A 57,671-nucleotide genomic window follows, 5' to 3' on the forward strand; every position below is an offset into this window, starting at 1 on the left:
TTGTCGAGATTCAGGTTTGGAAAACGAACGGTGTTATGGATTTGCCCATAGACGAAGAGAATGTCGCGCAGAACAGCGAACAAGTTGGCCTGCAAGGCGCGAATAATGCGCCCATCGACAAAAGCTTCTTCCGGGGGGTTGATCAGTTCTAACTTAACGCCACGTTCACGGCGTAGCACGTTAATGTCAAAATTTTCAAAACGAGACAGCAGTTCTTTGCTGTTATCGGTCAAACTACCGGAGTTCAGAACAGCAAGTGAACAGTTGCGAAACAGTTGATAGAGGTCGCTGCTGGCGGTGCGTTTAAGCATATCCACTTCCAGCTGCGACAACATATCCATGGAGCCAAGCGGGCTAATATGTGTAATCAAGAAAAACTCCTTATGGGACGAATATCGTCATTCCCTTTGATTACAATAGCCCTGCCTGATGGCCTTTCACAACTCTATGCGTGAATCCAGTACGCAAAAATGAGAAAAAATTTATTGTCGTACCAGTCGGGTCGTCGATGGGACAAAGTCGCTATTGCTACGCCACGGGTTAATGTCCAGGCCGCCACGACGGGTATAACGCGCATAGACGCTTAATTTCTCTGGCTGGCAGAAGTGCAGCAGGTCATTGAAAATACGCTCTACGCATTGCTCATGGAACTCGTTGTGATGACGGAAAGAAACCAGATAACGCAGCAGTTTTTCCCTGTCAATTTTGCGTCCACGGTACTGAATTTGGATCGAACCCCAATCTGGCTGATGGGTGATCAGGCAGTTTGACTTCAGCAGGTGGCTAACCAGCGTCTCTTCCACCACTTTTTCACCGCTGGCGGCATTCTCAAGATAGTCAGTGGTAAATTCATAGTTATCGATAGCGATATCCTGGTCATCAATGCAGGTGCCATTGAAATGACCCATCGGCTGGCCTTCCAGTTCATCAAGACGATATAAGGCCACGCTAACTTTACCCTGGGCGCAGGTGCTTAAGTCTCGTTCCAGCGTCTGGCGCACCTCGTCCCAGTGATTAAAACGCGTCTGGTTAAAGCTGTTGAGATAGAGCTTAAAACTCTTCGACTCAATCAGATTTACGCTGGTGTAATCAAGTTCAACATGACCGACAGCGACCTGCGGCAAACCTTTGGCATTCAGCCAGGAAAGTTCATACAGCGTCCAGATATCCGCACCGTGAAAAGGCAGGTTATCCGCTTTCAGACCCAATGGATCGCGATTCAGACTACGCGGAACGCCTTGCAGCAGACTGGCGTCATAGGTATCCCGGTAATCGGTTGATTTCCCGAGAGTCAGGCCCGCAAGTGCCTGATGGTTTGCATAAGAAGACATGTTTCACCGTCATAAACCAGATAAACTAAACGACAAGTGTATCTGGTTTAAGTGAAGAGAGAAATTAGTGGACGATTTGACCGCACAAGCCTTAAGAGATTTTACTGCGCGCTACTGCGATGCGTGGCATGAAGAGCATAAAAGCTGGCCGTTAAGTGAGGAGCTGTATGGCGTGCCTTCACCATGCATTATTTCAACCACCGATGACGCCGTATACTGGCAACCCCAGCCGTTTACCGGTGAACAAAATGTAAACGCGGTTGAACGGGCGTTTGATATTGTGATACAACCCACAATTCATACTTTCTATACAACCCAGTTTGCCGGGGATATGCATGCCCGGTTTGGTGATATCTCACTGACATTACTGCAAACCTGGAGCGAAGACGACTTCCGTCGGGTGCAGGAAAATCTGATTGGTCATCTGGTGACTCAGAAACGGCTAAAACTGCCGCCCACGCTATTTATCGCGACGCTGGAAGAAGAGTTAGAGGTCATCTCGGTGTGTAATCTCTCTGGTGAAGTGTGCAAAGAGACGCTGGGAACGCGTAAACGGATGCATTTAGCCTCAAATCTTGCGGAATTCCTTAACCAACTTAAGCCCCTTCTGTAATCCAAATACCCCGTCTGGTTGTGAGAGATCTCTTACAGACCCTGTAGGAGATCGCCAGGAAATAAGCGAATACTTAAAGAGATAAGAATCGATATTTCCATTTAAAATCAATAAATTACTTGTTAATTCTTAACTTTCATATGAAATTATCCTTAAGGCATTGTCTGTAAGCTCCTTGTAAGACTCAGCGAAAAAGACGATTCTATCTTCGTCGACAGGGAGTCAGACAATAGAAGTGAACATTAGGATGATGACACTTCTGAAGGACACGCCAGGACGGTGTTTCAGGGAAAGGCTTCTGGATGAAGCGAAGAGGATAACGCAGGACGCGTTAAAGGACACCTCCAGGATGGAGAATGAGAACCGGTCAGGATGATTCGGTGGGTCAGGAAGGCCAGGGACACTTCAGGATGAAGTATCACATCGGGGTGGTGTGAGCAGGAAGCGATAGTTCAGGATGAACGATTGGTCGCAAGACCAGAGGAAAAGTTGTCAAGGATGAGCAGGGAGCAACAAAAGTAGCTGGATTGCTGCGAAACGAACCGGGAGCACTGTGAATACAGTGCTCCCTTTTTTTATTCCTGCTATCCTTCGCGGCAGTTTTTTCTTATTGAGGTTGCTTTATGACCACTCATGACCGCGTTCGTCTCCAGTTGCAGGTGCTTGAAGCGTTACTGCGTGAACATCAGCACTGGCGAAACGATGAGCCCCAGCCGCATCAATTCAACAGTACCCAACCGTTCTTTATGGACACCATGGAGCCACTGGAGTGGTTGCAGTGGGTACTTATTCCACGGATGCACGATTTATTAGATAACAACCAGCCATTACCGGGGGCATTTGCCGTGGCGCCGTACTATGAAATGGCGCTGGCGACTGACCACCCGCAACGCACGCTTATTCTGGCGGAACTGGAAAAGCTGGATGCTCTTTTTGCGGATGATGCAAACTGATGCTGGAAATACTCTACCAGGATGAATGGCTGGTTGCGGTAAATAAACCGTCCGGCTGGCTGGTCCACCGTAGCTGGCTGGATCGCGACGAGAAAGTGGTGGTCATGCAAACCGTGCGTGACCAGATTGGTCAGCACGTATTTACCGCGCATCGCCTGGACAGACCAACTTCCGGCGTATTGCTGATGGGACTGTCCAGCGAAGCTGGACGGCTGCTGGCACAACAGTTTGAACAGCATCAAATCCAGAAACGTTACCATGCGATAGTTCGTGGCTGGCTAATGGAAGACGCAGTGCTGGATTATCCACTGGTGGAAGAACTGGACAAAATCGCCGATAAATTTGCCCGTGAAGATAAAGGCCCGCAGCCAGCGGTAACGCATTATCGCGGTCTGGCGACGGTGGAAATGCCAGTCGCAACCGGGCGTTACCCGACCACGCGCTACGGCCTGGTGGAACTGGAGCCGAAAACCGGACGCAAACATCAGCTCCGCCGCCATCTTGCCCATTTGCGTCATCCAATTATTGGCGACAGCAAACATGGCGATTTACGCCAGAATCGCAGCGGGGCTGAACATTTTGGCCTCCAGCGGTTAATGCTACATGCCAGCCAGTTATCATTGACGCATCCGTTCACTGGCGAACCGCTGACTATTCACGCGGGGCTGGACGACACCTGGATGCAGGCGTTATCACAATTTGGCTGGCGTGGTCTGCTTCCTGAAAATGAAAGGGTTGAGTTCAGTGCGCCATCAGGTCAGGATGGTGAGATAAGTTCCTAATCCAGGGAGAAAACGGTATGGCGGAAATTGGTATTTTTGTGGGCACCATGTACGGAAACTCGCTGTTAGTGGCGGAAGAGGCGGAAGCAATTTTGACCGCGCAGGGTCACAAAGCAACGGTGTTTGAAGATCCAGAATTAAGCGACTGGATGCCCTATCAGGACAAGTACGTTCTGGTGGTTACGTCCACGACCGGGCAAGGCGACCTTCCTGACAGCATTGTGCCGCTTTTTCAGGGAATCAAAGATAGTCTCGGTTTTCAGCCGAATCTGCGTTATGGCGTGATTGCGCTCGGCGACAGTAGCTATGTGAATTTCTGCAACGGTGGCAAACAGTTCGATGCGTTGTTGCAGGAACAGAGTGCGCAGCGGATAGGGGAAATGCTGCTGATTGACGCCAGTGAGCACCCGGAACCTGAAACGGAATCAAACCCGTGGGTCGAACAGTGGGGCACGCTGTTGTCCTGACAAATTGCCGTTTTAAGCAAACTGAATCGAATCCTTTCAGGCAAATGCCAGTAAAAACTCGCAAATGTGACGGTTTTTTACTGGCGTTTGCCTGGAGTCAAGCGATCCATTTCATACTCTTCTTTATTTCTCCGTTATAACCCTTCCTTTCTTGTTCTTGTTTTCATTTCCGTGAAGTTGATTCCACCGTCCAGGGCTAATGCCAAAATCGAGCCTCATTGAACGCATTAATGTTGTGTTGTTGCACGGTGAGCCGCTATGGCGCGCTTTTTATACTGCTGATGCCAGATATAAACACGCGCCGCATTCGGCGAACGACCTATAAAAACGGCAAAAACACCCTACGTCACCTCTGATTTCCTGGCGGTATTGCAGTCCAGAGTGAGCGTGGCTAACGCGAATTTTCAGGAGTGCAACAATGAGTTCTTTAAGTCAGGCTGCGAGTAGTGTGGAAAAACGCACTAATGCTCGTTACTGGATAGTGGTGATGTTGTTTATCGTCACATCCTTCAACTACGGCGACCGCGCTACGCTCTCTATCGCCGGTTCGGAAATGGCCAAAGATATCGGCCTTGATCCAGTGGGAATGGGCTATGTGTTCTCTGCTTTCTCATGGGCTTATGTAATAGGACAGATCCCAGGCGGCTGGTTGCTGGATCGCTTTGGTTCAAAACGCGTCTACTTCTGGTCGATTTTTATCTGGTCGATGTTTACCTTGCTGCAAGGCTTTGTCGATATCTTTAGTGGATTCGGCATTATTGTTGCCCTGTTTACGCTGCGCTTCCTGGTCGGGCTTGCTGAAGCGCCATCTTTCCCCGGCAACAGTCGCATTGTAGCGGCCTGGTTTCCGGCGCAGGAAAGGGGAACGGCGGTGTCGATTTTTAACTCCGCACAATACTTTGCGACGGTTATCTTCGCGCCGATTATGGGCTGGCTGACTCATGAAGTGGGCTGGTCACACGTTTTCTTCTTTATGGGCGGTCTGGGCATTGTCATCAGTTTTATCTGGTTGAAAGTCATCCACGAGCCAAATCAACATCCGGGCGTAAATCAGAAAGAGCTGGACTACATTGCTGCGGGCGGTGCGCTTATCAATATGGATCAGCAAAACACCAAAATTAAAGTGCCGTTCAGCGTGAAGTGGGGGCAAATCAAACAGTTGCTAGGTTCGCGGATGATGATCGGCGTTTATATTGGTCAGTATTGTATCAACGCTATGACTTACTTCTTTATCACCTGGTTTCCGGTTTATCTGGTGCAGGCGCGTGGGATGTCGATTTTGAAAGCGGGGTTTGTTGCGTCTGTTCCGGCGGTTTGCGGTTTTATCGGCGGTGTGCTGGGTGGGATTATTTCCGACTGGCTGATGCGTCGCACGGGGTCGCTGAACATTGCGCGTAAAACGCCGATCGTGATGGGCATGTTGCTGTCGATGGTGATGGTGTTCTGTAACTACGTCAATGTTGAGTGGATGATCATCGGCTTTATGGCGCTGGCCTTTTTCGGTAAGGGCATCGGGGCGCTGGGTTGGGCTGTAATGGCAGATACCGCGCCAAAAGAGATCAGCGGTCTTTCCGGTGGCCTGTTCAACATGTTCGGTAACATTTCTGGCATCGTCACACCTATCGCAATTGGTTATATCGTTGGCACGACGGGCTCCTTTAATGGGGCGCTGATTTACGTTGGGGTTCATGCCTTAATCGCGGTACTGAGCTATCTGGTGCTGGTGGGTGATATCAAGCGTATTGAGCTGAAACCTGTCGCGGGTAAATAAGATGATAACCCCGATTTCAAACATCCCGGCTCCTGAATTTCTGACCGTAAACGTCCCGTTTTCGGCCGTCATTGATTCTGAATAAGGACATAAACATGAGTTCTCAATTTACGACGCCCGTTGTTACTGAAATGCAGGTAATTCCGGTTGCGGGTCACGACAGTATGCTGATGAACCTGAGTGGCGCACACGCGCCGTTCTTCACGCGTAATATTGTGATCATCAAAGATAACTCCGGTCACACCGGCGTAGGGGAAATTCCCGGCGGCGAGAAAATCCGTAAAACGCTGGAAGATGCGATTCCGCTGGTGGTGGGTAAAACTCTCGGCGAGTACAAAAACGTTCTGACGCTGGTGCGTAACACGTTTGCCGATCGTGATGCTGGCGGGCGTGGTTTGCAGACTTTTGACCTGCGTACCACGATTCATGTGGTGACTGGAATTGAAGCGGCAATGCTGGATCTGCTGGGGCAGCATCTGGGGGTTAACGTGGCGTCGCTGCTGGGCGATGGTCAACAGCGTAGCGAAGTCGAAATGCTGGGCTATCTGTTCTTTGTGGGTAATCGCAACGCTACACCGCTGGCGTATCAAAGCCAGCCGGATGACTCATGCGACTGGTATCACCTGCGTCACGAAGAAGCGATGACGCCGGATGCAGTGGTGCGCCTGGCGGAGGCAGCATATGAAAAATATGGCTTTAATGATTTCAAACTGAAGGGCGGTGTACTGGCCGGGGAAGAAGAAGCCGAATCTATCGTGGCACTGGCGAAACGCTTCCCGCAGGCGCGTATTACCCTCGATCCTAACGGTGCCTGGTCGCTGAACGAAGCGATTAAAATTGGTAAATACCTGAAAGGTTCGCTGGCTTATGCAGAAGATCCGTGCGGTGCGGAGCAAGGTTTCTCCGAGCGTGAAGTGATGGCTGAGTTCCGTCGCGCAACTGGCCTGCCAACCGCAACCAACATGATCGCCACCGACTGGCGGCAGATGGGCCATACGCTCTCCCTGCAATCAGTCGATATCCCGCTGGCGGACCCGCATTTCTGGACGATGCAAGGTTCAGTGCGAGTGGCGCAGATGTGCCATGAATTTGGCCTGACCTGGGGTTCACACTCCAACAACCACTTCGATATTTCCCTGGCGATGTTTACCCATGTTGCAGCCGCTGCACCGGGTAAAATCACCGCTATTGATACGCACTGGATCTGGCAGGAAGGTAATCAGCGCCTGACCAAAGAACCGTTTGAGATCAAAGGCGGTTTGGTACAGGTGCCGGAGAAACCGGGGTTAGGTGTAGAAATCGATATGGATCAGGTGATGAAAGCGCACGAGTTGTATCAGAAACATGGGCTTGGCGCGCGTGACGATGCGATGGGAATGCAGTACCTGATCCCAGGCTGGACGTTCGATAACAAGCGTCCTTGCATGGTGCGTTAAGACAGATAACAAAAACCGGCTCTGTCTGGAGCCGGTTTTTACTCGATAAAATATTAATTATCCGAGAATTTTGCTGGCTTCGCGCGCCACATTATCCATCTCGTCTAACAGTTCCAGTAGCTCCGGCTCCAGATCTTCTTCTTTAGTACCGCTGCGTAGCTGTTGTTCGATGAGCTGGCAGAGATTCTTCATACGTGGTACGCCGCTATAGCCGCAACTGCCATGTAGTTTATGAATCAAATCAACCAGACCTTCCGGGTTTTCTCCAACCAGTTGTTCCTCAACTTTGTTGCGAACTTCTGGCAGGAAATCGAGCAACATTTGCAGCATATCGCGCGCCAGATCGGTTTTTCCTGCGGCCTGTCGCAGTGCCAGTTGCCAGTCGAGAGTCGCATTCTGGTTCACCACAATTTCGTTCACTTCTGGCGTTACGACGCGAGAGGAAATACCGCTGCCAGGCTTGTAGCGCAACAGCAAATTATGCAATCGCTCTTCCTCAATCGGTTTCGCCAGATAATCGCTCATTCCCGCGCCAAGCAGTTTCTCTTTTTGCCCTGCCATCGCATGTGCCGTTACCGCGATAACCGGCGTTTGCTGCTGATGTGGGTGCTGGTGGATGAGTTCGCACGCCCGAATGCCGTCCATGTCCGGCATTTGAATATCCATTAAGATCAAATCGAACGGCATCTGTTTCGCGCGTTCAACCGCCTGATGCCCGCTATCGCAAAGCTCCACATGTTGCACCATATCTTCCAGCAACGCGCCGATAAGTTTCAGGTTCGCGGGGTTATCATCAACCGCCATGACTGTCATTGCCAGCTTACTTTCATCGGTAACAGGCAAAAGCGTGTTTTGTTTTTGATGACAAAATTCCGTCAGGGCAGGCAACAGGCGCGTAGGTGTTAAGGGTTTCAGCAGACACGCGCCGATACCATCTTGCTTGAGTTTTTCGGCATTGACCTGTGCATGACAAGGAAGCGCCAGCATCAGGAAATCGGTCATCGACACCGCTTGCGCCAACCGCTCATGTTGCATCGTCAGCGGCTCGCGGAAGGTCACCGCAATCCCTAACAACATCATGTCGTAATGCGCGGGAGGCAGCGCGGAGAAGGTTGGGCTATAAACCACTTCCAGCGGTGTTTCACTTAAAATATCCAGCGTACATTGCGCTGCTGCGGAGTTCGGTTCGACATAGGCCAGACGCTTACCGGCGAGGCACTGGGTGGATGGCCCTTCGATGATAATATTCGGGTTCAGATCGAGATTAATGTGGAACCAGAAGGTAGAACCGCGATTCGGCTGGCTATGGAACGAAATATCGCCGCCCATTTCATTAACCAGTTTCTGTGTGATCACCAGCCCCAACCCGGTGCCACCATGACGGCGGGAAATACTGGCATCAGCCTGTCTGAAGGCCTGGAATAAGCGCGATTGATCGCGTTCAGGAATACCAATGCCGGTATCACGAATCTGCACTTCAATCTGCACCTTGGTATTACTCAGCGCACGTTTTTCTACCAGAATATCAATGTTGCCATTCTCGGTGAATTTAATCGCATTCCCCACCAGGTTAGTGATGATTTGCTGTAAACGCAGTGGGTCGCCAATTACGTTATCGGGCACGTCGCTCTTAATATTGAGCGTTAATTCCAGCCCTTTATCGTGAGAAGAATGTGCCAGCAGGGTAACGACTTCATCCAGCGTGCTACGCAATGGGAACGGAATACTTTCCAGAATCAGCTTGCCCGCTTCTAGTTTCGAGAAGTCGAGAACATCATTAATAATTGCCAGCAAATTATTTGCCGAGCGTTCAATGGTATTCAGGTGATCGCGCTGCGTTGGTGTTAATTCTGTTTTCAGTGTCAGGCGGGTAAAGCCAATAACGCCATTCAACGGTGTACGCAGCTCGTGTGACATATTTGCCAGAAACTCGGACTTAATACGCGCCGCTTCCTGGGCGCGCTTTTTCGCCAGATCCAACTCAACGTTCTGAATTTCCATCTGCTCCAGCGTTTCCCGCAGATCGGAGGTCGCCTGGTCGATATTGTGCTGCATCTCTTCGTGATAAGCAGCCAGTGACATTGCCATCGAGTTGATACCGTTTTTCAGCATATCCAGCTCGCCGAGCATAAATCCTTCCACCCGGCTGTCGAGTTGCCCACGACGGATGCGGTCGACGGTATTCACCATGTTACGAATTGGGCCGGTTACATCGCGCATTAAGCGCCAGCCAAAAATAAGCGCAATACCGATACAAAACAGCATCATCACGCTGGAAATAAAGATCTCTTTATATTGCTGCAAGCGAACTGATTTGAGATCCAGCTCAAGCGCAATATATCCCAGCATATTCTGGCTATTTTTGGCATCGCTACTGGGCGATTCGTCGGGGGAATAACTCTCGGAAATAATCGGTGTGCGCAGGATCATAATATCGCCGTCACGTACAACAGTGAGCTGGCGAGGAAACGGCACGTTGCTGCCGAGCTGCATTGATGAAGGATCAAGATGAAAATTGGAGGTGACAAAAAGTCGGTTATTTTCATCATAAACCGAAATCGCGCGAACAATATCGGAATGGCGACGATGCAGTACGCTTATTAACTGACCGATAGATTCGCGATTTTGCAGGCTCATGCCATATTCAGTAGAAACGGCAAGTGGCTCAATAATGCTGGCACCGGCATCTTCCAGTTGACGCTGCAAGTCGTTATAGCGGTGTACGACGAAAAAGATACTCAGCAATAAACCAATAAGGACGGTCGGTGCCAGGATCAGAATCATCATGCGTGCGCGCAGGCTGTAGTTGGTCATGGAGTTCCGTTATGGGACAATTAAGGTCACACTGTTAAATTGAGAAAGTCTCGCCAATGGCGCAATTCTACTCTGCAAAACGACGCACGACGACGCGTCAGATCATAACCGTTTCAGTCAACGACCTCGACTCTTTTGGTCAGGGCGTGGCGCGACATAACGGCAAAACGTTATTTATCCCCGGGCTATTGCCGCAGGAAAACGCGGAAGTGACTGTTACTGAAGATAAAAAACAGTATGCCCGCGCTAAAGTCGTAAGGCGGTTAAGCGACAGCCCGGAACGCGAAACGCCACGCTGCCCTCATTTTGGCGTATGCGGTGGCTGTCAGCAACAACACGCCAGCGTGGATTTACAGCAGCGCAGCAAAAGTGCGGCGCTCGCCCGGTTAATGAAACACGACGTCTCTGAAGTGATCGCCGACGTCCCCTGGGGCTATCGGCGCCGTGCGCGTTTAAGTCTGAACTTTCAGCCGAAAACACAACAGCTCCAGATGGGATTTCGCAAAGCGGGTTCCAGTGACATTGTTGATGTTAAACAATGCCCTGTTTTAGTGCCCCAACTTGAAGCATTGCTGCCCAAAGTCAGAGCATGTCTGACGAGCTTACAGGGAATGCGCCACCTTGGGCATGTTGAACTGGTGCAGGCAACCAGCGGCACGCTGATGATTTTGCGCCATACCGCACCGCTAAGTTCGGCAGATCGCGAAAAACTGGAACGCTTTTCGCATTCTGAAGGCCTGGATCTGTATCTCGCCCCCGATAGTGAGATACTCGAAACGGTCTCTGGTGAGATGCCCTGGTATGACTCAAACGGGTTGCGCTTAACTTTTAGCCCGCGTGATTTTATTCAGGTCAACGCGGGCGTGAACCAGAAAATGGTGGCGCGCGCGCTGGAGTGGCTGGATGTGCAACCTGACGAGCGCGTGCTGGATCTGTTCTGCGGCATGGGCAATTTTACGCTGCCGTTAGCCACTCGTGCGGCAAACGTGGTGGGCGTAGAAGGTGTTCCGGCACTGGTGGAAAAAGGCCAGCAGAATGCGCGTCTTAATGGCTTACAAAATGTGACGTTTTATCACGAAAATCTTGAAGAAGATGTCACAAAGCAGCCGTGGGCGAAAAGCGGCTTCGATAAAGTGTTGCTGGACCCGGCGCGAGCAGGTGCCGCAGGTGTTATGCAACAAATTATAAAACTGGAACCCATTCGTATAGTTTATGTATCCTGTAACCCTGCAACGCTGGCTCGGGATAGCGAAGCGTTATTAAAAGCAGGATATACCATTGCGCGACTGGCGATGCTGGATATGTTCCCACACACGGGACATCTGGAATCGATGGTACTTTTCTCGCGCGTTAAATAGTTGCGATTTGCTGATTTCGGCAGGTCTGGTCCCTAAAGGAGAGGACGATGGTTGCGGTAAGAAGTGCACATATCAATAAGGCTGGTGAATTTGATCCGCAAAAATGGATCGCAAGTCTGGGTATTACCAGCCAGAAGTCGTGTGAGTGCTTAGCCGAAACCTGGGCGTATTGTCTGCAGCAGACGCAGGGGCATCCGGATGCCAGTCTGCTATTGTGGCGTGGTGTTGAGATGGTGGAGATCCTCTCGACATTAAGTATGGACATTGACACGCTGCGGGCGGCGCTGCTGTTCCCTCTGGCGGATGCCAACGTCGTCAGCGAAGATGTGCTGCGTGAGAGCGTCGGTAAGTCGGTCGTCAACCTTATTCACGGCGTGCGAGATATGGCGGCGATCCGCCAGCTGAAAGCGACGCATACCGATTCTGTTTCCTCTGAACAGGTCGATAACGTTCGCCGGATGTTATTGGCGATGGTCGATGATTTCCGCTGTGTGGTCATCAAACTGGCTGAGCGTATTGCTCATCTGCGCGAAGTGAAAGACGCGCCGGAAGATGAACGCGTACTGGCAGCAAAAGAGTGCACCAATATCTATGCGCCGCTGGCGAACCGTCTCGGGATCGGGCAACTGAAATGGGAACTGGAAGATTACTGCTTCCGTTATCTCCACCCGACCGAATACAAACGCATTGCAAAACTGCTGCATGAGCGCCGTCTCGACCGCGAACACTACATTGAAGAGTTTGTCGGTCATCTGCGCGCTGAGATGAAAGCTGAAGGCGTTAAAGCTGAAGTGTATGGCCGCCCGAAACACATCTACAGCATCTGGCGCAAAATGCAGAAAAAGAACCTTGCCTTTGACGAGCTGTTTGATGTCCGTGCAGTACGTATCGTCGCCGAGCGTTTACAGGACTGCTACGCCGCGTTGGGGATAGTGCACACTCACTATCGCCACCTGCCGGATGAGTTCGACGATTACGTCGCTAACCCGAAACCAAACGGCTACCAGTCTATTCATACCGTGGTGCTTGGGCCGGGCGGCAAAACCGTTGAGATCCAAATCCGCACCAAACAGATGCATGAAGATGCTGAGTTGGGCGTTGCTGCGCACTGGAAATATAAAGAGGGCGCGGCTGCTGGCGGCGCGCGTTCGGGACATGAAGACCGGATTGCCTGGCTGCGTAAACTGATTGCGTGGCAGGAAGAGATGGCCGATTCCGGCGAAATGCTCGATGAAGTACGCAGCCAGGTCTTTGACGACCGGGTGTACGTCTTTACGCCGAAAGGTGATGTGGTTGATTTACCTGCGGGCTCAACGCCGCTGGACTTCGCGTACCACATCCACAGTGATGTCGGGCACCGCTGCATCGGGGCAAAAATTGGCGGGCGTATCGTGCCGTTCACCTACCAGTTGCAGATGGGCGACCAGATCGAAATTATCACCCAGAAACAGCCGAACCCCAGCCGTGACTGGTTAAACCCAAACCTCGGCTACGTCACAACCAGCCGTGGGCGTTCGAAAATTCACGCCTGGTTCCGTAAACAGGATCGTGACAAAAACATTCTGGCAGGACGGCAAATCCTTGACGACGAGCTGGAACATCTGGGGATCAGCCTGAAAGAAGCAGAAAAACATCTGCTGCCGCGTTACAACTTCAATGATGTCGACGAGTTGCTGGCGGCGATTGGTGGCGGGGATATCCGTCTCAATCAGATGGTCAACTTCCTGCAATCGCAATTTAATAAGCCGAGTGCCGAAGAGCAGGACGCCGCCGCGCTGAAGCAGCTTCAGCAAAAAAGCTACACACCGCAAAACCGCAGTAAAGATAACGGTCGCGTGGTAGTCGAAGGTGTCGGCAACCTGATGCACCATATCGCGCGCTGCTGCCAGCCGATTCCTGGCGATGAGATTGTCGGCTTCATTACCCAGGGACGTGGTATCTCAGTACACCGCGCCGATTGCGAACAACTGGCGGAACTGCGCTCCCATGCGCCGGAACGCATTGTTGACGCTGTATGGGGCGAGAGCTACTCCGCCGGATATTCGCTGGTGGTTCGTGTGCTGGCGAATGATCGTAGCGGGTTGTTACGTGATATCACGACCATTCTCGCCAACGAGAAGGTGAACGTGCTTGGCGTTGCCAGCCGTAGCGATACCAAACAGCAACTGGCAACCATCGATATGACCATTGAGATTTATAACCTGCAGGTGCTGGGGCGCGTGCTGGGTAAGCTCAATCAGGTGCCGGACGTTATCGACGCGCGTCGGTTGCACGGGAGTTAATCTTACATAGCTGGATATGGCGTCAGCCGTATCCAGCGATATCTTTTACTCGAAGGTATTACACCTGACAGACCCGCAATTTTCAGGACATTCCAATGAATCAAATCGACCGTTTGCTCACTATTATGCAGCGTCTTCGCGACCCGGAAAACGGCTGCCCGTGGGATAAAGAGCAGACATTCGCCTCTATTGCACCTTATACCCTTGAAGAAACCTACGAAGTGCTGGATGCCATTGCCCGCGAAGACTTTGACGATCTGCGCGGTGAACTTGGCGATCTATTGTTCCAGGTGGTGTTTTACGCGCAAATGGCCCAGGAAGAAGGGCGCTTTGACTTTAATGATATTTGCGCTGCAATCAGCGATAAATTAGAGCGTCGACATCCACATGTTTTTGCTGACAGTTCTGCCGAAAACAGCAGTGAAGTGCTCGTCCGTTGGGAGCAAATCAAAACCGAAGAACGCGCGCAGAAAGCGCAGCATTCGGCGCTGGACGATATTCCTCGTAGTTTACCGGCCTTAATGCGTGCGCAAAAAATCCAGAAACGTTGTGCCAACGTTGGCTTCGACTGGACGACGCTTGGCCCGGTAGTCGATAAAGTCTACGAAGAGATCGACGAGGTGATGTACGAGGCGCGGCAGGCTGTTGTCGACCAGGCTAAACTGGAGGAGGAAATGGGTGACCTGTTGTTTGCCACGGTCAATCTGGCTCGCCATTTAGGGACAAAAGCGGAAATTGCATTGCAAAAAGCCAACGAAAAATTCGAGCGTCGTTTTCGCGAAGTGGAGCGTATTGTTGCCGCGCGTGGACTGGAAATGACAGGTGTTGACCTCGAAACAATGGAAGAAGTCTGGCAACAGGTAAAACGGCAGGAAATTGATCTCTAAGGGAATTACGCGGTCAAGCGCGATTTGTGTCATTTTTTAAATGACAAGCGATTGATTTGCGTCAAAAACATTTACCCCAAAGGGGCTATTTTCTCACTCCTGATTTCAATAGTGCGCTGGCGAAGAGGAGGGATAATGAAAGTTTGTGGCACAGGTCATGTTCGGGTATACTGCTTTCCCGTCCTGGTTATTCCATCGTCTTTTCAACCTAACTTCTCAGGTTCAGCATGACAACGAACTATATTTTTGTGACCGGCGGGGTCGTATCCTCTCTGGGTAAAGGCATTGCCGCAGCCTCCCTCGCAGCCATTCTTGAAGCCCGTGGCCTCAATGTGACCATCATGAAACTGGATCCGTACATCAACGTCGATCCAGGTACTATGAGCCCAATCCAACACGGGGAAGTGTTCGTTACTGAAGACGGCGCTGAAACCGACCTGGACCTGGGGCACTACGAGCGTTTCATTCGTACCAAAATGAGCCGCCGTAACAACTTTACCACGGGTCGTATCTACTCTGACGTTCTGCGTAAAGAACGCCGTGGCGACTATCTGGGCGCAACCGTACAGGTTATCCCGCACATTACTAACGCTATCAAAGAACGCGTTCTTGCTGGTGGCGAAGGCCACGACGTGGTTCTGGTAGAAATCGGCGGTACTGTAGGTGATATTGAATCCCTGCCGTTCCTCGAAGCGATTCGCCAGTTGGCTGTTGAAATTGGCCGCGAACATACTCTGTTTATGCACCTGACGCTGGTGCCGTACATGGCAGCGTCTGGTGAAGTCAAAACCAAACCGACTCAGCACTCTGTAAAAGAGCTGCTCTCTATCGGTATCCAGCCTGACATCCTGATTTGTCGTTCAGATCGCGCCGTACCGGCAAACGAACGTGCGAAGATTGCATTGTTCTGTAATGTTCCGGAAAAAGCGGTTATTTCTCTGAAAGACGTCGATTCCATCTATAAAATTCCGGGCCTGTTGAAATCTCAGGGGCTGGACGATTATATTTGTAAACGATTCAGCTTGAACTGCCCGGAAGCGGATCTGTCCGAATGGGAACAGGTTATCTTTGAAGAAGCGAATCCGGTGAGTGAAGTCACCATCGGTATGGTCGGTAAGTACATTGAACTGCCGGACGCTTATAAATCCGTGATTGAAGCACTGAAACACGGCGGGCTGAAAAATCGTGTCAGCGTCAACATCAAACTGATCGATTCACAAGATGTTGAAACGCGCGGTGTTGAAATCCTTAAAGGTCTGGACGCGATCCTCGTACCTGGCGGTTTCGGCTATCGTGGCGTAGAAGGCATGATTACTACCGCGCGCTTTGCGCGTGAGAACAATATTCCTTATCTGGGCATTTGCCTGGGTATGCAGGTGGCGTTAATTGATTACGCTCGCCATGTTGCCAACATGGAGAACGCCAACTCTACGGAATTTGTGCCAGACTGTAAGTACCCGGTTGTGGCGCTGATTACCGAGTGGCGCGATGAAAACGGCAACGTTGAAGTTCGTAGCGAGAAGAGCGATCTCGGCGGAACCATGCGTCTCGGCGCACAGCAGTGCCAGTTGGTTGACGATAGCCTGGTTCGCCAGCTGTACAATGCGCCGACAATTGTTGAGCGTCATCGTCACCGTTACGAAGTCAACAACATGCTGTTGAAACAGATTGAAGATGCAGGTCTGCGCGTTGCGGGCCGTTCCGGGGATGATCAGTTGGTCGAGATCATCGAAGTTCCGAATCACCCGTGGTTCGTGGCTTGTCAGTTCCATCCGGAGTTTACTTCTACTCCACGTGATGGCCACCCGCTGTTTGCCGGCTTTGTGAAAGCCGCCAGCGAGTTCCAGAAACGTCAGGCGAAGTAAGTAAAAAAGTTAGAACGGCAACGCGTACCCAGGGTACGCGTTGTTTGTCTGGAGTTTTAGTTTAACTAGTGACTTGAGGAAACCCTAATGTCCAAAATCGTAAAAATCATCGGTCGTGAAATCATCGACTCCCGTGGTAACCCGACTGTTGAAGCCGAAGTACACCTGGAGGGTGGTTTCGTCGGTATGGCAGCTGCTCCGTCAGGTGCTTCTACTGGTTCCCGTGAAGCACTGGAACTGCGCGATGGCGACAAATCCCGTTTCCTGGGCAAAGGCGTAACCAAAGCTGTTGCAGCGGTTAACGGCCCGATCGCTCAGGCGCTGATTGGCAAAGATGCCAAAGATCAGGCTGGCATTGACAAGATCATGATCGACCTGGACGGCACCGAAAACAAATCCAAATTCGGCGCGAACGCAATCCTGGCTGTATCTCTGGCTAACGCCAAAGCTGCTGCAGCTGCTAAAGGTATGCCGCTGTACGAGCACATCGCTGAACTGAACGGTACTCCGGGCAAATACTCCATGCCGGTTCCGATGATGAACATCATCAACGGTGGTGAGCACGCTGACAACAACGTTGATATCCAGGAATTCATGATTCAGCCGGTTGGCGCGAAAACTGTGAAAGAAGCCATCCGCATGGGTTCTGAAGTTTTCCATCACCTGGCAAAAGTTCTGAAAGCGAAAGGCATGAACACTGCTGTTGGTGACGAAGGTGGCTATGCGCCGAACCTGGGTTCCAACGCTGAAGCTCTGGCTGTAATCGCTGAAGCTGTTAAAGCTGCTGGTTATGAACTGGGCAAAGACATCACTCTGGCGATGGACTGCGCAGCTTCTGAATTCTACAAAGACGGTAAATACGTTCTGGCTGGCGAAGGCAACAAAGCTTTCACCTCTGAAGAATTCACTCACTTCCTGGAAGAACTGACCAAACAGTACCCGATCGTTTCTATCGAAGACGGTCTGGACGAATCTGACTGGGACGGTTTCGCATACCAGACCAAAGTACTGGGCGACAAAATCCAGCTGGTTGGTGACGACCTGTTCGTAACCAACACCAAGATCCTGAAAGAAGGTATCGAAAAAGGTATCGCTAACTCCATCCTGATCAAATTCAACCAGATCGGTTCTCTGACCGAAACTCTGGCTGCAATCAAGATGGCGAAAGACGCTGGCTACACTGCAGTTATCTCTCACCGTTCTGGTGAAACTGAAGATGCTACCATCGCTGACCTGGCTGTTGGTACTGCTGCAGGCCAGATCAAAACTGGTTCTATGAGCCGTTCTGACCGCGTTGCTAAATACAACCAGCTGATTCGTATCGAAGAAGCTCTGGGCGAAAAAGCACCGTACAACGGTCGTAAAGAGATCAAAGGCCAGGCATAAGTCTGACTTTATCTGATTTAAAAAAGCCAGCCTTCGGGCTGGCATTTTTTATGGTTGAGTTACCAGCGGCCGGACGCGCCACCACCGCCAGAAGAACCGCCACCTCCGCTAAATCCGCCGCCACTTGAACCTCCACCGGAAGAGGATGAAGAAGAACCTTTTCTCGAAGCTCTTTCTTTACCGAGCTTCTTGTATTTGGCGCGTAACTTTTTATTCACCAGAAGCCAGAAGATAAGCAGCGGTACGATCGCAAAAGGCGTTAACATACCGCAGGCAACGATTAAATTCGTCCATGGTCCTGGCTCGGCAGCATAGAGGAATACCATCCCGTAAATTGCGGCAGTGAGGGCAATCCACGGTAGATTTGATGGATCGGTAAAAATAATAAAATACGAAAGTACAGCCAGTAAAATAATGACAGCAATCGATAATGGAATTGGAGTTTTGATACTGTAATGATTTCCGCTGCCTTCTGGCAATTCACCATTCAACAGAAGCGCGCCGATATTTTCGCTGGCCAGTGTTAACCCTCCCATAAGATCATCGTTTTTGAACGCGGGGATCAATATATCACTGATAATCTTTGCCGCTTGCAGGTCGGTAACAACGCCCTCCAGTCCATAGCCAACTTCAATACGGACGGTATGATCTTCCCAGGCGACCAGGAGTAAAATACCATCGTTACGCTGTGCATCGCCCAATTTCCAGCTATCAAAAACGCGTGTTGCATATTGTTCAATGGAATCTTCCCCAGTGGATGGCACCACTAATATAGCGACCTGCGCCCGCGTATTCTGTGCAATCTTCTGTAACTGCAGTGTCAGAGATTGTTGCTCAGGTGAACTTAATGTATCAGTAAGATCGGTCACCTGTTGGTGTAGTTCCGGTACAGCAATTTGCTGGGCAAACACAGGAACGCACCACAATATGAGTAGAAAAAAGATTAAGCGCATATTGATCACCAGCGTCCGGATGAACCGCCGCCTCCTGAAGATCCGCCCCCGCCACGAAAAGAATTTCTCGACGAAGAGCGAGAATGAGCAGCACGACTCCCCGTTTTTTTGTTATTTTTTGCACTGGAACCCAGTTTAAGATTGCCAGTAAATATAGCCACAATGATCAGCAGAACGATGCCAGCAATGGTTATTGGCCCGATAAAATAATCAGTCAGCCCGATAATTGTTGATATCAATGCCATATCTTTATTACTGGCGAAAACCAGGCACCATCCCACAACAATTATCAGCAGCACGACAAACAATGAATTTCGTCCTGACTTAGGATGTTGCAGAGGCGTATTTTGTTTTATTGCTTTGGTGTTTTTATTCTTTGGTGCCAGCATCATGGAGAATGCGTGGCTCATATGAAAAAACACCATCAGGCGCCGCCAGCATTTGGCAGTAAACAATAAACTTATGCATACGAAAGATATTCGCCGAATGATGACATCATCACGAAAGAAGCAAAACCAAACGACGGGGGTTGCCAGTGAAATAAGCCATATTACAGGTCCGGGATTATCGATGAAGCGCCAGACGGCGGCAATAATGGCGATCATCAGCAATGTCCAGGCAAGACATGGCAGTGAGCGTTGCGGATTAGCAAACAGATGATTGGCTAAAGCATCCAATGGACTAAGGTTCGCTTTGGTATGGGTAAACAGAGCTATGCCTTCAACTCCCTGCGTTAACCCGGCGAAGAGATTGTTTTTTTCAAACTCTGATTGCATACGGTAACGAACAATTTGCGAAGCTTGTTCTGGTGGCAACATTTCTTCCAGTCCATGTCCAATCTTCATTGACGCCCGCCCTTCCGGCCAAACGGCGAGAATTAAGATACCTTCGCCGTACCGCTTCTCTCCAACGGGTTTCCAGTGATATACCCCGTAGCTCTGCGAGGCTGCAAGTTTAATGTTTTTGCCCCCTGTGGTCGGCGCAACCAACACTGCCACCTGGAAGTGGTTTTGCTGCTCGAGAGTCTGTAATTGTTGAGTTAAAGCTGTTTGTTCTTCTGGCGTTAACGTCCCGGTCAAGTCCGTTACATATGGCACTTGTTCAGCGAATACAGGAAAACCGAATAGCGCCAGAATCAGGATAAAAATACGCATAGCAATTCCTTTCGTTACCAGCGCCCGGAAGCGCCACCGCCACCAGATGAACCGCCGCCACCGCTGAAATTGTCATTGTCGAAAGAAGAGGATGATGATGACGACGAATCTCTGTAGTTAGAATTGCTTCTGGTATGACGTGATGGCTGGTTGGCATTACGCATTGAATCACGCACTTTTCTGCCGAAAGGGGTAAAGGCGATGGCGACAGCCAGAAATGGTGTGGCGAAGCAGAGTAATGTTGCGAGCACTCCCCAGCTTCCGCTGAAACCGGCAATAGGTAAAACAAAGGCCAGTACAACAGCTGCGAAGCAAATCAATCCCAGCGTTTTGATATATCCCCTGGCGGAAATAAAGGTCAGTACTATCGTCCAGGCCAACAAAGCCCACCAACCGCTAAAGGGTAAAGGGTGATCGGTCGGTGTTATCGTTGCTACATTATCCCCTGTCAGATGACTTTCAATATCGCTGATTCCCTCTTGCAAGCCGCCAGCCAGGTCGCCATTTTTAAATGCTGGAATAATACTGTTGCGAATAATTTGTCCGGACTGTGCATCCGTAATAACGCCTTCCAGCCCGTAACCGATTTCAATACGCACGGTATGATCCTGCCAGGCGACTAACAGCAGAATGCCATCATCGCGGTCTTTATCACCTGGCTTCCAGCTATCGAATACCCGCGTTGCGTACTGTTCTATGGTTTCATCGCCTGTTGTTTCAACCACTAACACGACCAGCTGCGCCTGATTTTTTTGCGTCAGGGCTTTAATCTGGTTGGTCAGGGTGTTTACTTCGTTGTTCGTCAATGTGTCAGTTAAATCATTTACATACTTGGGTATTTCAGGTACTAGAATTTGCGTGGCAAACGCAGATGAACAGAAGAAAGCCATAAGAAAGATAAAATTTCGCATAGGGCTTCTCCGCTTAATGAGCATTAGTATTCTGGCTAAAATCTATTGCTGGGGCTTTACTTACTGCGGCGACATCATCTGGCAAATAATTTTTCTTCGGTGTGTAATCCATTACCTTTGCGGTTAATACAGCGGGGAATTTGCGGATGGTAACATTATATTGTTCAATGGCTTTAATATATCTTCCTCGCGCAACGGCAATTCGGTTTTCACTTCCTTCAAGTTGTACCATCAAATTTTGATAGAGTTCCTGAGCCTTTAATTCAGGATAACGCTCACTAATAATCGTTAGCTGACCGAGTGTACGTGTCAGCTGCGACTGAGCTTGCTGCCAGGTTTGTAATTTTTGCGCATCTCCCGGAGCTTGCTGAAGATCGCTGCTGGCGCGATTAGCCTGGCTACGCGCCAATGTTACGGCTTCCAACACTTCTTTTTCATGGCTGGAATAACCTTTAATACTAGCGACGAGATTAGGAATAAGGTCGGCGCGACGTTGATACTGATTCAGAACTTCTGACCAGGATGAATTAACCTGCTCGTCATAAGTTTGAATATCATTATATCCACAACCTGATAAATTGAAAATAAATATAATTACGATGAATGTTCTGAACATGTTTAAATCCCTTTAGTTTAATTCCTCAGGACATAATACGTCGTTTCATTATTTCCTTAATGATCTGATTCACCTTTTTATCTTAAACCCGCATGTAACAGAATGTTAATAAAGCATGAATATTGCGGTAGGATCTGCAATAATTAACAATTATCCACTTTACAGAGAATGCTATGCAGTACCCGATTAACGAGATGTTCCAGACCCTGCAAGGTGAGGGTTACTTTACCGGCGTCCCCGCCATTTTTATTCGTTTACAGGGATGCCCGGTCGGCTGTGCCTGGTGTGATACCAAACACACGTGGGAAAAACTTGAGGATCGGGAAGTTTCTCTTTTCAGCATTTTGGCGAAAACCAAAGAGAGTGATAAGTGGGGGGCAGCGAGCAGTGAAGACTTGCTCGCAGTCATCGGTCGTCAGGGATACACCGCGCGTCACGTGGTGATTACTGGTGGTGAGCCTTGTATTCATGATTTGCTGCCATTGACCGACCTGCTCGAAAAGAATGGTTTTAGCTGCCAGATCGAAACCAGCGGCACTCATGAAGTGCGTTGCACACCGAATACCTGGGTTACCGTGTCGCCAAAAATAAATATGCGTGGCGGTTATGAAGTGTTGTCTCAGGCACTGGAACGAGCCAATGAAATTAAACATCCTGTTGGACGCGTACGGGATATTGAAGCACTGGATGAATTATTGGCGACGCTGACCGATGATAAACCGCGAGTCATTGCCCTTCAGCCGATTAGCCAGAAGGATGATGCCACACGTTTGTGTATTGAAACCTGCATTGCGCGGAACTGGCGTTTGTCGATGCAAACGCATAAATATTTGAATATTGCCTGATTAAACATTTATAAGCGTTGAAAATGAGTGGAACCTGTAAATAACTCCACTCATTTATATTCTTTGTCGCCTCTGAAACTACTCCATTTTGCCCATCCTGGACTAATCATTACCATTCTCTACAAATTCTGTGGCGTTAATTTTTTGCTGGAGTGAAAATTATTACGGTGAAGTTTGGTAGATTTTAGCTTTTATAGATTCATTTTAAATATTTACCTTTTCAGTCAATGGATTAAGTGCTCTTTAACATAGTAGATGTGTTGTTTGTGTGTTCCTGTAAAGTTGGTAGATTGTGGCTGGCTTAAAAAATCATTAATTAATAATAGGTTATGCTTAGAGAGTTCCCCGCGTCAGCGGGGATAAACCGTTACGCACCAGAAAATACGTATAGTCCCCGCCGAGTTCCCCGCGTCAGCGGGGATAAACCGAATGTGTTGTTGGCCGCGCTGGTTGCCCCGCCGAGTTCCCCGCGTCAGCGGGGATAAACCGACGTGCCACCGGAAGAAAAAGCAGCGCAGGACGAGTTCCCCGCGTCAGCGGGGATAAACCGATCTGGCAGCAACGAAACGCCGCGTAACAGTCGAGTTCCCCGCGTCAGCGGGGATAAACCGACCAAAATAGCCGCTGGCATTCGCGCTGGCGTGAGTTCCCCGCGTCAGCGGGGATAAACCGCGAAGACGCAGCATATCCTGTTCATGAGACAGGAGTTCCCCGCGTCAGCGGGGATAAACCGATCCAGTTGGCAACTGATTGAGATGACCGGAAGAGTTCCCCGCGTCAGCGGGGATAAACCGTCGGCGGGGTCGACGGGGGTTGGTTTTTCGCCGAGTTCCCCGCGTCAGCGGGGATAAACCGCGCCCGTTAGTGTCCGCGTACAGAATTGGAGAGAGTTCCCCGCGCCAGCGGGGATAAACCGTTAACTAGCGCCAGTGTGCCTGTTGCTACTGTGAGTTCCCCGCGCCAGCGGGGATAAACCGGGAGGGTATAGTTAATTTCGTTGAGGGCTGCGGAGTTCCCCGCGTCAGCGGGGATAAACCTTTCAGTAGGGTTCAGCCCGGGCAGTTTCCCGCCCGGTATTCCTTACTTACGCATTCGACCAGCTCTGGATCGAATCCGCACTCCCCAGCTCACCATGCATCACTTCATACGATTTTTTCAAAATCACATCAGTGTGTTTGGTTAGGTCTTTGAAAATACCTTTATTCATCGCGTCGTAGCGTTTGGCATTGCACTCAACAGGCATAAAGATATCTTTCACGCGAACCATTTTGTCGATCGCCGTTGCGTAATCCGGATACAGACCCAGACCTACCGCTGTATTAATCGCCGCCCCCAAACTTGCACAGCCGTTAATGGCGTTACGCCGTGCCGGAAGGTTGAACACGTCGGCAAAAATTTGCATAAACAGATCGCTGTTTGAACCGCCGCCAGTAATGATCACATGTTTGGCAAAGTGATTCATTTCATTACACATATTGTCGTAATTATTCTTCAGCGTCAGCGCCACGCTTTCCAGAATCGAACGATAAATCCATGCGTAGTCCATGCTGGAATCAAAGCCGATCATAATCCCGCGTTTATACGGTTCCCATGGGTTGGTCAGCCAGTCCAGCACCGTCATCAGTCCGTTACAACCCGGTGGTACGCAAGACGCCTTTTTGTTGAGCAAATCCTCCGGCGACAGATTCTGCGCTCTGGCATCCTGAATTAGCGACTCGCCCAACATGTCGCGCAGCCAGCTCACCGTCCACATGCCTTTGCGAATACCGTAACCTTCATAAAGCAACGTTTGCGGAATAGAAGACATAATCGGCCAGTACGCTACCGGATCTTTCGGCAGTGCTTTGCCGTTCATCATCAACGCGATGTAGGTGCCTAATGAAATCACTGCCGTTTCATCGTCCAGTAACCCGGCACCTAGTGCTTCTACCGGTTTATCACTGGTGGTACACACAACCGGCAGCCCGGCCGGGAAATGTGTCGCCAGTGCAGCTTGTGGTGTGATATGCCCAAGCACGGTGCCCGGCATTTGAACATCAAACAGCATCTGGCGGGGGATATTAAACTTTTCCATTACCGCTGCATCTTCGCTCCATGCCCAGGTTTTATAATCCACTGGCCACTGACCAAAATAGTTAGCGATATTGTCTTTAAACTCGCCCGTTAAACGGTGCGTCAGATAACCCGAAAAAGAGGTGACATACGCCACGTCAGGATTGGTGTGCTCGTAGGGACGCGTTACGCGTGCATCCTGCCAGCTAATCAACGGCGCAGCTGGCGTGCCATCGGCTTTCAATAACGCACGGCAGCAACGGATTGATCCCAGACCAATGCCAACAATATCTTCTTTATTCCCGGCAAACTGGCTCATCAAATCGTGACCGGCGAAGCATAATGATGCCCATAAATCATCGTCAGGATGTTCTGCGGTATCGGCATCCGGCGTGTGCATCGGCTGTAATAAGCCTTTCCCTTCACAAACTACGTTACCTTCCAGATCGTACATCACCACTTTTGTGCTCTGACTTCCGCCATCAATCCCTATGATGTATTTTTTCGACATGATTTTTCTCCTGTAATTTTCCGGGCTTACTTACCGTTAGCTGTTGCGCTATCAGCAGTACGAATTTTTTGGAACAGCAAAAAGGTAAAAACGATCACCATGCCGAGCGCCGCCATGCCCATCAGCCACATATTGCGGTAGGCTTCTGCTGCGGGCAGAGTGTCTTGCCAGTAACCGATAATTGGGTAAACGAAGACATCCGGCAGGAATCCAATCACTGAACAAATACCCACCGTGGTGCCCATAATGTAAGACGGCGTTCTCGCTTCACCGGGGCAGGCCCAGTACAGCCCGCGTGAGGCGTAGCAGGTGAATCCCAGCAGTAAAATCAGACCAATCCCCATCGCGACCGATTGCGGGTTAGAGTTCGTGACGAGCAGGGCAGTTAACGCCAGCAGGCCGAGTACGGAAAGGATTTGGATCACGCGGGTAGGGGATTTCACTTTGCTGTAGGTGGTGATTATGCCGCCAAGTGGGCCGCACAGCGCGCGGAATATTTTGTTGATCACAATCCCCATGTAGCTCGCCGCCACCAGCGACATGCCGTACATTTCGGTCAGATAGTTGGTGGAGTAACTCAGAATGGCGTAGATGGTGAAGACACCAAAAATCACCATGCTGCAGTACCAGGTGGTGCTGATGCGCAAAACGGCCAGGATGTCGCTAAGCTGGAATGACTGTTTTTCTTCGTTATTGGCACTGCGCAGGCTGTTGTTATCGCTAACAAAAAACCAACACAAAATACCCAGCAGAATGTAAACCACACTGTAGATGATAATGACCGTTTTCAGGCTGGCACTGTCATCCGGAGCAAAGCGGGAAAAGACCCACATGGTAAACACCGCCAGCGACATTACGCCGACGCCGCGCAGTCCTTCCATCCAGCCCATGATCTTCCCTTGCTCGCTATGATCGCCAAGCAACGAGGCGGCTTTAATCGACACCGACCACAGCATTAAAATCGTCGTTATCGCAAACGCGACCTGGATACAAAGCATTACCCATAATGGTGGATATGTTGCCATTATCAGGCCTAATAATCCGGTAATGATCATCGCGGAAGTAATCATTTTGCGATGTGAGAATTTATCGGCAATAACGCCGCTGGGCGCATAAAGAATAATAGCCGCAATACCAAAGGTACTCATTATTAAACCTATCTCGGTATTGCTGAATCCCATAAATTTCGCCATGGGAATTTGATAAATATAACGTAAATAAGCCAGGTCAAAACTAACGCCGCCGCTAAAACTGATTATCGCGAGGGTTATCCAACGGCGATATGAGTTGTGTTGCATATCGTATTCCCATTTGTAATAGACAAAAAAAAGAGAAAAGTAAGCCGCCCTTTCGGGAGGATTACTTTTCTCAGGTCTCTAGTAATTGCGATAAGAAATAACATGGAACACAGGGTTGTTGTGTGAGAGTAATCACGATTCTACTTTTTAAAAACATTTGATAATACAATCATCACACTGTGATTATGGTCACATAAGCGATTATGCCCTTATGATAAAAATTATCTCCAGTTACCAGAGATAATGAGAAAGGTAACTTCCCTCTCGCGGGGGAAGTTACCTTTCTTTTTTTTTGCCTTACGGAAATTGGAGCTAACTATGTCAATCGAATCTCTCAATGCGTTCTCAATGGATTTTTTCTCCCTGAAAGGTAAAACGGCAATTGTTACCGGCGGGAATAGCGGGTTAGGCCAGGCATTTGCGATGGCACTGGCAAAAGCAGGTGCAAATATCTTTATTCCTAGCTTCGTTAAAGATAATGGCGAAACGAAGGAAATGATTGAAAAACAGGGTGTTGAAGTGGACTTCATGCAGGTGGATATCACCGCTGAAGGCGCTCCGCAGAAGATAATCGCCGCCTGTTGTGAGCGTTTTGGCAACGTCGATATTCTGGTCAATAATGCCGGTATTTGTAAGCTGAATAAGGTGCTGGACTTCGGTCGTGCTGACTGGGATCCGATGATTGATGTGAACCTGACAGCAGCATTCGAGTTAAGTTACGAAGCGGCAAAAATTATGATTCCGCAGAAAAGCGGTAAAATCATTAATATCTGTTCCTTGTTCTCTTACTTAGGTGGGCAATGGTCGCCAGCATATTCTGCCACTAAACATGCTCTTGCCGGATTCACCAAAGCCTATTGCGATGAATTAGGTCAATATAATATTCAAGTGAATGGTATAGCCCCGGGATATTACGCGACTGATATTACACTGGCAACGCGCAGTAACCCAGAAACCAATCAGCGCGTTCTTGACCATATTCCAGCAAACCGTTGGGGGGATACTCAGGATTTAATGGGGGCGGCAATATTCCTCGCAAGTCCTGCATCGAATTATGTCAATGGACATTTATTAGTGGTTGATGGCGGTTATTTAGTGCGCTAATCCATAAAGGTGGTTTCTGTTTTTTTATTAATGACTATTCCATTTTTATTATCAGGAAGGAATTATTATGTCTTTATCTCGCGCAGCAATTGTCGACCAGCTAAAGGAAATTGTTGGAACAGATCGCGTTATTACCGATGAAACGGTATTAAAGAAAAACAGCATTGACCGTTTTCGTAAATTTCCGGATATTCATGGTATTTATACTTTGCCAATTCCGGCAGCGGTCGTAAAACTCGGCTCTACAGAGCAAGTGTCCCGTGTTCTGAATTTTATGAATGCGCACAAAATTAACGGCGTGCCGCGTACTGGTGCTTCCGCTACCGAAGGTGGACTGGAAACTGTCGTGGAAAACTCGGTGGTGCTCGACGGCTCCGCCATGAATCAAATCATTAATATTGATATTGATAATATGCAGGCGACGGCGCAATGTGGCGTTCCGCTAGAAGTGCTGGAAAATGCGTTGCGTGAAAAAGGCTACACCACCGGTCACTCTCCGCAGTCAAAACCGCTGGCGCAGATGGGCGGCCTGGTGGCGACTCGCAGTATCGGACAGTTCTCCACACTCTACGGCGCTATTGAGGATATGGTCGTTGGTCTGGAAGCGGTACTGGCAGATGGCACCGTGACACGCATTAAAAACGTGCCACGCCGCGCGGCTGGCCCGGACATTCGTCACATCATCATCGGCAACGAAGGTGCACTGTGCTATATCACTGAAGTTACAGTAAAAATCTTTAAATTCACGCCAGAAAACAACCTTTTCTACGGCTATATCATGGAAGACATGAAAACCGGCTTCAACATCCTGCGTGAAATCATGGTGGAAGGGTATCGTCCGTCGATCGCTCGTTTGTATGACGCTGAAGATGGCACCCAACACTTCACCCATTTTGCCGACGGTAAATGTGTGCTGATCTTTATGGCTGAAGGCAATCCGCGCATCGCACAGGCCACGGGCGAAGGGATTGCGGAAATCGTTGCCCGCTACCCGCAATGCCAGCAGGTGGACAGCAAGCTGATCGAAACCTGGTTTAATCACCTGAACTGGGGACCAGATAAAGTTGCCGCCGAACGCGTGCAGATCCTCAAAACCGGAAATATGGGCTTTACCACCGAAGTCTCCGGTTGCTGGAGCTGCATCCACGAAATTTACGAAAGCGTTATTAACCGTATTCGTACCGAGTTCCCGCACGCCGACGACATCACCATGCTGGGCGGTCACTCCTCTCATAGCTATCAGAACGGCACCAACATGTACTTCGTCTACGACTACAACGTAGTTGACTGTAAGCCGGAAGAGGAAATCGACAAGTACCACAATCCGCTCAACAAAATTATCTGCGAAGAAACCATTCGCCTCGGTGGTTCAATGGTACACCACCACGGTATCGGTAAACATCGCGTTCACTGGAGCAAACTGGAGCACGGCAGCGCGTGGGCGTTGCTGGAAGGGCTGAAAAAGCAGTTCGATCCTAACGGCATTATGAATACGGGTACTATCTATCCGATTGAAAAATAATATGCCAGGCAGCGTCCCGCGATGACGGGGCGTTGCCTTTTCGGCTTCTCAACCGGGAAGCCGTTCTTATTACCGGACAATGAAGGGGTAAAGATGAACACTTCACCGGTGCGAATGGATGATTTACCGCTTAACCGTTTTCACTGTCGAATTGCTGCGCTCACTTTCGGCGCGCACCTGACTGACGGTTATGTTCTTGGCGTCATTGGTTACGCCATTATTCAGCTTACACCTGCTATGCAACTGACGCCTTTTATGGCAGGAATGATTGGCAGCTCGGCGCTGCTTGGCCTGTTTATCGGCAGCCTGGTTCTGGGCTGGATCTCCGACCATATTGGCCGACAAAAAATCTTCACCTTCAGCTTCTTACTGATCACGCTCGCCTCTTTTTTACAATATTTCGCCACTACGCCAGAACAACTGATTGGGCTGCGTATTTTGATCGGCATTGGTCTGGGAGGCGACTACTCAGTAGGCCACACGTTGCTGGCAGAATTTTCCCCGCGCCGCCATCGCGGTATTTTGCTGGGGGCGTTTAGCGTGGTATGGACGGTGGGCTATGTGCTGGCAAGTCTTGCCGGACATCACTTTATTAGCGAAAGCCCGGAAGCCTGGCGCTGGCTGCTGGCTTCTGCGGCGTTGCCAGCCTTGCTGATTACGCTTTTACGCTGGGGAACGCCGGAATCGCCGCGCTGGTTGCTGCGTCAGGGGCGTTTTGCAGAAGCTCACGCTATCGTACATCGCTATTTTGGTTCCCATGTTTTACTGGGCGATGAAGTCGCAACGGCGACCCATAAACACATCAGAACTTTGTTCTCTTCGCGCTACTGGCGGCGCACGGCGTTTAACAGCGTCTTCTTTGTCTGCCTCGTGATCCCATGGTTTGTGATTTATACCTGGCTGCCGACCATCGCCCAGACGATTGGACTGGAAGATGCGCTGACTGCCAGCCTGATGCTTAATGCGTTGTTAATTGTGGGCGCGCTGCTGGGATTAGTTCTGACGCACCTGTTGGCACATCGCAAATTTTTGCTGGGAAGTTTTTTGCTGCTGGCAGTTACGTTAATAGTGATGGCCTGCCAGCCTTCCGGCAGTTCGTTAACGTTACTGCTTTTTGTCCTCTTCAGTACCACCATTTCGGCGGTCAGTAATCTGGTGGGCATTTTGCCTGCAGAAAGTTTTCCCACTGACATTCGCTCGTTGGGCGTCGGTTTTGCTACCGCCATGAGTCGACTCGGCGCGGCGGTAAGTACTGGTCTGCTGCCGTGGGTTCTGGCGCAGTGGGGAATGCAGGTTACCTTATTGCTCCTGGCGGCAGTGTTATTGGTTGGTTTTATCGTGACCTGGCTATGGGCGCCAGAAACTAAAGCACTCCCGCTGGTGGCGGCGGGAAATGCAGGAGGTGCGAATGAACATTCTGTTAGCGTTTAAAGCTGAACCGGATGCCGGAATGCTGGCAGAAAAAGAGTGGCAGGTGGCGGCTCAGGGTGATAGTGGGCCGGATGTTTCGCTGCTACGAAGTTTACTCGGCGCTGATGAACAGGCCGCTGCCGCGCTACTGTTGGCGCAGAGAAAAAGCGGTACGCCGATGTCTTTAACCGCGTTGAGCATGGGCGATGAACGGGCGTTGCACTGGCTGCGCTATCTTACGGCTCTAGGGTTTGAGGACGCGATATTGCTGGAGACAGCGGTAGATCTGCGTTTTGCCCCGGAATTTGTCGCTCGCCATATTGCCGAATGGCAGCGCCTGAATCCGATGGACTTGATTATTACCGGCTGCCAAAGCAGCGAAGGGCAGAACGGGCAAACGCCGTTTTTGCTGGCGGAAATACTGGCCTGGCCCTGTTTCACGCAGGTGGAGCGTTTTACTCTCGACGCGCCATTTATCACTCTCGAACAGCGTACTGAAAACGGGCTGCGTTGTTGCCGTGTCCGCTTACCTACGGTGATTGCCGTGCGTCAGTGTGGCGAAGTCGCTTTGCCTGTACCGGGAATGCGCCAGCGTATGGCGGCGGGGAAAGCGGAGATTACCCGCGAAACTCTTGTCGCAGAAGCGCCAGTGATACAGTGCCTGCAACTGGAAAGGCCGGAGCAACGGCGCGGTGCGACGCTGATTGATGGGCAAACAGCTAAAGAAAAAGCACAAATATTGTGGCGGGATTATTTGCGCCAGAGGATGCAGCCATGAATATCGCCATCGTGACAATCAATCAGGATCATTCCGCAATGGCAGGCTGGCTGGCAGAACAGGATTTCAGCGGTTGTACACTGACGCACTGGCAAATAGAACCACAGCCAATGGTCGCGGAACAGGTGCTGGATGCGCTGGTGGAACAGTGGCAGCGAACGCCTGCGGACGTTGTTCTCTTTCCTCCGGGAACGTCTGGCGATGAGGTGGCAACCCGACTGGCCTGGCGTTTACATGGCGCCAGTATCTGCCAGGTGATTTCTTTGGATATATCTACCGCAAGCGTGCGCAAATCCCACTGGGGAAATGCGCTGACGGCGACGTTGCAAACAGAAAAACGTCCGCTATGTCTTTCTCTGACGCGCCAGGCTGGAGCAGCGAAAAACACTATGTTGCCATCTGGTATGCAGCAACTAAACATTGTCCCCGGCGTACTTCCAGACTGGTTTGTTAGCATCGAAAACCTGAAAAATACTACCCGTGACCCATTAGTAGAAGCCAGACGGGTGCTGGTGGTAGGGCAGGGCGGCGAGGCTGATAGCCATGAAATCGCTATGCTGGCTGAAACGCTGGGCGCCGAAGTGGGCTACAGTCGGGCGCGAGTGATGAATGGTGGTTTTGATGCCGAAAAAGTGATTGGCATTTCCGGGCACTTGCTGGCGCCAGAGATTTGCATTGTTGCCGGGGCGTCCGGCGCGGCAGCGTTAATGGCAGGCGTGCGTAATAGCCAGTTTGTGGTGGCTGTGAATCATGACGCCAGCGCGGCGGTATTTTCACAGGCAGATGTTGGCGTGGTAGATGACTGGAAAGCGGTACTGGAGGCGCTGGTGACAGAATGTTTATAGTGTGCTGCCGGATGCGGCGTGGATGCGTTATCCGGCCTTGTATTATCCCGTCAAATCAGTTTTTTCGCTAACGTCCAGACGCTGGTATTCGTAGTGGAAAGCGCCACCACACCGGCGTTAATCGCATTACGCGCATCTTCTTCATCGCACACCAGCCCGCCAGCAATCAGCGGTTGGCGGATTTTCTCCGTCACCCAGCCCAGCACTTTGGGCATACAGCCAGGCAGGATCTCAATGCAATCCGGGTTCGATTGCGCAACCTGCTTATCAATATTGTGAAACGAAATCGAATCGACAATAAACAGGCGATGAATACAGAAAAAACCTTCCGCTCTTGCCGCTTTCAGCATTGAGGCTTTGGTACTGATAATACCGTCCGCCTCGGTCACCAGTTTCAGAAACTGAATGACGACCTCTTTATTTGACGCGCCTTCCAGCAAATCGACATGAATAAAGGCATATTTCCCGGCATTTTTAATCTTTTTGACGATATGACTGATGGTGCAGATATTGCCGTACAACACGGAAATAAACCGGCATTCAGAATCGATGGCCAGTTGCAGGCTGGCATTATCTTTAACGGCAGCAATCACCGGATTCTGGCGGAGCAGGTGTAAGAGGGGCATAAATTATCCTTATTATTTATCCAAAGCGGTAGGTGATGCCGAATCCGGAAGGCGGATAGCGCCACTGTTGTAGCATTTTTTCATCGCACAACAAACGGCAGGTGCCGCACTCCAGGCAGTTACGATAATCAACGTGCAAATCACCTTCCGGCGTGAGCGAAAAAAGACCTGCCGGGCAGGCGTTAATCAACCGTTCTGCCGTCTGGCGCTCAACGGAGTCCGCCGGAACAATGTGTGGCGCATCAGCAGCGCGCCAGAGATTACGGGCTACAGACATCGCAGACTCCTGATAACATCGCCCGCCAGATGCCACAGGCCATGACGACGTAAATGACGCCAGAGCAACTGGCGCAGCGGTGGAACAGGTTTATCACCCTGATCCCATAAATCGCGGGAAATATCCTGCATTAACGCCGGCCACGCCCGATACCAGCCAGGGCGTTGTAAAAGCGCCGGAACATGCTGATAACGCTGTAGAACATCCCACAGCAGGCTGCGTTCGACGTTGTGATGATAAAGTGGAAACAGATTTTGCGGCTCACGGTGCTGGCAGGCGCTAATCAGCGTTTGTGCTGCTGCCTGCGCACCAGTCAGCGCCATGTCCATGCCGCGCACTGAAATTCCAGTATTGACGCAACTGCGCAACGCATCGCCCACCAGCAACCAGCCGTTACCGGCGTATTGCACCGGCATACTGTGCAGGCCACCTTCTGGCACCAGATGCGCGCCATACTCCAGCGATTCCGTATTTTTGATAAGCGGGCGCACTGCCGGATGCGTTTTAAATCGGGCCAGCAGGTCGCTTGCCGGAACACGGCTTTGTGCAAGGGAAGAGAGCGGGCAAACAATCCCAACTGAGAGCGTTTGTTGATTGGTATAAAGAAATGCGCCGCCGGGCAAGTCATCACAGATTTCGCCGCTGAACAATAGCGCCGCACCTTCGTTATTCTCCAGATGAAAACGTTCTTCAATAAGGGATCTTTCAAGCGACAGAACTTCTTTAATCCCCAGCGCCATCGCTCCGTCAGCAGGGCGGGTAACTAACCCGTGGCGTTCTGCCAGTACGCTATTGGCACCTTCCGCCAGCACCACATAACGGGCGCGGAGAATATCGTCACCACAAATAACGCCACACACTCTGCCGTTTTCTATATGTAGCGCATCCACCGTTGCACCAGGGATGCACTCGACACCTTCTTTCCCGGCTTCAGCCACCAGCCACGGATCGAAGCGAGCGCGTAAGACACTCCAGGATTCACTGCCAGGCTGTAAGCTGGAAAATGTCGTTGCGCCATCCGGCGTTAACAGAGAAAGGCTTTCGTGAGTGATGCGTCGCTCAAGGGGGGCGGTCAGGTTAAATTGGGGGAGGAGTTCCGCGAGCGCATGGGTATATAGCCGTCCGCCGGAAAGATTTTTGCTGCCAGGGATTTCAGCACGTTCCAGTAACAGAACGGATAAGCCCGCTCGCGTGCAGCGTAACGCACAAGCGGTGCCTGCAATGCCGGCACCGATAATAATAATGTCGCAGTCGTCTTCCATGTCGTGCCCCGTATATCCAGAGCGCAACACCCTAACATAGCGTTACTTAAGGGAAATTGACCGCCGACACACTCTTATCATTCGCCGCGATAGATGCAACCTGCGGTGCAGGTTTCTTTCACCATAACTGCACTTAACAGCGGAACAACCGGTTTAACCTGATCCCAAATCCATTTTGCTAAAACCTCGCTGGTCGGGTTTTCCAGGCCAGGAATATCATTGAGATAATAGTGATCGAGGCGATCATAGGTTGGTTTAAATGCCGCTTTCAGTTCAGCGAAATCGATAATCCAGCCCGTATGCGGATCGACTTCCCCGGTAATTTCCAGGCGCACCATAAAAGAGTGCCCGTGAAGGCGACCACATTTATGCCCTTGTGGGACGTGTGGCAAGCGGTGAGCGGCTTCGAAGGTGAAATCTTTAAATAACGTGGTGGACATCATAATTTCTCTACAGGACGACAAAACGGGCGTAGAGTACCGGAAAGCCTGTTTTTTCGCATTATCTAAAATGGGTTTGTTGCGCAAAATAGCCTAATTATCTTAATGATGATCGATATTTATTTAATTTTCATTGGGTTAATAAATCTATTTTGTTGTTAAAGACTATTGCTAAAACAGGTTAGTCGATTTGGTTATTAGTTATCGCTATCCCGTCTTTAATCCACACCGTTCGCCCCGTTAACCTTACCTTCTCTTTTGTTTTATGGGCGCAGACAGGGCGCAGAAACAGCTTTGCTTACTGGAACATAACGACGAATGACGACACAGGCCCCACCTTCCGCTTTGCTTCCGCTGAACCCGGAGCAACTGGCTCGCCTCCAGGCAGCCACTACTGATTTGACACCTACCCAGCTTGCGTGGGTATCCGGCTATTTCTGGGGAATACTTAACCAGCAGCCAGGTACACTTGCAGCTACACCTGCGCCTGGCGCAGAAATGCCGGGTATCACCATCATCTCCGCTTCGCAAACGGGTAATGCTCGCCGGGTCGCTGAAGCGTTACGTGACGACTTATTAACGGCAAAACTGAACGTTAAGCTGGTGAACGCAGGTGACTATAAATTCAAACAAATCGCCAGTGAAAAACTGCTTATCGTGGTGACTTCAACACAAGGGGAAGGGGAACCGCCGGAAGAAGCCGTCGCGCTGCATAAGTTCCTGTTCTCCAAAAAAGCGCCGAAGCTGGAAAATACCGCTTTTGCCGTGTTTAGCCTTGGTGACACCTCTTATGAGTTTTTCTGCCAGTCCGGTAAAGATTTTGACAGCAAGCTGGCGGAACTGGGCGGTGAACGCCTGCTCGACCGTGTTGATGCTGACGTTGAATATCAGGCAGCCGCCAGCGAATGGCGCGCTCGCGTGGTTGATGTTCTGAAGTCCCGCGCGCCTGTTGCGGCACCTTCGCAATCCGTCGCTACTGGCGCGGTAAATGAAATTCACACCAGCCCGTATAGCAAAGAGGCGCCGCTGGTGGCGAGCCTTTCGGTTAACCAGAAAATTACCGGACGCAATTCTGAAAAAGACGTTCGCCATATCGAGATCGATTTAGGTGATTCAGGCCTGCGCTATCAGCCGGGCGACGCGCTGGGCGTCTGGTATCAGAACGATCCAGCACTGGTAAAAGAGATTGTTGAACTGCTGTGGTTGAAAGGCGATGAACCCGTCACCGTTGACGGCAAAACGCTACCGCTGGCAGAAGCCTTACAGTGGCACTTCGAACTGACCGTCAACACCGCGAATATTGTTGAGAACTACGCCACTTTAACGCGCAGTGAAACGCTGCTGCCGCTGGTGGGCGATAAAGCGAAGTTGCAGCATTACGCGGCAACCACGCCAATTGTCGATATGTTGCGTTTCTCTCCAGCGCAACTGGACGCTGATGCATTCATCGGTATTTTGCGCCCACTGACGCCGCGCCTGTATTCCATCGCCTCATCGCAGGCGGAAGTCGAGAGCGAAGTGCACATCACCGTCGGCGTTGTGCGTTATGACGTGGAAGGCCGCGCCCGTGCGGGTGGTGCCTCCAGCTTCCTCGCCGATCGCGTGGAAGAAGAGGGCGAAGTTCGGGTGTTTATCGAACATAACGACAACTTCCGTTTGCCTGCTAACCCCGAAACTCCGGTGATTATGATTGGCCCCGGTACGGGCATCGCGCCGTTCCGCGCCTTTATGCAGCAGCGTGCCGCCGACGAAGCGCCGGGTAAAAACTGGCTGTTCTTTGGTAATCCGCATTTTACGGAAGATTTCCTCTATCAGGTGGAATGGCAGCGTTACGTCAAAGAAGGCGTGCTAACGCGTATTGATCTCGCCTGGTCGCGCGATCAAAAAGAAAAAATTTACGTACAAGACAAACTGCGCGAACAGGGTGCAGAGCTGTGGCGCTGGATCAATGACGGTGCCCACATTTATGTCTGCGGCGACGCCAATCGCATGGCGAAAGACGTTGAACAGGCACTTCTGGAAGTGATTGCCGAATTTGGTGGCATGGACACCGAAGCGGCGGATGAATTTTTAAGTGAGCTGCGCGTTGAGCGCCGTTATCAGCGAGATGTCTACTAATGAGCGAAAAACATCCAGGGCCTTTAGTGGTCGAAGGTAAACTGGCAGACGCGGAGCGCATGAAGCTTGAGAGCAACTACCTGCGCGGCACGATTGCTGAAGATTTAAACGACGGCCTGACAGGCGGCTTTAAAGGCGACAACTTTCTGCTGATCCGTTTCCACGGTATGTATCAGCAGGATGACCGCGATATCCGCGCTGAGCGTGCCGAGCAGAAGCTGGAACCGCGTCACGCGATGATGCTGCGTTGCCGTCTGCCTGGTGGGGTGATCACCACCAGACAATGGCAGGCGATTGATAAATTTGCTGAAGACAACACGATTTACGGCAGCATTCGTCTGACCAACCGCCAGACGTTCCAGTTCCACGGCATTCTGAAAAAGAACGTCAAGCCGGCACACCAGATGCTGCACTCGGTCGGGCTTGATGCGCTGGCAACCGCCAACGACATGAACCGTAACGTGCTTTGCACCTCGAACCCGTTTGAATCGCAGCTGCACGCGGAAGCGTATGAATGGGCGAAGAAAATTTCTGAGCACCTGCTGCCACGTACTCGTGCATATGCGGAGATTTGGCTCGATCAGGAGAAAGTCGCTACCACTGATGAAGAACCGATCCTCGGTCAGACCTATTTACCGCGTAAGTTTAAAACGACGGTAGTGATCCCGCCGCAGAACGACATCGATCTGCACGCCAATGACATGAATTTTGTGGCAATAGCGGAGAACGGCAAGCTGGTTGGCTTCAATTTGCTGGTGGGCGGTGGGCTGTCTATCGAACACGGTAACAAAAAAACCTACGCCCGCACCGCGAGCGAGTTTGGCTATCTGCCGCTGGAGCATACGCTGGCGGTGGCGGAAGCCGTCGTGACGACTCAGCGTGACTGGGGGAATCGAACCGATCGTAAAAATGCCAAAACCAAATACACGCTGGAGCGCGTGGGTGTTGAGACGTTTAAAGCGGAAGTGGAACGTCGCGCGGGGATCAAGTTCGAACCGATCCGTCCGTATGAGTTCACCGGACGCGGCGATCGCATCGGCTGGATTAAAGGTATTGACGACAAATGGCACCTGACGCTGTTTATCGAAAATGGTCGTATTCTCGATTATCCGGGGCGTCCGCTGAAAACCGGCTTGCTGGAGATCGCGAAGATCCACAAAGGCGATTTCCGCATTACGGCGAACCAGAATCTGATCATCGCCGGTGTACCGGAAAGTGATAAAGCGAAGATCGAGAAGATTGCCAAAGAGAGCGGGTTGATGAATGCCGTCACGCCGCAGCGTGAAAACTCAATGGCCTGCGTGTCGTTCCCAACGTGTCCGTTGGCGATGGCCGAAGCTGAGCGATTCCTGCCATCGTTTATCGATAACATCGATAATTTAATGGCGAAACATGGCGTCAGCGATGAGCATATCGTGATGCGTGTGACGGGCTGCCCGAACGGCTGTGGCCGCGCGATGCTGGCGGAAGTGGGCCTGGTGGGTAAAGCGCCGGGTCGCTATAACCTGCATCTCGGCGGCAACCGCATTGGGACACGTATCCCACGGATGTATAAAGAAAACATCACCGAGCCGGAAATCCTGGCGTCGCTTGATGAACTGATTGGGCGCTGGGCGAAAGAGCGCGAAGCGGGTGAAGGCTTCGGCGACTTTACGGTGCGTGCGGGCATCATTCGCCCGGTGCTCGATCCGGCGCGCGATTTGTGGGATTAACCATCAGCCCGGTTTTGTAGGCCTGATAAGACGCGGCAGCATCGCATCAGGCAATGTGGCACCTTTTGCCGGATGTGGCGTAAACGCCTTATTCGACCTACTTAACCAGCAAGGCAAACAGTGAGGAATCTATGTCCAGACTCGATCTAAACGCCCTGAACGAACTACCGAAGGTAGAGCGCATTCTGGCACTGGCAGAAACTAACGCCCAACTGGAAAATCTGGACGCTGAAGGCCGCGTTGCCTGGGCGCTGGAAAATCTGCCCGGTGAATATGTGCTCTCTTCCAGTTTCGGCATTCAGGCAGCGGTGAGCCTGCATCTGGTGAACCAGATTCGCCCGGATATTCCGGTGATCCTCACCGATACTGGTTATCTGTTCCCGGAAACCTACCGCTTTATTGATGAGTTAACGGACAAACTCAAACTGAACCTGAAGGTCTACAGGGCAAAAGAAAGCGCCGCCTGGCAGGAAGCGCGCTACGGTAAACTGTGGGAGCAGGGTGTTGATGGCATTGAAAAATACAATGAGATCAACAAAGTCGAACCCATGAACCGGGCGCTGAAAGAGCTGAATGCGCAAACCTGGTTTGCAGGATTACGCCGTGAACAATCTGGCAGCCGCGCCAATTTACCGGTGCTGGCTATCCAGCGTGGCGTATTTAAAGTGCTGCCGATTATAGACTGGGATAACCGAACTATTTATCAGTATCTGCAAAAACATGGCCTGAAATATCACCCATTATGGGATGAAGGATATTTATCGGTCGGTGATACTCATACAACCCGTAAATGGGAACCCGGCATGGCGGAAGAAGAAACGCGTTTCTTTGGCTTAAAAAGGGAATGTGGATTACACGAAGGGTAAATGTTATCCGGATAAATTAAACGCCTCTGTCAGAAATGATGGGGGCGTTTTTATTTTGCGAGCAGCATTCCGGCATTTAAACGTGAACGTCGCAGGGAGAATCAACAGGTATAGAATGGTGTCGGGTGCTTGAGGCTGTCTGGCGTTAAGCATTCGCGAGGTTCCAGATGGACAAAAGCCCCAGGCGATATTTCTATCAACCTGAGGCCAGCGTTCGAACGTAGCAATTCGGATGTTAGTCTCTTCTTTGCAGGGAGGCAAGACATGCTGACAAAATATGCCCTTGTGGCAATCATAGTGCTGTGTTTTACAGTACTGGGATTCACGCTGATGGTAGGCGACTCGTTGTGTGAGTTGAGTATCAGAGAACGTGGTATGGAGTTTAAGGCAGTTCTCGCTTACGAATCGAAGAAGTAGCCACCACGCGGGGGTAAAACCCCGCGTATTGAATTGTGATGGTTTGGTCTCCTGCACCCTTTTTTTAAAATTTATATTTTTATGTGAATATATTGTCTCTGTTTATTATTATGAATTTCAAATGAAAATCATCAATTTATTCATAATACAAATGTTTTATTGGCTGGTATATATCACAGATAATTTTTAATATATGCGTAAATATCCTTTAAGTTTACTGAAGGATAAAAATATTGTGACTTTCTTTGATTTCTGGGGAAAAACCCGACGCGGCGAGAAAGACGGGGGCGATGACTATCATCTTCTTTGCTGGCATTCGCTGGATGTAGCCGCGATGGGCTATTTAATGGTTAAAAGAAATTGCTTCGGGCTGGCTGGCTATTTTCGTCAATTAGGTATTTTAGATAAGGAACAGGCCGCACAATTTTTCGCCTGGTTGTTGTGCTGGCACGATACTGGAAAATTTGCCCGCTCTTTTCAGCAACTTTACCTGCACCCTGAACTCAAGATTCCGGAAGGTTCCAGAAAGAATTACGAAAAGATCTCTCATTCAACGCTGGGTTACTGGCTGTGGAATCATTATTTAAGTGAATGTGAGGAGTTACTTCCTTCATCTTCGCTCTCTCCGCGCAAACTTAGGCGAGTGATAGAAATGTGGATGCCCGTGACGACAGGGCATCATGGTCGTCCGCCAGACCGTATTGATGAACTGGATAATTTTCTGCCTGAAGACAAAGCTGCCGCGCGAGATTTTCTCCTTGCAATCAAATTATTGTTTCCGCTCATTGAGATCCCCGTATTCTGGGATGATGACGAGGGTGTTGAACTTTTAAAACAACTTTCCTGGTATATCTCTGCAACCGTCGTACTTGCAGACTGGACGGGATCGTCAACGCAGTTTTTTCCACGCGTCGCACACGCAATGCCTATCGCGGAGTACTGGCAACGGGCGCAGGATCAAGCTCAAAACGCATTAACCGTCTTTCCGACACAATCTGAAACCGCGCCTTTTACCGGGATAAAAACACTATTTCCTTTTATTGAGCACCTGACACCGTTACAGCAAAAGGTACTGGATCTGGATATCAGCCAGCCTGGACCGCAGTTATTTATTCTGGAAGATGTAACAGGAGCAGGCAAAACAGAAGCGGCGCTTATCCTGGCGCACAGATTGATGGCTGCGGGTAAAGCTCAGGGGCTGTTTTTTGGCCTGCCAACAATGGCAACGGCTAATGCCATGTACGATCGGCTGGTCAAAACCTGGCTTGCTTTCTATTCGCCAGAATCCCGCCCCAGCCTGGTGCTGGCACACAGTGCCCGCACATTAATGGACCGCTTTAATGAATCACTCTGGTCCGGTGATTTAGTCGGGTCAGAGGAACCGGATGAACAAGCGTTCAGTCAGGGATGTGCCGCCTGGTTTGCCGACAGTAATAAGAAGGCTTTACTGGCTGAAATTGGCGTCGGCACGTTGGATCAGGCGATGATGGCGGTGATGCCGTTCAAACATAATAATCTGCGGCTTCTTGGGTTAAGTAACAAAATCCTGCTGGCTGATGAGATCCACGCCTGTGACGCTTACATGTCGTGCATTCTTGAAGGGCTGATCGAGCGGCAGGCGCGTGGCGGAAACAGCATTATTTTGCTTTCTGCCACGCTATCTCAACAACAGCGCGACAAACTCGTCGCCGCCTTTGCGCGTGGCGCAGAGGGCCAGCAAGAAGCTCCGTTGCTGGAAAAAGATAGTTACCCCTGGCTGACGCATGTCACGAAATCGGATGTGAATTCACACCGGGTAGCGACGCGCAAAGACGTTGAGCGTCGCGTGAGCGTGGGTTGGCTCCATAGCGAACAAGCGTGTATTGCGCGTATCGAATCGGCGGTAAGCCAGGGGAAATGTATCGCCTGGATTCGGAATTCTGTTGATGACGCTATTCAGGTTTATCATCAGTTAATTGCTCGCAGCGTCATTCCTGCTTCTAGCCTTTCACTTTTTCATAGCCGCTTTGCTTTTAGAGATCGCCAGCGAATTGAAACGGAGACGCTGTCGCGCTTTGGCAAAGACGACAGCTCACAACGTGCCGGAAAAGTCCTTATTTGTACTCAGGTATTAGAGCAGAGCGTCGATTGCGATCTGGACGAAATGATTTCCGACCTTGCCCCCATTGATTTGCTGATCCAGCGAGCGGGGCGATTACAGCGGCATATTCGCGATATTAACGGTCAGTTAAAGCGTGACGGAAAAGATGAGCGTTCATCTCCTGAACTGCTGATTCTGGCACCCGTCTGGGACGACTCTCCGGGTGACGAATGGTTTGGCAGTGCCATGCGTAACAGTGCATTTGTCTATCCCGATCATGGGCGAATCTGGCTGACGCAGCGCGTACTGCGTGAGCAAGGCGCTATTCAGATGCCTCACTCAGCCCGACTTCTTATTGAATCCGTCTACGGTGAGGACGTGGTAATGCCGGAAGGGTTTGCCCGCAGCGAGCAGGAGCAAGTGGGCAAATATTACTGCGATCGCGCAATGGCTAAAAAGTTTGTGCTGAACTTCAGGCCCGGCTATGCCGCCAATATCAACGATTACCTCCCGGAAAAACTGTCAACACGTCTGGCTGAGGAGTCTGTTTCCCTGTGGCTGACTACCTGTATTGACGGTGTGGTGAAGCCTTATGCCACCGGTGCTCACGCATGGGAAATGAGTGTTGTCAGAGTGCGTCGAAGCTGGTGGAAAAAACATCGCGATGAGTTTTCTTTACTGGAAGGGGAAGCGTTCAGGCAGTGGTGCAGTGAACAGCGGCAAGATCCGGAGATGGCAAACGTGATTTTAGTCACCGATGACGAAAGTTGTGGGTATTCGGCTACGGAGGGATTGATTGGCAAGATTGCTTGAGATGTCTGCGACAGGACTCTTTGAATAGTTGATACACCGAAAAGGATGGAATGATGGACAACCGACCTGGGATGGTCTTTTTTACGAGAGGATGCGTATGAACTCGTTTTCACTTCTGACAACCCCGTGGTTGCCCGTTCGTTATAAAGACGGAACGACAGGCAAGCTGGCACCAGTCGATCTGGCTGATGAACATGTTGTCGATATCGCCGCGCCGCGAGCAGATTTACAAGGTGCGGCGTGGCAGTTTTTACTGGGGCTACTACAAAGCAGTTTCGCGCCAAAAGATCATCGTCGTTGGGATGATATCTGGGAAGACGGGCTGGAAGTCGAAAAGCTACGGGAAGCATTGCTGTCATTAGAGCACGCTTTCCAGTTTGGCCCTGAATCCCCTTCATTTATGCAGGATTTTGAGGCGCTCACGGGTGATAAAGTTCCGGTCGCTTCGCTACTGCCTGAAATTCCCGGTTCTCAAACGACGAAGTTTAATAAAGACCATTTTATCAAGCGTGGTGTAACGGAATATCTGTGCTCCCATTGCTTAGCATTGGCCTTGTTCTCTTTACAATTGAATGCACCAGCGGGTGGCAAAGGCTATCGCACCGGTTTGCGCGGCGGTGGGCCGATGACCACTCTGATTGAGTTACAGGAATATCAGGGCAATCAGCAAACTCCCTTGTGGCGCAAACTGTGGCTCAACGTGATGCCGCAGGATGAAGCCGACTTACCGCTACCCAAAAAATTTGATGATCTGGTTTTCCCATGGCTTGGCCCGACGCGTACCAGCGAACTGGCCGGTGCTGTAGTAACCGATGATCAGGTCAATAAACTCCAGGCGTACTGGGGAATGCCGCGACGTATTCGTATTGATTTTAATACCACGACAGTCGGCAACTGCGATATTTGCGGTGAGCAGAACGACGCGCTTCTGAGCCTGATGACGACCAAAAATTATGGTGCCAATTATGCCATGTGGCAGCACCCCTTAACGCCCTATCGTGTACCGCTTAAAGAGGGGGGCGAGTTTTACTCGGTCAAACCACAACCTGGCGGTTTAATCTGGCGCGACTGGTTAGGCCTTATCGAAACGGGTAAGTCAGAAAATAATAAAGAATTTCCGGCGCTGGTGGTGAAACTCTTTAATGCAAGCAATCTGAAGCAGGCAAAAGTGGGCTTATGGGGATTTGGTTATGATTTCGACAACATGAAAGCCCGCTGTTGGTACGAACACCATTTCCCGCTATTGCTCAATAAAAAAGAAGGCCAGATACCGAAGCTGCGGCTAGCTGCGCAAACGGCTTCACGGATTCTAAGTCTGTTACGCAGTGCACTGAAAGAAGCATGGTTCTCCGATCCGAAAGGTGCTCGGGGTGATTTTAGTTTTGTGGATATCGACTTCTGGAACAAAACTCAGCATCGCTTCCTGAGGTTAGTGCGCAACATTGAAGAAGGTCAGGATCCAGATGAATTACTCAGCAAATGGCAAAAGGAGATTTGGTTATTCGCGCGTCAGGATTTTGACGATCGCGTTTTTACCAATCCTTATGAAGCCGTCGATTTGAAACGCGTTATGACCGCACGCAAGAAATATTTTACAACATCGGCGGAGAAGCAAAATGCTAAGGCCGCCAGGGAGAAAAAGCAGGAGGCTGCTGAATGAATATTGTAAAAGAGGAGCACAAAGCCACGCTGCGTAAATGGCACGAAGAGTTGCAGGCCAAACGCGGCAATCGTGCCAGTCTGCGGCGTAGCACAACGGTTAATGATGTTTGTCTGTCAGATGGGTTTCGTTCTCTGCTGATGCAGACCCACACTTTGTGGAAAATTGAAGCACAAGAGTGGCGTTTTACCGCACTGGCGCTGGTCGCCGCCGTTGCCGCCAATGTAAAAGCCATTGATGAACGGCAACATTTTGCCGCGCAGCTGGCGGCGGTCATGTCAGAGGGGCGTTTTACTCGCCTTTCGGCAGTCAAAACGCCGGATGATTTACTGCGTCAGTTACGCCGCGCAGTCAAATTATTAAACGGTTCCGTCAATCTTAGCTCTTTGGCAGACGATATTTTCCGCTGGTGCCAGGAGAGCGATGACCTGCTCAATCATCACCGCCGCCAGCAGCGGCCAACCGAATTTATCCGTATCCGCTGGGCGCTGGAATATTACCAGGCCGGCGACGCCGATAACGAACAAAATCAATAAAGGACTATTCCATGACGACATTTATTCAGCTTCATTTGTTAACCGCTTACCCTGCTGCCAACCTTAACCGTGATGACACCGGCGCGCCGAAAACCGTGGTATTGGGTGGCGCAACGCGTCTGCGCGTTTCCTCGCAAAGTCTGAAGCGCGCGTGGCGCACTTCTGCACTTTTTGAACAGGCACTGGCGGGCCATATTGGTATTCGCAGTGGGCGTATTGCGCGCAAGGCAGCAACTATCATGATTGAGAAAGGAATCGAAGAGAAAAAAGCCATCGAATGGGCAGCAAAAATTGCCGATTATCTTGGTAAAGCTAAAAACGATAAAAAACCAAAAGATCCGCTCACTAACGCCGAAACCGAACAATTAGTCCATATCAGCCCGGCAGAATTTGAAGCCGTAAAAACGCTGGCTCATCAACTGGCAGAAGAAAAACGCGCGCCAAAAGATGAAGAACTCTTATTGCTACGAAAAGACCGTATGGCAGTGGATATCGCCATGTTTGGTCGTATGCTGGCGAATAAACCCGAGTTTAATGTTGAAGCAGCCTGCCAGGTAGCACATGCATTTGGTGTCAGTGAAACGATTGTCGAAGATGATTTTTTCACCGCCGTTGATGATTTACGCCAGGCTTCTGAAGATGCCGGTGCCGGGCATCTGGGAGAAACCGGATTCGGTTCTGCGCTGTTCTACACCTATATCTGCATCGATAAAGATCTGCTGGTAGAGAACCTTGGCGGAGACGAAGCGTTAGCTAATCAGACCATACGTGCTTTTACGGAAGCCGCGCTTAAAGTCTCCCCAACCGGTAAACAAAACAGCTTTGCCAGCCGTGCCTATGCCTCCTGGGCGCTGGCGGAAAAAGGCACCGATCAACCGCGTTCTCTGGCTGCGGCCTTCTATGAACCCATTAATGGCACCCGTCAGTTAGACGTGGCGGTACAGCGCATTACAACGCTTCGGGAAAACATGAATAAGGTTTACGAACAGAAGACTGATTTCGTAAGTTTTGACGTGATGAACAAACAGGGAAGCATGAAGGACGTGCTGGACTTTATCTGCGCGTAAGGGGCGGCTTATGAGCCAATATCTGATTTTTCAGCTTCATGGGCCTATGGCGTCCTGGGGCGTTGATGCTCCTGGAGAAGTGCGTCATACCCATGAGCTACCTTCGCGATCTGCGCTGCTGGGGCTACTGGCTGCCGGAGTAGGGATCCGGCGTGATGATACCGAACGGTTAAATGCATTTAATCGCCACTATTCACTGGTAGTTTGCGCCAGCTGTAACCCGCGTTGGGCACGGGATTATCACACGGTCCAGATGCCAAAAGAGGTGCGTAAAACGCGTTATTTCAGCCGTCGCGAAGAGCTGAGCAATCCTGAACTGCTAAGCGCGATTATCTCCCGGCGCGACTACTACACTGATACCTGGTGGATGGTGGCTGTGGCAAGAACCCCCGATGCGCCATACAGCCTCGAACAGTTGCAGGACGGTCTACGTCATCCGGTTTTTCCGCTTTATCTGGGGCGAAAAAGTCATCCGCTGGCATTACCACTTGCGCCATTACTGCTCGATGGCAACGCGTCTGATGTCTTACGTAACGCATATCACCAGTATCAGGAGCATTTCCACGAACTGAAAATCTCACTCCCGAAACTTCAGGATGAATGCTGGTGGGAAGGGGAGCACGATGGTTTGGTCGCAAGCAAAATATTACGCCGTCGGGATGTTCCTTTAAATCGTCAGCAGTGGCTGTTTGGGGAACGCACCATCAATCAGGGGCCGTGGCTCAGCAAGGAGGAACCATGTACCTCTCAAGAATAACCTTACATACCGGCCAGCTTTCGCCAGCTCAGTTGCTGCATCTGGTTGATCGCGGTGAATATGTGATGCATCAGTGGCTGTGGGATCTTTTCCCTGGCGGCAAAGAAAGGCAATTTCTTTATCGTCGGGAAGAACTCCAGGGAGCGTTTCGCTTTTTTGTCCTCTCGCTGGAACGTCCGGCGGAAAGTGAAACTTTCACTATCGAATGCCGTTCATTTGCGCCGGAGCTGCATACCGGACAACAACTTTGTTTCAACCTGCGGGCGAATCCAACAATCTGTAAAGCAGGCAAGCGCCACGATCTGCTTATGGAGGCGAAACGGCAGGTGAGGGGGCAGGCGGAAGGGCGGGATGTCTGGTTGCATCAACAACAGGCGGCGCTGGACTGGCTGGCAGCGCAGGGGGAGAGAAGTGGTTTTACACTGCTGGATACCTCGGTCGATGCCTACCGACAACAACAACTCCGGCGGGAAAACTCCCGGCAACTGATCCAGTTCAGTAGTGTGGATTATGCGGGAATGCTAACGGTCACCGATTCTGAGTTATTCCTGCAACGGCTTAGCCTGGGATATGGTAAAAGCCGGGCGTTTGGCTGTGGACTGATGCTGATCAAACCCGGAGCAGAGGCGTGACGTTTGTACCGTTGAGTCCGATCCCGTTAAAAGATCGCACCTCCATGATCTTCCTCCAGTACGGTCAGATCGACGTTGTGGACGGAGCTTTCGTGCTGATCGACAAAACAGGGATCCGCACACATATTCCGGTGGGATCGGTCGCCTGCATTATGCTTGAACCGGGAACGAGAGTTTCCCACGCGGCGGTACATCTGGCCGCCACGGTGGGAACACTACTGGTCTGGGTAGGTGAAGCGGGTGTCCGCGTTTACTCCTCCGGACAACCCGGTGGGGCGCGGGCAGATAAATTACTCTACCAGGCAAAGCTGGCTTTAACGGAAGATTTACGGTTGAAGGTGGTGCGCAAAATGTATGAATTACGTTTTCGTGAGCCACCGCCAGCTCGCCGTTCAGTGGAACAGCTACGGGGAATTGAGGGATCCCGTGTTCGCCAGACCTATGCATTACTGGCGAAACAATATGGTGTGAAATGGAATGGTCGCAAATACGATCCTAAAGACTGGGAAAAAGGCGATGTAGTGAATCGCTGCATCAGTGCTGCCACATCATGTCTGTACGGTATTTCTGAAGCGGCAGTATTAGCTGCGGGATATGCGCCCGCTATTGGTTTTATCCATAGTGGAAAACCGCTTTCATTTGTTTATGACATAGCCGATATCATTAAATTTGATTTGGTTGTGCCAAAGGCATTTGAAATAGCGGCAAGACACCCGGCAGAACCTGATAAAGAAGTGAGACTGGCCTGCCGTGATATTTTCCGTAGCAGTAAATTAACGGGCAAATTAATTCCGTTAATAGAGGAAGTACTTGCTGCCGGTGAAATTGAATCGCCACAACCTGCGCCGGATATGTTACCGCCAGCCATCCCCGAACCTGAAACGTTGGGCGATAGCGGTCACCGGGGGCGCGGCGGATGAGTATGATCGTAGTTGTAACGGAGAATGTTCCCCCACGTTTACGCGGACGGCTCGCTATCTGGCTACTGGAAGTCCGTGCTGGCGTTTATGTCGGTGATACATCCAAACGTATTCGGGAGATGATCTGGCAGCAAATTAGCCAACTGGCAGGTTGCGGAAATGTGGTAATGGCCTGGGCGACAAATACTGAGTCTGGTTTTGAGTTTCAGACCTGGGGCGAAAACAGACGTATTCCGGTGGATTTGGATGGGTTACGGTTGGTTTCTTTTCTTCCTGTTGAAAATCAATAGGTTGTCTGTTCTTTAAAAATGAGGAAATGTTTGAATTTAGTTGGTAGATTGTTGATGTGGAATAAATCGGTTTAAAAACAGATATATATGCTTAGTGTGTTCCCCGCGTCAGCGGGGATAAACCGACTGCTGCATGGATCAACAATGAGCTGATAATGTGTTCCCCGCGTCAGCGGGGATAAACCGTTGATCCGGCGACCAATGTTTAGCGTCACGCGGTGTTCCCCGCGTCAGCGGGGATAAACCGTTTATCACTATTTTGATTATCTGATTCGTCAGCGTGTTCCCCGCGTCAGCGGGGATAAACCGTTCCGGGCAACTCGCGCGGAGTCTCAAAACTGGTGTTCCCCGCGTCAGCGGGGATAAACCGCCGACGATAATCTGCGTTGCTGCTGGCGTCCAGTGTTCCCCGCGTCAGCGGGGATAAACCGACGTATACGAAATCAAGCACTCCCGCGCCGGTGTGTTCCCCGCGTCAGCGGGGATAAACCGGTTGGCGCTTTCGCTACATCTAAACGCCTGGCGTGTTCCCCGCGTCAGCGGGGATAAACCGGGCAGTTTCAAGTCAGTGGACAGATTGTCAGTGTGTTCCCCGCGTCAGCGGGGATAAACCGCTGTCGCTTGGCGATCGAGTACGCTGGGCTGAGTGTTCCCCGCGTCAGCGGGGATAAACCATTTACACTACGGGGAACACCCAGCTTCTATTTTCAAACTCATCAAGACGCCTTCGCCAGCTCCTTCACCAGCGGTAGCATTATCCGCATTACATCACGGCAGCGGCGTTCTATTCTTCCAGGAAGTGCCTTATCAATATGCTGTTGATTATCCAGTCTTACATCATGCCAGCTGGTTCCCTCAGGGAATGCGGCTGTTTTTGCGCGTTGCTGATAACCGTCTTTATTTCCCAGATTCCAGTTTGTCGCTTCCACTGAAAGTACGGCAATACCGGCTTTGTCGAAAACTTCGGCGTCATTACAACATCCAGTGCCTTTCGGATAATTTTTATTTAGACCCGGATTGGTCGTGGCGGCAATTCCATGACTGCGGGCAATTGCCAGTGCCCTGTCTCGCGTTAATTTCCTTACTGCTTCAGGGGTTTTTACGCCACTGTTGAAATACAATTTATCGCCGACAATTAAGTTATCGAGATTAATCACCAGCAGCGTATTTTTCCTTTCGGTATCACTCATCCGCTTGAGTAAATTCTCAGCGCCTAATTTCCCTTCCTCTTCGCCACTGGTCGCCACAAATCGAATACCATATTCGGTAGGCGTATTTTTCAGGCGTTCTGCCAGTTCCAGCATGACACCTAAACCTGCGGCGTTATCATCCATTCCTTGTAATGTCAGCCCGCCGAGATTGGCATCGGCGTCAGCATCGCTCTGCGGGGCGTAGGTATCCAGATGCGCCATAATAATGATCTGCTGCGGCGCTTTGCCTTCATGGGCGGCAATCACCGTACTTCCCGTCACGTTATGCCAGTTCTTGCGATTATCGCGGGCGGTATAAATATATCGGCTATTAAATGTCCGAATATCACTGCGATAACCCATTTGCTGAAACTGTTGGCGAATATAATCGGCAGATAACATTTCTGCGGGTGTTCCGGTCATGCGTCCCGGAAAGAAAGTGGCAATATGTCGAGCCTGTGTATTGGCAAAATCACCAGGTTTAGGTGACGATGCGTGTACGGGGAGAATAAAGCATACGCCGAGCGCCAGGGCAGCGGTACGGTGGCGCAATGCGGAAAACATAGTGAGTCCTTAAATACCATGCAAATTTTTTTACCGCCATAGTATGAAACTGCCTCTGCGCTAAAACAATTTCAAATCTTCCTAAATGCCCGAAATCCGGAGCCTTAAGCACTTTTTGATATTAGCTTTGCCAAATCGTTATTCCGTTAAGGAACTACTCATTCTAATTGGTAATTTCATTCGTTCTCTTACGCTCCCTATAGTCGAAACATCTGATGGCAAGAAAATAGCGGTATTGCAAAGGAACGGTTATGGATCAAAAACGACTTACTCACCTGCGGCAACTGGAGGCGGAAAGCATCCACATTATTCGCGAGGTGGCTGCAGAATTCTCAAATCCGGTGATGCTCTACTCTATCGGTAAAGATTCCAGCGTCATGCTGCATCTGGCGCGCAAGGCGTTTTATCCAGGTACGCTGCCTTTCCCATTGCTGCATGTTGATACTGGCTGGAAATTCCGCGAGATGTATGAGTTCCGCGATCGCACGGCTAAAGCCTACGGCTGCGAGTTGCTGGTGCATAAAAATCCGGAAGGCGTGGCAATGGGGATTAATCCATTCGTGCACGGCAGCGCCAAACATACCGACATCATGAAAACTGAAGGTCTGAAGCAGGCACTGAATAAATACGGTTTTGATGCCGCCTTCGGTGGTGCACGCCGTGACGAAGAGAAATCCCGCGCTAAAGAGCGTATCTACTCTTTCCGTGACCGCTTTCATCGTTGGGATCCAAAAAATCAGCGCCCGGAGCTGTGGCACAACTACAACGGGCAGATTAACAAAGGCGAAAGTATCCGCGTCTTCCCGCTTTCCAACTGGACCGAACAGGATATCTGGCAGTACATCTGGCTGGAAAATATCGACATTGTTCCGCTGTATCTCGCCGCTGAACGTCCGGTTCTGGAACGCGACGGTATGTTGATGATGATTGATGACAACCGTATCGACCTGCAACCCGGCGAAGTGATTAAAAAACGGATGGTGCGTTTCCGCACGCTGGGCTGCTGGCCGCTGACCGGCGCGGTGGAGTCAAATGCGCAAACACTGCCGGAGATCATCGAAGAGATGCTGGTCTCCACCACCAGTGAACGTCAGGGCCGCGTGATTGACCGCGACCAGGCAGGGTCTATGGAGCTGAAAAAACGTCAGGGGTATTTTTAAGATGAACACCGCACTTGCACAACAAATCGCCAATGAAGGCGGCGTCGAAGCCTGGATGATCGCGCAACAACATAAAAGCCTGCTGCGTTTTCTGACCTGCGGCAGCGTCGATGATGGCAAAAGTACCCTGATTGGTCGCCTGCTGCACGATACTCGCCAAATCTATGAAGATCAGCTTTCATCACTGCATAACGACAGTAAGCGTCACGGCACCCAGGGCGAAAAACTGGATCTGGCATTGCTGGTGGATGGCCTGCAAGCTGAGCGCGAACAGGGCATCACCATTGATGTGGCATACCGCTATTTTTCTACCGAGAAGCGTAAATTTATTATCGCCGACACTCCTGGGCACGAACAGTACACCCGCAATATGGCGACTGGCGCATCGACATGTGAACTGGCGATCTTACTGATCGATGCCCGTAAAGGCGTGCTCGATCAAACCCGCCGCCACAGTTTTATCTCCACGCTGTTGGGGATCAAACATCTGGTCGTGGCGATCAACAAAATGGATCTGGTGGATTACCGCGAAGAGACGTTCACCCGCATTCGTGAAGACTACCTGACTTTTGCGGAACAATTACCGGGCAATCTGGATATCCGCTTTGTGCCACTCTCCGCGCTGGAAGGCGATAATGTGGCTTCGCAAAGTGAAAGTATGCCGTGGTACAGCGGTCCGACACTGCTCGAAATGCTGGAAACCGTAGAGATCCAACGAGTGGTGGATGCCCAGCCAATGCGCTTCCCGGTGCAGTACGTTAACCGCCCGAATCTTGATTTTCGTGGCTACGCCGGAACGCTGGCCTCTGGCAGCGTGAAAGTCGGGCAACGTGTCAAAGTGCTCCCCTCTGGCGTGGAGTCAAACATTGCGCGGATCGTTACTTTTGATGGCGATCGCGAAGATGCCTTTGCCGGAGAAGCGATCACTCTGGTGCTGACGGATGAGATCGACATCAGCCGTGGCGATCTGCTGCTGGCGGCAGACGAAGCGTTACCGGCAGTGCAGAGCGCGTCGGTGGATGTGGTATGGATGGCGGAACAACCGCTTTCCCCAGGCCAAAGTTACGACATCAAAATTGCCGGGAAGAAGACGCGAGCCCGTGTTGATGGCATTCGCTATCAGGTTGATATTAATAACCTTAATCAACATGAAGTTGAAAACCTGCCGCTGAACGGCATCGGCCTGGTGGATCTCACCTTTGATGAGCCGTTGGTGTTAGATCGTTATCAGCAAAACCCGGTTACCGGCGGGCTGATTTTTATCGATCGCCTGAGCAACGTGACCGTGGGTGCCGGTATGGTGCATGAGCCGAAAAACGAGGCCACCGTTGCGCCGTCGGAATTTAGCACGTTCGAGCTGGAACTGAATGCGTTAGTACGCCGCCACTTCCCACACTGGGGTGCGCGCGATTTACTGGGAGGTAAATGATGGCGCTGCATGACGAAAATGTCGTCTGGCATAGCCATCCAGTAACTGTGCAACAACGCGAGCAACACCACGGTCATCGTGGTGTTGTGCTGTGGTTCACCGGTCTCTCTGGTTCCGGTAAATCAACGGTTGCGGGGGCGCTGGAGGAGGCGTTACATAAACTTGGTGTCAGTACGTATTTGCTGGACGGCGACAACGTTCGCCACGGTTTATGCAGCGATCTCGGTTTTAGCGATGCCGATCGTAAAGAAAATATCCGCCGCGTCGGTGAAGTGGCGAATTTGATGGTTGAAGCCGGACTGGTGGTGCTGACTGCGTTTATTTCCCCACACCGCGCCGAACGTCAGATGGTTCGTGAACGTGTAGGAGCAGGTCGATTTATCGAAGTGTTTGTCGATACGCCGCTGGCGATTTGCGAAGCTCGCGATCCAAAAGGCTTGTATAAAAAAGCGCGCGCCGGTGAACTGCGTAACTTTACCGGAATAGACTCCGTTTACGAAGCGCCTGAATCGGCAGAAATTCATCTCAATGGTGAACAATTAGTAACAAATTTGGTTCAGCAATTATTAGATCTACTGAGACAGAACGATATTATCAGATCCTGAGACACCACCGGGTTTCCATGCCCGGTTCGTCAAAGTAACAGGATCAGATATGCGTAATAGCCATAACATTACACTAACAAATAGTGAAAGCCTCACTGAGGATGAAGAAACCACATGGTCGCTGCCAGGTGCTGTGGTCGGTTTTGTCTCCTGGCTGTGTGCGCTGGCGATACCGATGTTGATTTATGGCTCTAACACGCTGTTCTTCTTTATCTATACCTGGCCTTTCTTTCTGGCGCTGATGCCCGTCGCGGTGGTGGTGGGTATTGCGCTGCATTCATTGATGGACGGAAAGCTACGCTACAGTATTGTTTTCACCCTGGTGACTGTCGGCATTATGTTTGGTGCACTGTTTATGTGGTTGCTGGGCTAATTTGTTCTTTCCCGTCTACTCTGTTCATAATTCAAACCGTAACCAATAATGAGATTATGTTCTGCACGCCCTGGGTATACGTAACAATGGACAAATGTGGTACATTTGCCCGCGTTGTCGCGGTATCCCCAACAGAGGATGTAGAGTCGTCTTCGGATGCATGGGATGAAGATGCCGTTTTTCAGGGGGCAGGATGGGTAAACTAACGCTGCTGTTGCTGGCTATTCTGGTCTGGCTACAGTATTCGCTGTGGTTCGGTAAGAACGGTATACATGACTATACCCGCGTCAATAATGATGTGGCGGCACAGCAAGCTACAAACGCAAAACTTAAAGCGCGAAACGATCAGCTTTTTGCCGAAATTGACGATCTCAATGGCGGTCAGGAGGCGCTCGAAGAGCGAGCGCGTAATGAACTCAGCATGACCAGGCCGGGCGAAACTTTTTATCGTCTGGTGCCTGACGCGTCGAAACGCGCACAGTCTGCGGGGCAAAACAATCGATAAATCAGCCCAGGAATTAACATGGCAACCACTCATTTGGATGTTTGCGCCGTGGTTCCGGCGGCCGGATTTGGCCGCCGAATGCAAACGGAATGTCCTAAGCAATATCTCTCAATCGGTAATCAAACCATTCTTGAACACTCGGTACATGCGCTGCTGGCGCATCCCCGGGTGTCGCGTGTCGTCATTGCTATAAGCCCTGGCGATAGTCGTTTTGCACAACTTCCTCTGGCAAATCATCCGCAAATCACCGTTGTTGACGGTGGTGAAGAGCGTGCTAATTCCGTGCTTGCGGGTCTGAAAGCCGCAGGTGACGCGCAGTGGGTGTTGGTGCATGACGCCGCACGTCCTTGTCTGCATCAGGATGACCTTGCGCGTCTGTTAACTCTGAGCGAAACCAGCCGCACGGGGGGGATTCTCGCCGCGCCGGTGCGCGATACCATGAAACGCGCCGAACCGGGCAAAAATGCGATTGCTCATACTGTTGATCGCAACGGTTTATGGCACGCGCTGACGCCGCAATTTTTCCCTCGTGAGCTGTTACATGACTGCCTGACGCGTGCTTTAAATGAAGGCGCTACCATTACCGATGAAGCCTCGGCGCTGGAATACTGCGGTTTTCATCCACAGCTGGTCGAAGGCCGTGCGGATAATATTAAAGTCACGCGTCCGGAAGATTTGGCGCTTGCCGAATTTTACCTCACCCGAACCATCCATCAGGAGAATACATAATGCGAATTGGACACGGTTTTGACGTACATGCCTTTGGCGGCGAAGGCCCAATTATCATTGGTGGCGTGCGCATTCCTTACGAAAAAGGGCTGTTGGCGCATTCTGATGGCGACGTGGCGTTACATGCGCTTACCGATGCATTGCTTGGTGCAGCGGCGCTGGGGGATATCGGCAAGCTGTTCCCGGATACTGATCCGGCATTTAAAGGAGCAGACAGCCGCGAGCTGCTGCGTGAAGCCTGGCGACGCATTCAGGCGAAGGGGTATACCCTCGGCAACGTCGATGTCACTATCATCGCTCAGGCACCGAAAATGCTGCCGCACATTCCACAAATGCGCGTGTTTATTGCTGAAGATCTCGGCTGCCATATGGATGATGTTAACGTGAAAGCCACTACTACGGAAAAACTCGGATTTACCGGCCGTGGGGAAGGGATTGCCTGTGAAGCGGTGGCGCTACTCATTAAGGCAACAAAATGATTGAGTTTGAAAATCTCACCTACCTTCACGGTAAACCGCAAGGCACCGGGTTGCTGAAAGCCAACCCGGAAGATTTTGTGGTGGTGGAAGATTTAGGCTTTGAGCCTGATGGTGAAGGTGAGCATATTCTGGTGCGTATTCTTAAAAACGGCTGCAATACCCGTTTTGTGGCTGACGCGCTGGCGAAATTCCTGAAAATTCATGCGCGTGAAGTCAGCTTCGCCGGGCAGAAAGACAAACATGCAGTGACGGAACAGTGGTTATGCGCTCGCGTTCCGGGCAAAGAGATGCCCGATCTGAGCGCCTTTCAACTGGAAGGTTGCCAGGTGCTGGAGTATGCGCGCCACAAGCGTAAACTGCGTTTAGGGGCGCTGAAAGGCAACGCCTTTACCCTGGTGCTGCGAGAAGTGAGTAATCGCGATGACGTTGAACAGCGGCTGATCGATATTTGCGTGAAAGGTGTACCGAACTACTTTGGCGCGCAGCGTTTCGGTATTGGCGGTAGTAACTTGCAGGGCGCGCTGCGCTGGGCGCAAACCAATACTCCGGTACGCGATCGCAATAAACGCAGTTTTTGGTTGTCGGCAGCACGTAGTGCGTTGTTTAATCAGATTGTTGCTGAGCGCCTCAAAAAAGCAGAAGTTAATCAAGTTGTTGACGGCGATGCGCTACAATTAGCCGGGCGCGGCAGTTGGTTTGTTGCAACTCACGAAGAACTGGCGGAATTACAGCGTCGCGTCAACGATAAAGAGCTGATGATTACCGCAGCTTTGCCCGGTAGCGGCGAGTGGGGAACCCAACGTGAGGCTCTGGCATTCGAACAAGCGGCGATAGCCGACGAAACTGAATTGCAAGCATTGCTGTTGCGCGAAAAAGTTGAAGCCGCGCGCAGAGCGATGCTGTTATATCCGCAACAATTAAGCTGGAACTGGTGGGATGACGTCACCGTAGAAATCCGTTTCTGGCTTCCGGCGGGAAGTTTTGCGACCAGCGTTGTCAGGGAACTTATCAACACAACAGGTGATTATGCGCATATTGCTGAGTAATGATGACGGGGTACATGCACCCGGTATACAAACGCTGGCGAAAGCCTTGCGTGAGTTTGCTGATGTTCAGGTGGTCGCCCCGGATCGTAACCGCAGCGGCGCTTCAAATTCCCTGACGCTGGAATCCTCCCTGCGTACGTTTACCTTTGAAAATGGTGATATCGCTGTGCAAATGGGAACCCCGACTGACTGCGTCTATCTTGGCGTGAACGCACTGATGCGTCCACGTCCGGATATTGTGGTTTCGGGCATTAACGCCGGCCCCAATTTGGGGGATGATGTTATCTATTCTGGTACGGTGGCTGCCGCGATGGAAGGCCGTCATTTAGGTTTTCCGGCGCTGGCTGTTTCGCTTGACGGGCATAAACATTATGACACTGCGGCGGCGGTAACCTGTTCCATTTTGCGCGCACTGTGTAAAGAGCCGCTGCGCACCGGGCGCATTCTCAATATTAATGTTCCAGATTTACCACTGGATCAAATCAAAGGTATTCGCGTGACGCGCTGCGGTACGCGACATCCGGCAGATCAGGTGATCCCGCAGCAAGATCCACGCGGCAATACGCTGTACTGGATTGGCCCACCGGGCGGTAAATGTGATGCCGGTCCGGGGACCGATTTTGCTGCGGTAGATGAGGGATATGTCTCCATCACGCCGCTGCATGTGGATTTAACTGCGCATAGCGCGCAAGATGTGGTTTCAGACTGGTTAAACAGCGTGGGAGTTGGCACGCAATGGTAAGCAGACGCGTACAAGCACTTCTGGATCAGTTACGTGCGCAAGGTATTCAGGATGAGCAGGTGCTGAATGCACTCGCCGCCGTGCCGCGTGAAAAGTTCATTGATGAAGCGTTTGAACAAAAGGCCTGGGACAATATCGCGTTGCCGATAGGTCAGGGGCAGACAATTTCGCAGCCGTATATGGTGGCGCGAATGACCGAATTACTTGAACTGACGCCGCAGTCGCGGGTGCTGGAAATCGGCACCGGTTCGGGATATCAAACGGCAATCCTGGCGCATCTTGTCCAGCATGTATGTTCGGTCGAACGGATTAAAAGCTTGCAGTGGCAGGCGCGTCGTCGCCTGAAAAATCTTGATTTACATAATGTTTCAACCCGTCACGGCGATGGATGGCAAGGTTGGCAAGCACGTGCGCCGTTTGACGCTATCATTG

Annotated in this window: 53 protein-coding genes and 2 CRISPR repeat arrays (2 of these 55 running past the window's edge); of the genes, 39 read left to right on the top strand and 14 right to left on the bottom strand. The window is 50.9% G+C overall.

All coding sequences use genetic code 11. The features are described from left to right. Both ppnN and queF read right to left on the bottom strand, forming a co-directional pair. Positions 1-371, bottom strand: the start of a protein-coding gene (gene ppnN, locus HEM79_RS09405) for a nucleotide 5'-monophosphate nucleosidase PpnN (RefSeq protein WP_000627995.1). 994 nt of this gene lie to the left of the window's left edge; the window shows 371 of its 1,365 coding nt (coding positions 1-371); its start codon is at positions 369-371; its stop codon lies beyond the left edge, outside the window. A gap of 111 nt (positions 372-482) precedes the next feature. Further along, positions 483-1,331, bottom strand: coding sequence for an NADPH-dependent 7-cyano-7-deazaguanine reductase QueF (gene queF / locus HEM79_RS09410; protein ID WP_176241701.1), 849 nt, complete (start codon positions 1,329-1,331; stop codon positions 483-485). A 67-nt stretch (positions 1,332-1,398) separates the two neighbouring features. Here queF and syd point away from each other — a divergent pair, with 67 nt between their 5' ends. From syd to gudD, 6 genes are all read left to right on the top strand, one after another. Next, on the top strand, positions 1,399-1,944 hold the full coding sequence (gene syd, locus HEM79_RS09415) for a SecY-interacting protein (RefSeq protein WP_176241700.1): 546 nt from the start codon (positions 1,399-1,401) through the stop codon (positions 1,942-1,944). A gap of 623 nt (positions 1,945-2,567) precedes the next feature. Further along, complete coding sequence (locus HEM79_RS09420; RefSeq protein WP_000207006.1) at positions 2,568-2,897, top strand: YqcC family protein; 330 nt, start codon at positions 2,568-2,570, stop codon at positions 2,895-2,897. Further along, the gene (gene truC, locus HEM79_RS09425) at positions 2,897-3,679 is read left to right on the top strand and encodes a tRNA pseudouridine(65) synthase TruC (RefSeq protein ID WP_176241699.1); all 783 of its coding nucleotides are present in this window, start codon (positions 2,897-2,899) and stop codon (positions 3,677-3,679) included. The genes HEM79_RS09420 and truC overlap by 1 nt, the downstream gene beginning before the upstream one ends. 17 nt (positions 3,680-3,696) lie before the next feature. After that, positions 3,697-4,146, top strand: a complete 450-nt coding sequence (locus tag HEM79_RS09430) for a flavodoxin (protein WP_176241698.1) — start codon at positions 3,697-3,699, stop codon at positions 4,144-4,146. 418 nt (positions 4,147-4,564) lie between these two features. Further along, on the top strand, positions 4,565-5,917 hold the full coding sequence (gudP, locus tag HEM79_RS09435; RefSeq protein WP_000097075.1) for a galactarate/glucarate/glycerate transporter GudP: 1,353 nt from the start codon (positions 4,565-4,567) through the stop codon (positions 5,915-5,917). 95 nt (positions 5,918-6,012) lie between these two features. After that, entirely contained in the window at positions 6,013-7,353 is a 1,341-nt protein-coding gene (gene gudD, locus HEM79_RS09440) for a glucarate dehydratase (RefSeq protein ID WP_176241697.1), read from the top strand. Positions 7,354-7,410: 57 nt separating this feature from the next. Here gudD and barA read toward each other — a convergent pair whose 3' ends face one another. Beyond that, positions 7,411-10,167 carry a two-component sensor histidine kinase BarA gene (gene barA / locus HEM79_RS09445; protein WP_176241696.1) on the bottom strand — a complete coding sequence of 919 codons (2,757 nt, stop codon included), beginning with the start codon at positions 10,165-10,167 and terminating at the stop codon, positions 7,411-7,413. Between the two features lie 56 nt (positions 10,168-10,223). Between barA and rlmD the strand changes: the two genes are divergently transcribed. The 5 genes from rlmD (at position 10,224) to eno (ending at position 17,945) form a co-directional block, all read left to right on the top strand. Continuing rightward, positions 10,224-11,525, top strand: coding sequence for a 23S rRNA (uracil(1939)-C(5))-methyltransferase RlmD (gene rlmD / locus HEM79_RS09450; RefSeq protein WP_176241695.1), 1,302 nt, complete (start codon positions 10,224-10,226; stop codon positions 11,523-11,525). A 47-nt stretch (positions 11,526-11,572) separates the two neighbouring features. After that, the gene (gene relA / locus HEM79_RS09455; protein ID WP_021551296.1) at positions 11,573-13,807 is read left to right on the top strand and encodes a GTP diphosphokinase; all 2,235 of its coding nucleotides are present in this window, start codon (positions 11,573-11,575) and stop codon (positions 13,805-13,807) included. Positions 13,808-13,902: 95 nt separating this feature from the next. Then, the gene (mazG, locus tag HEM79_RS09460; protein ID WP_001071627.1) at positions 13,903-14,694 is read left to right on the top strand and encodes a nucleoside triphosphate pyrophosphohydrolase; all 792 of its coding nucleotides are present in this window, start codon (positions 13,903-13,905) and stop codon (positions 14,692-14,694) included. Positions 14,695-14,921: 227 nt separating this feature from the next. Then, positions 14,922-16,559 (top strand): glutamine hydrolyzing CTP synthase, encoded by a 1,638-nt coding sequence (gene pyrG / locus HEM79_RS09465; protein WP_000210857.1) that lies wholly within the window; start codon positions 14,922-14,924, stop codon positions 16,557-16,559. An 87-nt stretch (positions 16,560-16,646) separates the two neighbouring features. Further along, positions 16,647-17,945: a phosphopyruvate hydratase gene (gene eno / locus HEM79_RS09470; protein ID WP_000036723.1), complete on the top strand. Its 1,299-nt coding sequence runs from the start codon at positions 16,647-16,649 to the stop codon at positions 17,943-17,945. A 59-nt stretch (positions 17,946-18,004) separates the two neighbouring features. Here eno and HEM79_RS09475 read toward each other — a convergent pair whose 3' ends face one another. The 4 genes from HEM79_RS09475 to HEM79_RS09490 are packed head-to-tail and all read right to left on the bottom strand — an operon-like array spanning position 18,005 to position 21,579. Further along, positions 18,005-18,907, bottom strand: a complete 903-nt coding sequence (locus HEM79_RS09475) for a TPM domain-containing protein (RefSeq protein ID WP_176241694.1) — start codon at positions 18,905-18,907, stop codon at positions 18,005-18,007. Continuing rightward, a complete protein-coding gene (locus tag HEM79_RS09480) occupies positions 18,904-20,052 on the bottom strand; it encodes a TPM domain-containing protein (protein ID WP_176241693.1) in 1,149 nt (382 codons plus the stop codon). Before HEM79_RS09480 ends, HEM79_RS09475 begins: the two co-directional genes overlap by 4 nt. A gap of 14 nt (positions 20,053-20,066) precedes the next feature. Next, positions 20,067-20,963: a TPM domain-containing protein gene (locus tag HEM79_RS09485; protein ID WP_176241692.1), complete on the bottom strand. Its 897-nt coding sequence runs from the start codon at positions 20,961-20,963 to the stop codon at positions 20,067-20,069. Positions 20,964-20,976: 13 nt separating this feature from the next. Next, positions 20,977-21,579, bottom strand: a complete 603-nt coding sequence (locus tag HEM79_RS09490; RefSeq protein ID WP_176241691.1) for a LemA family protein — start codon at positions 21,577-21,579, stop codon at positions 20,977-20,979. 173 nt (positions 21,580-21,752) lie between these two features. Here HEM79_RS09490 and queE point away from each other — a divergent pair, with 173 nt between their 5' ends. After that, on the top strand, positions 21,753-22,424 hold the full coding sequence (gene queE / locus HEM79_RS09495; RefSeq protein ID WP_001199968.1) for a 7-carboxy-7-deazaguanine synthase QueE: 672 nt from the start codon (positions 21,753-21,755) through the stop codon (positions 22,422-22,424). A 338-nt stretch (positions 22,425-22,762) separates the two neighbouring features. Next, positions 22,763-23,462: a CRISPR direct-repeat array (repeat unit 29 nt; unit sequence GAGTTCCCCGCGTCAGCGGGGATAAACCG). A 46-nt stretch (positions 23,463-23,508) separates the two neighbouring features. Here the strand turns inward: queE and HEM79_RS09500 are convergent. Both HEM79_RS09500 and HEM79_RS09505 read right to left on the bottom strand, forming a co-directional pair. Continuing rightward, positions 23,509-24,987, bottom strand: a complete 1,479-nt coding sequence (locus HEM79_RS09500) for an FGGY-family carbohydrate kinase (RefSeq protein WP_176241690.1) — start codon at positions 24,985-24,987, stop codon at positions 23,509-23,511. Between the two features lie 26 nt (positions 24,988-25,013). Continuing rightward, positions 25,014-26,285 (bottom strand): MFS transporter, encoded by a 1,272-nt coding sequence (locus HEM79_RS09505; protein ID WP_176241689.1) that lies wholly within the window; start codon positions 26,283-26,285, stop codon positions 25,014-25,016. A 318-nt stretch (positions 26,286-26,603) separates the two neighbouring features. Between HEM79_RS09505 and HEM79_RS09510 the strand changes: the two genes are divergently transcribed. The 5 genes from HEM79_RS09510 to HEM79_RS09530 all read left to right on the top strand — a co-directional run bounded on the left by HEM79_RS09510 (position 26,604) and on the right by HEM79_RS09530 (position 31,944). Next, positions 26,604-27,389 (top strand): SDR family oxidoreductase, encoded by a 786-nt coding sequence (locus HEM79_RS09510; RefSeq protein ID WP_176241706.1) that lies wholly within the window; start codon positions 26,604-26,606, stop codon positions 27,387-27,389. A 67-nt stretch (positions 27,390-27,456) separates the two neighbouring features. Beyond that, the gene (locus HEM79_RS09515) at positions 27,457-28,911 is read left to right on the top strand and encodes an FAD-binding oxidoreductase (RefSeq protein ID WP_176241688.1); all 1,455 of its coding nucleotides are present in this window, start codon (positions 27,457-27,459) and stop codon (positions 28,909-28,911) included. Between the two features lie 93 nt (positions 28,912-29,004). Further along, the gene (locus HEM79_RS09520; RefSeq protein WP_176241687.1) at positions 29,005-30,342 is read left to right on the top strand and encodes an MFS transporter; all 1,338 of its coding nucleotides are present in this window, start codon (positions 29,005-29,007) and stop codon (positions 30,340-30,342) included. After that, positions 30,320-31,099, top strand: a complete 780-nt coding sequence (locus tag HEM79_RS09525; RefSeq protein ID WP_176241686.1) for an electron transfer flavoprotein subunit beta/FixA family protein — start codon at positions 30,320-30,322, stop codon at positions 31,097-31,099. Before HEM79_RS09520 ends, HEM79_RS09525 begins: the two co-directional genes overlap by 23 nt. Further along, on the top strand, positions 31,096-31,944 hold the full coding sequence (locus HEM79_RS09530) for an electron transfer flavoprotein subunit alpha/FixB family protein (RefSeq protein WP_176241685.1): 849 nt from the start codon (positions 31,096-31,098) through the stop codon (positions 31,942-31,944). Before HEM79_RS09525 ends, HEM79_RS09530 begins: the two co-directional genes overlap by 4 nt. 50 nt (positions 31,945-31,994) lie before the next feature. Here the strand turns inward: HEM79_RS09530 and HEM79_RS09535 are convergent, their stop codons facing one another. The 4 genes from HEM79_RS09535 to queD form a co-directional block, all read right to left on the bottom strand. Beyond that, complete coding sequence (locus tag HEM79_RS09535) at positions 31,995-32,570, bottom strand: glycerol-3-phosphate responsive antiterminator (RefSeq protein ID WP_176241684.1); 576 nt, start codon at positions 32,568-32,570, stop codon at positions 31,995-31,997. A gap of 16 nt (positions 32,571-32,586) precedes the next feature. Further along, positions 32,587-32,847, bottom strand: a complete 261-nt coding sequence (locus HEM79_RS09540) for a ferredoxin family protein (RefSeq protein ID WP_176241683.1) — start codon at positions 32,845-32,847, stop codon at positions 32,587-32,589. Next, the gene (locus HEM79_RS09545) at positions 32,838-34,109 is read right to left on the bottom strand and encodes an FAD-dependent oxidoreductase (RefSeq protein ID WP_176241682.1); all 1,272 of its coding nucleotides are present in this window, start codon (positions 34,107-34,109) and stop codon (positions 32,838-32,840) included. The genes HEM79_RS09540 and HEM79_RS09545 overlap by 10 nt, the downstream gene beginning before the upstream one ends. Before the next feature lie 77 nt (positions 34,110-34,186). Beyond that, a complete protein-coding gene (queD, locus tag HEM79_RS09550; protein ID WP_016159619.1) occupies positions 34,187-34,552 on the bottom strand; it encodes a 6-carboxytetrahydropterin synthase QueD in 366 nt (121 codons plus the stop codon). A 315-nt stretch (positions 34,553-34,867) separates the two neighbouring features. Between queD and cysJ the strand changes: the two genes are divergently transcribed. The 12 genes from cysJ to cas2e all read left to right on the top strand — a co-directional run bounded on the left by cysJ (position 34,868) and on the right by cas2e (position 48,417). Continuing rightward, on the top strand, positions 34,868-36,667 hold the full coding sequence (gene cysJ / locus HEM79_RS09555; RefSeq protein WP_176241681.1) for an NADPH-dependent assimilatory sulfite reductase flavoprotein subunit: 1,800 nt from the start codon (positions 34,868-34,870) through the stop codon (positions 36,665-36,667). Further along, positions 36,667-38,379 (top strand): assimilatory sulfite reductase (NADPH) hemoprotein subunit, encoded by a 1,713-nt coding sequence (gene cysI / locus HEM79_RS09560; RefSeq protein ID WP_176241680.1) that lies wholly within the window; start codon positions 36,667-36,669, stop codon positions 38,377-38,379. The genes cysJ and cysI overlap by 1 nt, the downstream gene beginning before the upstream one ends. Positions 38,380-38,510: 131 nt before the next feature. Further along, a complete protein-coding gene (gene cysH / locus HEM79_RS09565; protein ID WP_176241679.1) occupies positions 38,511-39,245 on the top strand; it encodes a phosphoadenosine phosphosulfate reductase in 735 nt (244 codons plus the stop codon). A 264-nt stretch (positions 39,246-39,509) separates the two neighbouring features. Further along, positions 39,510-39,662 carry a Hok/Gef family protein gene (locus HEM79_RS09570; RefSeq protein ID WP_000956460.1) on the top strand — a complete coding sequence of 51 codons (153 nt, stop codon included), beginning with the start codon at positions 39,510-39,512 and terminating at the stop codon, positions 39,660-39,662. A gap of 193 nt (positions 39,663-39,855) precedes the next feature. After that, positions 39,856-42,555 carry a CRISPR-associated helicase Cas3' gene (cas3, locus tag HEM79_RS09575; protein ID WP_176241678.1) on the top strand — a complete coding sequence of 900 codons (2,700 nt, stop codon included), beginning with the start codon at positions 39,856-39,858 and terminating at the stop codon, positions 42,553-42,555. A 97-nt stretch (positions 42,556-42,652) separates the two neighbouring features. Further along, positions 42,653-44,215 carry a type I-E CRISPR-associated protein Cse1/CasA gene (casA, locus tag HEM79_RS09580; protein ID WP_176241677.1) on the top strand — a complete coding sequence of 521 codons (1,563 nt, stop codon included), beginning with the start codon at positions 42,653-42,655 and terminating at the stop codon, positions 44,213-44,215. Then, positions 44,212-44,751 carry a type I-E CRISPR-associated protein Cse2/CasB gene (casB, locus tag HEM79_RS09585; protein WP_176241676.1) on the top strand — a complete coding sequence of 180 codons (540 nt, stop codon included), beginning with the start codon at positions 44,212-44,214 and terminating at the stop codon, positions 44,749-44,751. Before casA ends, casB begins: the two co-directional genes overlap by 4 nt. An 11-nt stretch (positions 44,752-44,762) precedes the next feature. Further along, positions 44,763-45,818 carry a type I-E CRISPR-associated protein Cas7/Cse4/CasC gene (gene cas7e, locus HEM79_RS09590; RefSeq protein WP_176241675.1) on the top strand — a complete coding sequence of 352 codons (1,056 nt, stop codon included), beginning with the start codon at positions 44,763-44,765 and terminating at the stop codon, positions 45,816-45,818. Between the two features lie 10 nt (positions 45,819-45,828). Continuing rightward, on the top strand, positions 45,829-46,575 hold the full coding sequence (cas5e, locus tag HEM79_RS09595) for a type I-E CRISPR-associated protein Cas5/CasD (RefSeq protein ID WP_176241674.1): 747 nt from the start codon (positions 45,829-45,831) through the stop codon (positions 46,573-46,575). Next, the gene (cas6e, locus tag HEM79_RS09600; RefSeq protein ID WP_176241673.1) at positions 46,557-47,207 is read left to right on the top strand and encodes a type I-E CRISPR-associated protein Cas6/Cse3/CasE; all 651 of its coding nucleotides are present in this window, start codon (positions 46,557-46,559) and stop codon (positions 47,205-47,207) included. Before cas5e ends, cas6e begins: the two co-directional genes overlap by 19 nt. Then, positions 47,204-48,127: a type I-E CRISPR-associated endonuclease Cas1e gene (cas1e, locus tag HEM79_RS09605; RefSeq protein ID WP_176241672.1), complete on the top strand. Its 924-nt coding sequence runs from the start codon at positions 47,204-47,206 to the stop codon at positions 48,125-48,127. The genes cas6e and cas1e overlap by 4 nt, the downstream gene beginning before the upstream one ends. Beyond that, positions 48,124-48,417, top strand: coding sequence for a type I-E CRISPR-associated endoribonuclease Cas2e (gene cas2e / locus HEM79_RS09610; RefSeq protein WP_105286492.1), 294 nt, complete (start codon positions 48,124-48,126; stop codon positions 48,415-48,417). Before cas1e ends, cas2e begins: the two co-directional genes overlap by 4 nt. A gap of 96 nt (positions 48,418-48,513) precedes the next feature. Beyond that, a CRISPR array of direct repeats spans positions 48,514-49,092; the repeat unit is 29 nt; unit sequence GTGTTCCCCGCGTCAGCGGGGATAAACCG. Between the two features lie 41 nt (positions 49,093-49,133). Here the strand turns inward: cas2e and iap are convergent. Further along, entirely contained in the window at positions 49,134-50,171 is a 1,038-nt protein-coding gene (iap, locus tag HEM79_RS09615) for an alkaline phosphatase isozyme conversion aminopeptidase (RefSeq protein WP_000490415.1), read from the bottom strand. Between the two features lie 251 nt (positions 50,172-50,422). On the opposite strand from iap, the gene cysD reads away from it, so the two are divergent. The 10 genes from cysD to pcm all read left to right on the top strand — a co-directional run. Beyond that, positions 50,423-51,331 carry a sulfate adenylyltransferase subunit CysD gene (cysD, locus tag HEM79_RS09620; protein WP_000372392.1) on the top strand — a complete coding sequence of 303 codons (909 nt, stop codon included), beginning with the start codon at positions 50,423-50,425 and terminating at the stop codon, positions 51,329-51,331. Between the two features lies 1 nt (position 51,332). Further along, positions 51,333-52,760 carry a sulfate adenylyltransferase subunit CysN gene (gene cysN / locus HEM79_RS09625; protein ID WP_176241671.1) on the top strand — a complete coding sequence of 476 codons (1,428 nt, stop codon included), beginning with the start codon at positions 51,333-51,335 and terminating at the stop codon, positions 52,758-52,760. Next, entirely contained in the window at positions 52,760-53,365 is a 606-nt protein-coding gene (gene cysC / locus HEM79_RS09630; protein ID WP_016159615.1) for an adenylyl-sulfate kinase, read from the top strand. Before cysN ends, cysC begins: the two co-directional genes overlap by 1 nt. Positions 53,366-53,414: 49 nt before the next feature. Next, the gene (locus HEM79_RS09635) at positions 53,415-53,738 is read left to right on the top strand and encodes a DUF3561 family protein (RefSeq protein WP_001246115.1); all 324 of its coding nucleotides are present in this window, start codon (positions 53,415-53,417) and stop codon (positions 53,736-53,738) included. A gap of 193 nt (positions 53,739-53,931) precedes the next feature. Then, positions 53,932-54,243: a cell division protein FtsB gene (gene ftsB / locus HEM79_RS09640; RefSeq protein ID WP_000517479.1), complete on the top strand. Its 312-nt coding sequence runs from the start codon at positions 53,932-53,934 to the stop codon at positions 54,241-54,243. An 18-nt stretch (positions 54,244-54,261) separates the two neighbouring features. After that, positions 54,262-54,972 carry a 2-C-methyl-D-erythritol 4-phosphate cytidylyltransferase gene (gene ispD, locus HEM79_RS09645; protein ID WP_000246151.1) on the top strand — a complete coding sequence of 237 codons (711 nt, stop codon included), beginning with the start codon at positions 54,262-54,264 and terminating at the stop codon, positions 54,970-54,972. Beyond that, positions 54,972-55,451, top strand: coding sequence for a 2-C-methyl-D-erythritol 2,4-cyclodiphosphate synthase (gene ispF / locus HEM79_RS09650; RefSeq protein ID WP_001219242.1), 480 nt, complete (start codon positions 54,972-54,974; stop codon positions 55,449-55,451). The genes ispD and ispF overlap by 1 nt, the downstream gene beginning before the upstream one ends. Then, a complete protein-coding gene (gene truD, locus HEM79_RS09655) occupies positions 55,448-56,497 on the top strand; it encodes a tRNA pseudouridine(13) synthase TruD (RefSeq protein ID WP_176241670.1) in 1,050 nt (349 codons plus the stop codon). Before ispF ends, truD begins: the two co-directional genes overlap by 4 nt. Next, positions 56,478-57,239, top strand: coding sequence for a 5'/3'-nucleotidase SurE (gene surE, locus HEM79_RS09660; RefSeq protein ID WP_001295182.1), 762 nt, complete (start codon positions 56,478-56,480; stop codon positions 57,237-57,239). Before truD ends, surE begins: the two co-directional genes overlap by 20 nt. Continuing rightward, positions 57,233-57,671 carry the 5' portion of a protein-L-isoaspartate O-methyltransferase gene (pcm, locus tag HEM79_RS09665; RefSeq protein WP_000254704.1) on the top strand. It continues 188 nt past the right edge of the window, so the window shows 439 of its 627 coding nt (coding positions 1-439); its start codon is at positions 57,233-57,235; the stop codon falls past the right edge of the window. The genes surE and pcm overlap by 7 nt, the downstream gene beginning before the upstream one ends.

It is taken from the genome of Escherichia sp. 93.0816, assembly GCF_013368855.2.
Classification (GTDB): Bacteria; Pseudomonadota; Gammaproteobacteria; order Enterobacterales; family Enterobacteriaceae; genus Escherichia; species Escherichia ruysiae.

What these genes read in the sequence shown, in the direction of transcription:
- queF (WP_176241701.1), bottom strand. Translation starts at nt 1,331, where the DNA reads ATGTCTTCTTATGCAAACCATCAGGCACTTGCGGGCCTGACTCTCGGG.
- HEM79_RS09420 (WP_000207006.1), top strand. Translation starts at nt 2,568, where the DNA reads ATGACCACTCATGACCGCGTTCGTCTCCAGTTGCAGGTGCTTGAAGCG.
- truC (WP_176241699.1), top strand. Translation starts at nt 2,897, where the DNA reads ATGCTGGAAATACTCTACCAGGATGAATGGCTGGTTGCGGTAAATAAA.
- HEM79_RS09430 (WP_176241698.1), top strand. Translation starts at nt 3,697, where the DNA reads ATGGCGGAAATTGGTATTTTTGTGGGCACCATGTACGGAAACTCGCTG.
- gudP (WP_000097075.1), top strand. Translation starts at nt 4,565, where the DNA reads ATGAGTTCTTTAAGTCAGGCTGCGAGTAGTGTGGAAAAACGCACTAAT.
- gudD (WP_176241697.1), top strand. Translation starts at nt 6,013, where the DNA reads ATGAGTTCTCAATTTACGACGCCCGTTGTTACTGAAATGCAGGTAATT.
- barA (WP_176241696.1), bottom strand. Translation starts at nt 10,167, where the DNA reads ATGACCAACTACAGCCTGCGCGCACGCATGATGATTCTGATCCTGGCA.
- rlmD (WP_176241695.1), top strand. Translation starts at nt 10,224, where the DNA reads ATGGCGCAATTCTACTCTGCAAAACGACGCACGACGACGCGTCAGATC.
- relA (WP_021551296.1), top strand. Translation starts at nt 11,573, where the DNA reads ATGGTTGCGGTAAGAAGTGCACATATCAATAAGGCTGGTGAATTTGAT.
- mazG (WP_001071627.1), top strand. Translation starts at nt 13,903, where the DNA reads ATGAATCAAATCGACCGTTTGCTCACTATTATGCAGCGTCTTCGCGAC.
- pyrG (WP_000210857.1), top strand. Translation starts at nt 14,922, where the DNA reads ATGACAACGAACTATATTTTTGTGACCGGCGGGGTCGTATCCTCTCTG.
- eno (WP_000036723.1), top strand. Translation starts at nt 16,647, where the DNA reads ATGTCCAAAATCGTAAAAATCATCGGTCGTGAAATCATCGACTCCCGT.
- HEM79_RS09480 (WP_176241693.1), bottom strand. Translation starts at nt 20,052, where the DNA reads ATGCGTATTTTTATCCTGATTCTGGCGCTATTCGGTTTTCCTGTATTC.
- HEM79_RS09485 (WP_176241692.1), bottom strand. Translation starts at nt 20,963, where the DNA reads ATGCGAAATTTTATCTTTCTTATGGCTTTCTTCTGTTCATCTGCGTTT.
- HEM79_RS09490 (WP_176241691.1), bottom strand. Translation starts at nt 21,579, where the DNA reads ATGTTCAGAACATTCATCGTAATTATATTTATTTTCAATTTATCAGGT.
- queE (WP_001199968.1), top strand. Translation starts at nt 21,753, where the DNA reads ATGCAGTACCCGATTAACGAGATGTTCCAGACCCTGCAAGGTGAGGGT.
- HEM79_RS09500 (WP_176241690.1), bottom strand. Translation starts at nt 24,987, where the DNA reads ATGTCGAAAAAATACATCATAGGGATTGATGGCGGAAGTCAGAGCACA.
- HEM79_RS09505 (WP_176241689.1), bottom strand. Translation starts at nt 26,285, where the DNA reads ATGCAACACAACTCATATCGCCGTTGGATAACCCTCGCGATAATCAGT.
- HEM79_RS09510 (WP_176241706.1), top strand. Translation starts at nt 26,604, where the DNA reads ATGTCAATCGAATCTCTCAATGCGTTCTCAATGGATTTTTTCTCCCTG.
- HEM79_RS09515 (WP_176241688.1), top strand. Translation starts at nt 27,457, where the DNA reads ATGTCTTTATCTCGCGCAGCAATTGTCGACCAGCTAAAGGAAATTGTT.
- HEM79_RS09520 (WP_176241687.1), top strand. Translation starts at nt 29,005, where the DNA reads ATGAACACTTCACCGGTGCGAATGGATGATTTACCGCTTAACCGTTTT.
- HEM79_RS09525 (WP_176241686.1), top strand. Translation starts at nt 30,320, where the DNA reads ATGAACATTCTGTTAGCGTTTAAAGCTGAACCGGATGCCGGAATGCTG.
- HEM79_RS09530 (WP_176241685.1), top strand. Translation starts at nt 31,096, where the DNA reads ATGAATATCGCCATCGTGACAATCAATCAGGATCATTCCGCAATGGCA.
- HEM79_RS09535 (WP_176241684.1), bottom strand. Translation starts at nt 32,570, where the DNA reads ATGCCCCTCTTACACCTGCTCCGCCAGAATCCGGTGATTGCTGCCGTT.
- HEM79_RS09540 (WP_176241683.1), bottom strand. Translation starts at nt 32,847, where the DNA reads ATGTCTGTAGCCCGTAATCTCTGGCGCGCTGCTGATGCGCCACACATT.
- HEM79_RS09545 (WP_176241682.1), bottom strand. Translation starts at nt 34,109, where the DNA reads ATGGAAGACGACTGCGACATTATTATTATCGGTGCCGGCATTGCAGGC.
- queD (WP_016159619.1), bottom strand. Translation starts at nt 34,552, where the DNA reads ATGATGTCCACCACGTTATTTAAAGATTTCACCTTCGAAGCCGCTCAC.
- cysJ (WP_176241681.1), top strand. Translation starts at nt 34,868, where the DNA reads ATGACGACACAGGCCCCACCTTCCGCTTTGCTTCCGCTGAACCCGGAG.
- cysI (WP_176241680.1), top strand. Translation starts at nt 36,667, where the DNA reads ATGAGCGAAAAACATCCAGGGCCTTTAGTGGTCGAAGGTAAACTGGCA.
- cysH (WP_176241679.1), top strand. Translation starts at nt 38,511, where the DNA reads ATGTCCAGACTCGATCTAAACGCCCTGAACGAACTACCGAAGGTAGAG.
- HEM79_RS09570 (WP_000956460.1), top strand. Translation starts at nt 39,510, where the DNA reads ATGCTGACAAAATATGCCCTTGTGGCAATCATAGTGCTGTGTTTTACA.
- cas3 (WP_176241678.1), top strand. Translation starts at nt 39,856, where the DNA reads ATGCGTAAATATCCTTTAAGTTTACTGAAGGATAAAAATATTGTGACT.
- casA (WP_176241677.1), top strand. Translation starts at nt 42,653, where the DNA reads ATGAACTCGTTTTCACTTCTGACAACCCCGTGGTTGCCCGTTCGTTAT.
- casB (WP_176241676.1), top strand. Translation starts at nt 44,212, where the DNA reads ATGAATATTGTAAAAGAGGAGCACAAAGCCACGCTGCGTAAATGGCAC.
- cas7e (WP_176241675.1), top strand. Translation starts at nt 44,763, where the DNA reads ATGACGACATTTATTCAGCTTCATTTGTTAACCGCTTACCCTGCTGCC.
- cas5e (WP_176241674.1), top strand. Translation starts at nt 45,829, where the DNA reads ATGAGCCAATATCTGATTTTTCAGCTTCATGGGCCTATGGCGTCCTGG.
- cas6e (WP_176241673.1), top strand. Translation starts at nt 46,557, where the DNA reads ATGTACCTCTCAAGAATAACCTTACATACCGGCCAGCTTTCGCCAGCT.
- cas2e (WP_105286492.1), top strand. Translation starts at nt 48,124, where the DNA reads ATGAGTATGATCGTAGTTGTAACGGAGAATGTTCCCCCACGTTTACGC.
- iap (WP_000490415.1), bottom strand. Translation starts at nt 50,171, where the DNA reads ATGTTTTCCGCATTGCGCCACCGTACCGCTGCCCTGGCGCTCGGCGTA.
- cysD (WP_000372392.1), top strand. Translation starts at nt 50,423, where the DNA reads ATGGATCAAAAACGACTTACTCACCTGCGGCAACTGGAGGCGGAAAGC.
- cysN (WP_176241671.1), top strand. Translation starts at nt 51,333, where the DNA reads ATGAACACCGCACTTGCACAACAAATCGCCAATGAAGGCGGCGTCGAA.
- cysC (WP_016159615.1), top strand. Translation starts at nt 52,760, where the DNA reads ATGGCGCTGCATGACGAAAATGTCGTCTGGCATAGCCATCCAGTAACT.
- HEM79_RS09635 (WP_001246115.1), top strand. Translation starts at nt 53,415, where the DNA reads ATGCGTAATAGCCATAACATTACACTAACAAATAGTGAAAGCCTCACT.
- ftsB (WP_000517479.1), top strand. Translation starts at nt 53,932, where the DNA reads ATGGGTAAACTAACGCTGCTGTTGCTGGCTATTCTGGTCTGGCTACAG.
- ispD (WP_000246151.1), top strand. Translation starts at nt 54,262, where the DNA reads ATGGCAACCACTCATTTGGATGTTTGCGCCGTGGTTCCGGCGGCCGGA.
- ispF (WP_001219242.1), top strand. Translation starts at nt 54,972, where the DNA reads ATGCGAATTGGACACGGTTTTGACGTACATGCCTTTGGCGGCGAAGGC.
- truD (WP_176241670.1), top strand. Translation starts at nt 55,448, where the DNA reads ATGATTGAGTTTGAAAATCTCACCTACCTTCACGGTAAACCGCAAGGC.
- surE (WP_001295182.1), top strand. Translation starts at nt 56,478, where the DNA reads ATGCGCATATTGCTGAGTAATGATGACGGGGTACATGCACCCGGTATA.